This window comes from Lactobacillus sp. UMNPBX16 (assembly GCF_002553775.1).
GTDB lineage: Bacteria > Bacillota > Bacilli > Lactobacillales > Lactobacillaceae > Lactobacillus > Lactobacillus crispatus.
The window spans coordinates 1-57,671 of the sequence record NZ_PCYU01000003.1 but is presented as its reverse complement, the minus strand read 5'-3'; the positions used below and the strand labels follow the sequence as shown (position 1 = coordinate 57,671).

Sequence of the window (57,671 nt, the reverse complement as noted above, 5' to 3'; positions counted from 1 at the left end):
ACGGTTTACTTCGGGCTTTTTACCTGTCTTTTTAAAAAGCTTACCTGCTTCTTTAGCAAAGTCGTCGCGCATTTCCAGCAACTTGCTAGAATCTGCTGCTCCCAAGTAATAAATTCGCTCAAGCAAATCCTCTTGACTTAAACTGTTAACCTGACCCAGCATTTCTTGGTTAAAAATAAAACTATCAGCGTAAAAAGAGCCATCAATATTTTGAATCTGATCAAAAAATACACTCTCAGGTACAACTTGACCATCTTTTTTGACGGTTAAAATTCCCTTTTTAGTCTTGTCACCTTTAGCATAGAGTCGCTCAAGTTCGTATTCACCATCAGCTGCAGTAAAAACTAAATTACCGCCCATCGGACTAACATGAGCTAGCGGCGTATAATCTTCAAAAAACGGTGAAGAGTTACTTCTCAAATGAAAGCCAAATAAGATCTGTTTAATAAAAGCTACCGTTGTACTTTTACCAGCTTCATTGGCACCAAAGAAAACATTAATTTGATCACTAGGCAAATCGAAGGTTTTATTCGAGAACTGCCCAAAGTTAATAATCTTAATTTGTTTCAGTCTCATCCTTAATTCCTTTCAATTTACTCATTAGTTTTACTTCTGTTAGATTCTTAACCGCCGCAATAAAGTCTGGATCAGCCGCTAATTTAGCAGCTTCTGGATCCTTTTTTTGCCAGTCACTAACAATTTGCTTGAATTCAGCTGGTGCAAATAACTCTTCTTTGGCAGCTTGGAAGGCTTGTTGGTCATTGTCATTTAACTTTAAACTAGTATTCACAACAAAGCGCACATCAACTAACTGAGAAGCAAATGGCAGCGATTGAGAAATAGTTTGCCAAAAATCAGGATCCTGAACCAAATCGCGTTCTTCGGTACTCAAATATTGCGCACCAGCAATCGTCAAACTAAAGTACGTTTTTTGTCCAGATTCAAGCTTGGCAATAATTTTTGCTTGTAAGTCAGCTTTACTGATAGCTCCTTCAAGATTAATTTTTGTCCCTTGCCATAAAATTGGCCCTGTTTCTTTAAAATCAATAGTAGTCTTACCACTATTTTCATCAATCTCACCTAGATAGCATCCCTTAGCCCCCATCTCATTAATGTGGCGACCTTGAATGTTACCTGGATAAACGATCCATGGCGTACTACTTAAATTATTTCTCGCATGAATATGACCCAAAGCAAAATAGTCATAATTCAAGTTTTGCAACTCATCAACTGTAAACGGTGCATACACATTCTGACTAGCAGTAGCTGATTTCTCTTGAGCATGCATTAAACCAAAAGTATAATTTTTTCCTTTTGCTGGAAATTCTGGGATTTTATCCTCAGTGATATGGTTATTCAGATATGAAAAGCCGATTACGTCATAGTTAAAACCCGCATCCGTAGTAAAAGTAGCTTGCTCTACTGTTTCACTATTGCCTAACAATTTAAAGTAAGGACTGGGACTAACTAGCAGATCTTCTTGCTTCATGTGGTCATGATTACCAAAAATCATCACTACCTGAATTTGTGCATCAGTTAATCTCTTCACTTGCTCAGCAAAAAACAACTGAGCCCGTGGTGACGGCTGACTGCTATCAAAGGTATCCCCTGCTATTAAAACTAAATCAACTTTTTCAGCTAATGCTAGGTCGACAATTCTTTTTAGCGACTGATCAGCTGCCTGATAGATATGGTTAAATTCCTCAGATGGCAAAAAAGATAGCCCACGAAATGGACTATCTAAGTGCGCATCCGCAAAGTGAATAAATTTCATCGCGAATATTAATTTCTAAGATCTTCATAAAGATCATTAATTGGCTTAGTGTAAGCTTTTTGTACTTCACCAAGCAAATCGTACAAACCCTGTTCATTCGTAAGAAGCGAAACAATTTTATCATTCTTTTGAACTTGATCATTTAAGTCCTTGTAAGCTTGTTGATCTTCAGCTGAAAGTGGTTGACCAGCTTGTTGTGCTTGCATGATCTTATTTTGCAATTCATCCATCTTTTTGAATAAAGCTGAAGCATCCTTATCATCTTCAACAGCTTTAATTGCTTCTTGCAACTTCTTGTATTGATCAGTTTGAGTCAAATCTTCTGCTAACTTGTTAGCAGCATCGTAAATGTTAACCATCTAGTCCTCCTAAATTTTATTGGCCAAATAAGCCTTTAAGGCTATTATACCATTCATTGATTTTCTGTCCTGCAGAACCGAGTCCATCTTGAATTTTTTCACCTAATCCATTAGTCCAGTCATCATTAGAACCATTATTCTTCACAATCTGGTTAGGTGCCTTCTCCGTGAATTCAGTTTGCGCGGTGTACGGCAAAATTCCTTCCATCTCAGCCTTATATAAACGCGTAATTCCTGTTTCAGAAATGCCCTGCATGTAGTGTTGCTTGTTAGTGTGGTCAAAACCAACCCAGGTAGCAAGTACAATGTCAGGCGTATAACCGACGATCCACTGGTCCTTGGTACCAAATCCATATGAGTTAGGTACTTCAGTTGACCCAGTCTTCCCAGCTACACGGAAGCCATTTGGCTGAGCAGAGCGTCCTGTACCATTAGTGAAAACGCCGAGCATCATAGTCGTCATTTCTTTAGCAGTATTTTCAGAAATAACGCGGTGGCTGCTTGGATTATTATTTTCGGCTAAAACGTTACCCGAAGCATCAGTAATTTTGGTAATAAAGAAAGAATTATTAGGCAAATTACCCTTGTTGGCAAAAGCTGAATATGCACGTGCCATCTGAATTGGCGAAACACCTGAAGATAATCCACCTAAGGCAAGCGCTAAATTACGGTCACTCTTTGGTACCTTAATTCCAAAGTTTTCAACAGATTGCACGCCTTTACTTACACCAATCTTATCCAATAGCCAAACAGCTGGCACATTTTTACTTTGTTCTAAAGCTTCATACATTGGAATTGTATTAGAATAGCCATTGTCCACATTATGCGGTTCATAGCCATTTTTACCAAATTTCTGCAACTTGTTCGATAGTTGCGAGTCATAGTGATAGCCATTTTGTAAAGCTGGGGCATATACTGCCAACGGCTTGATTGATGACCCTGGCTGCCGCTTCATCTGCGTTGCACGATTGTAACCCCGGAAGACGTGCTTACCGCGACCACCGATGATTGCCCGAACAGCACCAGTACTTGGGTCCATTGCCACGCTAGCGCCTTGGCTTTCAGTTCCATCACTACCATTTTGTGGGAAAAGCCAGCTTTGCTCAAAAGTATCCTGCAATTTACCCTGATAATTTTGATTTAAAGTAGTATAAATTTTAAGCCCCTTATTCATGACTTGTTCTTCAGTTAAGCCATATTTAGAGATTGCCTCGTCAACTACAGCATCAAAGAAGTAAGGATAGCGATAGCCGTTTTTATTTTGAAAAGTATTCCGCAAAGTTAATCCTTGCTTTTGATACATTTTAGCTTGAGCCGCTGTCAACTTATTATTATCCACCATCAAGTTTAAGATTAAATTTCGTCTTGCTAAAGCATTCGACATGTGATCAACCGGATTATAAAAACTAGGATTTCGTAAAATTCCAGCTAAAGTTGCGGCTTCACTCGGATTAAGTTCACTTGCGTTTTTGCCAAAATAGCGACGACTTGCATCTTGCACGCCCCAAACTCCGTTACCAAAGTAAGCATTATTCAAGTACATCGTTAAAATATCTTTTTTGGAGTAAACATGGTTAATTTCAATTGCAAAAAAGAGTTCTTCCAATTTTCTTGAAAAAGTCTGCTGCTGGGTCAAAAGCGAGTTCTTGGCTAACTGCTGAGTTAAGGTCGAACCACCACCCGTTACTTGACCGTGATGAATCACTAAACTTAAAGCAGCTCGCGCCATGCCTTTAATACTAAAACCTGGGTTCTTCCAAAAAGTCCGATCTTCAGTCGAAATTACGGCATTTTGAATATTAGGCGAAATCTGGTCATATTCCACAAATGATCCTTTTTGCGAGTATAAAGAACCTGCTTTTTTACCCTTGTAGTCATAGATTGTAGTTGTGGTTGAAAGCGAGGCCTTCAAATTAGCTATGTTTGATGTCTTAACTTTAATTGTATAATAGGTACAAGTTAAGAGCATCAATGTGAGCAGGATTAAAATAATCCAGCGTCCGATAAAGAAGCGACTATCAAATCGATGCCAAGCATCTTTAAAGCCACCTCTTCTTGGTTGGTCGTTATTCATTAAATATTGCTCCTTTTTAGAAACAAGAAAATTGTACCATACTATCAAAACACGTGTTTATAACTAGATTAGACTTAAGAAATTATTATGAGTTTCCATTTTACACTTTTTTACCCAGAAAATCTTGCTCCGGCATCTGTCAATGAAGTACTACGTCAACTTTTAATCCCTCGCAAGTGGCGTCATTTTTTGCGAATTGAACAAAATATTTTAGTTAACGGCAACTATCGCTATTTTAATCAAAACATTTTACCTGGTGATAAAATTGAAATTAACTTGGATCATGTTGAAAGTGATCAACAGGCTTATGCACCAAGCGGTAAGATGCCCGATGTTATCTATGAAGATGATAATCTTTTAATTATTAATAAGAAAAAAGGGCAAAAAACGCACCCTAATCTAAATGAAACTAATACTGCTCTGAACGATTGTACTACTTATCTTGGTCAGAGTCCCTATATTGTTCATCGATTAGATATGTTAACTGGTGGTTTACTTTTAATTGCTAAAAATCCTGCAGTTGTACCTATTTTAAATCGTGAATTAACCAGCAAAATTTTTCACCGCGATTATTTAGCTAAAGTTATCAATGCTGATCACTTAGCTGAAAGAGGTACGATTAATGCCCCAATTGGTCACGATCCACTTGATCAACGCAAACGCAAAATCGATCCTACTGGATTAAGAGCAGTTACTCATTATCAAGTTTTACAAAAAAATGATGACAATACTGCGATTGTCAAATTGACGCTTGAAACTGGTCGTACACACCAGATTCGCGTTCACCTTGCCTCTTTAGGAAGTCCTATTGTAGGCGATCCTTTATATAACCCTGATTTTGCCAGTGAGAGATTAGCCTTAGATGCTTACGAAATTTCATTAGTTCAACCTTACTCTTTTACTAAATTAAATGTAAAATTGCCCAAAAACAAAATTGAACTCTAAAAAAGCCTTTGACTGCAATACTGCAATCAAAGACTTTTCATCAAATTATAAATTTTACCAATTATATTCATTTGGATCCTTTTTACCTAAGCCAGTTGCATGATCAAGGAGGATCCTCTGCTCATAATGAGCTACATTTAGCTTAGTCGCCTTCACCATGTCAGGGTTAACTGATACAAAATCAATGCCACTTCTGACTAAAAATTCAGTAAATTCTGGATATTCTGATGGTGCTTGACCACAAATCGAAACCGTCTTACCATCTTGATGAGCAACCTTTATCAAGTGTCTAATCGCCCTTTTGACGGCAAGATTTCTTTCATCAAAAAGATCAGCAATCACATCATTATTCCGATCGCACCCCAGTAAAAGCATCGTTAGGTCATTTGAACCAATTGAATAACCATCAATAAATTGATTGAACTGGTCCGCCAAAATAATATTAGCTGGAATTTCAGCCATCATGTAAACCTTGAAGTCTGCGCTTCTAACTAAACCTTGTGTCCGCATGATTTCCGTCACTTTGCGCGCTTCATCCACTGTTCGGCAAAATGGAATCATCACATGTAAATTCTTTAATCCGAACTCATCGCGCACCTTTTTTACCGCTTCAAGTTCCAATTTAAAAGCATTAATATATTTTGGATCATAATATCTAGAAGCACCGCGCCAGCCTAATAGGTCTGCTGGTTCATGCGGCTCATATTTGTCGCCGCCCTTTAAGTTGCGATATTCGCCAGACTTAAAGTCTGAAAAACGTAAAACTACTGGCCGTGGTGCCATTGCCCGCGCGACTTTACCGATTCCATTAGCTAGCTCGTTAACTACCCTCTCTGGATGACCAGTTTCAATCAAATAAAGGGGATGCTGGTGAATATAAGTCGTCCATAAAAATTCTTCGCGCATTAAACCAATCCCATCAGCTGGCAAAGATGCATATTTTTCAGCAAGATCAGGATCTCCTAAGTTCATCATAACTCTGGTTGCAGTTGGTGGGAAATATTCAACTGCAGCAGGCTCAGCTGGCTTTTCATCGACTTTTTTAACCGCGTCTTTAACAACTCCAGCATAAACTACACCATTTTTAGCATCGACGGTGACAGTCTCGCCGTTTTTCAAAGTTTTCGTAGCAGCTTGTCCACGGCTAGTTGTTCCAACTAAACAAGGTATCTGCATTTCACGTGATACAATTGCAGCATGACAGGTCATTCCACCATTATTGGTAATAATTGCGGCCGCCTTTTTCATTGCTGGCACCCAATCAGGCGACGTCATTAGAGTGACCAAAACCTCGCCCTGCTTAAATTCATTGATATCTTTTGGATCATCAATAATATGTACCTTGCCTGAGACAAAACCAGGTGAAGCTGGCAAGCCTTTTAACAATACTCGGTGTTCTGTAGTTGCTTCTTGTGGTGCATCGGTTTTCTCCTGCTTTTTCTTTTGTGACCAAACAGTTTCTGGGCGTGCTTGAACTAACCACAACTTATCATTTTGATCAAGTGACCACTCCATATCCATGTAGCAGCCATAATGTTTTTCAATTTCTTTAGCATAACCAGCTAATTCAATGATTTGCGCATCAGTCAAAGCAGGCTCATTCACTTGATCTGGTGCTACCTTTTGTTCAATTGTTCCTCCCGATGGCAATCTGATCAACTCAATTGGCTTTTTAGTCACCATTTTGTGTACAATCTTCATCGTATTTTTATCAACTACATAGTTATCAGGTGTAACAGTTCCAGACACCACGTATTCGCCTAGTCCCCAAGAGGCCTCAATCATAACCTTAGTGTCATCACCAGTTGCTACATTGACCGTAAACATCACACCAGCTGCTTTAGAAAAGGCCATCATTTGAATCGCAGCTGATAAAGCAACTTTTTCTTGTGGAAAGTTTTGTTTAATTCGGTAATAAGTTGCCCGGTCGGTGAAAAGAGAAGCGTAACATTCTTGCACCTTTTTCAAAACATTCTCACGACCATGAATATTTAAATAAGTATCTTGTTCGCCAGCAAAACTAGCATCAGGCAGGTCTTCGGCAGTTGCACTAGAACGTACAGCAACGAATGGCTCATTTTGGTGCATCTTTTGGGCTAAGCTATCGTAAGCACAGCTAATTTCTAAGGCTAAATCATTTGGCATCGGCGCTTCTATAATTAATTTTCTAATTTTGGTGCAAATTCGATGCAATTGCTCAGAATCTTCTGGATCAGTTAAAGTGGCCAATAATTTATCAATTTTTTGATTTAAATCAGAATAATTCATAAAGTGGCGGTAAGCTATGGCAGTAGTCGCAAAACCATACGGAACCGGGACATTCGTTTCAGAAGTCAGCTCACCTAATGAGGATGACTTACCACCGACTAAATCAACATCATCGCGATGCAATTGATCAAACCACAAAATATAATTATCTCTATTCATGCTTGTTCTCTTTTCGTTAACGCACAACTAACATTTCATTTTTAGCTGCTTTATTTAAAACCACATCTTTAGCGGGTGCTACATAACTTAAATATTTCAAGTTATTATCAACAGCAGACATTTTTACTATCCCGCAATTATCATATTCTTTAAAAGTTGGATTTACTCGCTGCGTAAATAACCTAAAAGCCGTCCCATGTCCAACAATCAAAATTGTATCGTTGGCATGGGTTGAATCAATGATTTTAGTGATCGCTCGTTCCATTCTTTCTTCAACATGTTGATCCGGCTCCATTGCGGCATTAATACGGCTAAAGCCACGTCGCCATGGCAACATGAATTCATCTTGTCCTTCATATTCACCATGAGATTTTTCATGCAGGTCACGCAGTCGCGTATAAGACAATTGATTATCAGTTATAATTTCTAAAGTATCGCTTGCCCTTTCCTGCTTTGAGCAAAATGCGGCATCAAAACTAATTTCTTTTTGCAAAAAATATTTCCGCACCGCTGTCGCCTGCGCTTTCCCTAATTCCGTCAGAGGAGAATCACAAGTACCTTGTATTTTATGATGCACATTGAACAAAGTTTGCCCATGTCGCACCAAATATATTGTTCTCATTAACTGCTACTCTCTTTCCTTTTATGCATATTAATTGTGAACAACTGTATAATACCACAATATTTTGAAAGCGCTTAAAGTTATATATTAAGTATATATAAAGCTATATACCAAATTTGTGAAATTAATATAATGATTATGCATTTATTTGTCAAAAGTAGATTTGGCATTATCTAGGGCTTGTTAAATAATGTTCATATTTGGAACGGTCTAATTTATTGAGTTGCTGGATAATTAGAAAATTGTGATGATTGCAACCAAATAGTAAATCTTTTTAATTAATTTAAAACTATTTAAAAGTTAGTGTTTTTTAATGCTATTTTCTTGCTTTTTTACAAAAAACTATATCTATTTTTCGAGTTAAGAGTATAATTTGTGGTTGTACTATTTTTCACTTATTTTTTCTACTAGAGGAGAAGAAAGTATCTATTATGGAACATACTTGGTTAATGAAGTATTTTGCCGAATTTTTCGGTACGATTATTTTAGTTGTTTTAGGTAACGGATCAGTTGCCAATTCTGTACTACGTGATACCGGTGGTAATAGCCGTGACGGTCAAGCCAATGGTGGGTGGCTCTTGATCGCCTTCGGTTTTGGGTTTGGAGTAATGCTCCCAGCCATGCTCTTTGGTTCAATTTCAGGGAACCACTTAAACCCTGCTGTTACCTTAGCTCAGGCTTGTTCAGGCGTCTTCCCATGGGATCAAGTAATGCCTTACATCTTGGTACAAATGCTTGGTGCCATCGTGGGACAACTAATCTTAGTAGCCATCTACTGGCCTTACATTGGCAGAACCACTAGTGATGATGCTGTTTTTGCCAGTTTTGCGACTGGTGATTCAGCTAACAGTAAGTTCAACGGTTTTATTACCGAATTCTTTGGCACTGCTATTTTGCTTTTCATCGCAGTTGGTTTATATCGTGGCATGTTCTTCAAGCAATCTGAAGACATTGCTAACATCGGGGTTGGTTTCTTAATTACTGCTTTAGTTATGGCAGTTGGTGGGCCAACTGGACCAGCTTTGAATCCAGCTAGAGATCTAGGTCCAAGAATTGTTTATGCTTTATGTCCTTTGCCACACAAAGGTTCAGCCCACTGGGATTACAGTTGGGTACCAGTGGTTGCACCAATTGCAGGTGGAATCTGTGGTGCATTATTATACAAAATTGCATTTGGATTATAAGAAAATATAAAAATGCTTATCAAAATCAGATAAGCATTTTTTGTTACTCTAATTAAGCCTCAAGCAAAATATTGAATTCTATTTTTCCTTTTAAATCTCAATGCAAAAAACAGCCTAGCCCAAGCTAGACCCCCCTGCTATATAACTCCACGTTGTAGCGCCATAAAAATAGTAACAATCAACAAATCTGCACTACCACCAAGACTATAATTCTTTTCTTTAAAAATCAAATTCAGTTTTTGCATAAAATTTTTACCATCTACAGTGCCATAACCGCCTAAATCCAAATATTTTTTAGCCTGCTCATGTGCCCAGGTAATTACTTCAATATTACCGGCTCTTTTGATCAAATTTGAGTCCTCAATCTCACTGACAATTTTCATCAAAGTATCTAACAAACGCACATTCAAATCGCCCGTTGTTTGAGACAAAAACGGCAATGCTACATCCCTCACTAAAGGATACCCTGCTTCAGCCTCTGCTCTTACGCCACCTTTGCCATATTGCAAAAATTGCTTTTCACCAGCAGTTTCCTGTTTTTGCCCTAAATCACGCTCAACTAATCCTTGAGTCATTGCTTGAATTACAGTGAACTCATCCTCGCCATTTTTTTCACAATAAGCACTAGCACATACAAACAATCCCAGCGAAAAAATTGCTCCCTTATGCGTATTCACATTTTTGGTTGCTTGAAACATTGCCTTTTCAGCTTCAATACCAGCTTGACGAAGTTGATTAAACATTTGGCGCAAATCTTTTCTCAGGAAATCAATACCAATTTGAGCTGACTGTTTAAAATATTTTTCCAAACTCAAACTGCTATCGATAAAAAGATAAACATTCATATCAAGGTGAGATCCTACGTCTACAGGATCAACCAGACCAGGTTTAGGATTAGTGACAACTTCATAAAGCAAAGCTTTTAACGCGTTTTGAGTGATTTTTTCTACTGTCATTTTTACTCCATCCAATAAATTGTTAAGTTAATTTTAGCATGTACTTTCTACTAATTTTCAAAAATGGCACAATAAGAAGTAGTGGGAGAAAAATTCATGAAAAAATATCAGTTCAAAACTTACCAAATTGCTGATATCGGCGATTATTTGAAAGTATTTGCTTGTACGGCAGTGATGGCACAGCCGATTATGGCGATGATCATGGGCATAGGACAGCCTACACATACGCAAGATATTTTTGGGATATTTTACAACTTAGTCAAATATACAGCACCAGCCTTTATTTTTGGCATTCTATATACCACGATTCGGACTAATGATGAACAGGGCAGTTTTTCATATCAAAAACATATGCAGAGTAATTGGTCCAACTTATTTGTACCGACTATTTGGTGGATGCTAATTTACTTGTTAGGGATGCCATGGCTACAACAAGTAAATTATTTTCATAATTTTGCTTCGTTATGCTGGCAATTTATCAATGGCAATGCAGCACCGCACCTGTGGTACAACACGATGATGCTGCAATTTATCATTTTGATGCCGCTATTTTGGTGGCTCAGCCGTTATGTGGATCATGATTTAAAACGTGGGATTTGGATTGCAGTACTCACTTTTATACTCTACTTTGCTTGGCTTTATTTTTATGACTACTACGTTTTTCATGGTATTCACGAGCACGATTGGTACTTACTCGACCGAATATTTATTTCGTTCTTCATTTATGGAGTTTACGGCGTATTAGCTTGGCAACTACGTAGCTATTATAATCAGCTAGTAACAAAATACTGGTGGTTAATTGTTTTTCTATTTGCTGTATGCTTTATCTGGACTAACATCGAACTGCAAAAATTTGGCCATCCCATCAACTTTAATAATGCGCCATACTATAAACCATCAATGACACTTTATTGCTTAGCCGTTATTGCACTTGTATCCGCATTTTGTTTACATCAAGTTAAGAAAAAATCACAAACCAGTTTAAAAGTATTCCACTTCTTGGCTACTTATGCTTATCGCGCATATCTATCCAATGTCTTTTGGAACCAACTTGTTTGGAGAGGATTAAACATGCAATATCATGCCACATTTCATCCCTTCCTAACCTTCTTTGGCACTTGGTTATTAACTTGGATTTTGTCATTTACCTCCGCTTACTTTTTACATGTTTGGTGGCTGAAAACTAAAAATCTAGTCCAGCATTAATCATCAATTTCGTATAATTCCTCTGCTTCTAACAGAAAATCTTTCATAAACGGCAGTGAAAATGCCACTTTACCATATCCTGCATCAACAATTACTTGACTATCAATTAAGCGTTGACGATATTGCGAAACATAATTTGGACTCTTTTTCATTTGGTGACGAATATCACTTATGTTCACAATATTTTTAGGGTTATGCGCCATAATAGATAAAAACTTTCTATCTATCGGTGATAGTTCAGAAATAATTTTAGTGTATGCATTACGAAATAGATCATTTTTAAACGATGAAATAGATTTCTCTATGCTTTGGTCTGTTACCTTATCAGCAGAATTTTGCCAGACATAATAACCTAAGTCCTGAAATGCATAAGCATAACCTTTAGTCAACTTAGTCATTTTCATTAAAGTACTATTATCGATCTCTTTATTTCCTCTTTCAAACGCTTTTTGATAACGATATTTAATATCAAAAAGATCAAGTGGCCCTAATGGTACACGACCACTTCTTAACAGAAAAGTTAAGACATCATTGTTTTGCAACTCAGAAACATTTTTAGGCAAACCTGTCATCATAATATTAATAGGATATTTCTTTAATACCATTATTTGGTAAATAGAAGCTAAATTAACAATTTCAGGAGTTTCTTTAACCTCATCTATTGCAATTAATAAAGATTGACCATGACTCTTCAAAACTTTTAACATTTCTTCAAGTAACACTTGATAAGTAGACTGAGGATTTGACACGTGGATTTCCAGTTCAAAACCAAAGGCCGAAAACTTTACCCCATCAATATTGTTCAACGCCTTTTTTACTGGATTTGCCGCTTCCTGATATATACTTTGAATGAGCGTAGCAAGCAAATCGCTCGTCATGGCTAAGTAAATAACGATCCAATTATTTTTCTTTTCTAAAGTTGAAGTAATATCAGCAAGTAATGAAGTTTTGCCAACCCCGCGCATCCCATAGATCATTGACGTTTGATAAGGTCCAGTGCCACTTTCAAGTGATCTTACTATATCTTCTACTATTTTTTGTCGCCCTAAATATATTTTGGGAACTTTGCCAAAGTTAGGGTCAAATGGATTCATTATTTCAGACATGATTGATGTTCACCTGTTTTCATTATTTTAGTTGTTGTTTTTTAATTTTAGATCTCTTTAGATCTTATGTCTAATTTTAGATCTCTTTAGATCTTAAAATTACAAAAAAGCACTCCAAAAATCATATTCTCTTAATACACTTTACATTAAGCAAGTATCTTAAGTTTTATGCCAATATGTCTTCAAATAAAAAATTCAGCTTTCGCTGAACTTTCTTTTATCTCTTCTTCGGTACAAACACAAGAGCCAAGAATAAATTAATAATTATCAAAATTAGTAATATCATAAAGGTCCATTTAGAACCGACTGCTGTACCATTACCTACATGATTATTCTGCGCTAGCGCAATCAAAGTCCCAGCTAAAGCAGTCCCCAGTGCACCTGAAAACTGTTGCAGCGTATTAAAAATCGCATTACCTTGTGCGTGGCTAGCTTTACCTAAAGTAATCAAACCGTTAGTCATTAAACTGCCAAAGCACATCCCGTATCCGCTATAATAAAGAACATATAACAATACAATGGCAAGATTGCTTAATGGTGCCAAAACATTCATCAAAATTAAACTAGTCAAACTAGCAATTATTCCTATAATAATCGGCAACCGCGCGCCTTTTTTATCAAGCAGCTTGCCCGCTAAGGCCGCCATTAACGCATTAATTACCGCACCGGGAAAAGTAACCCCACCGGCTAATGAAACGGAACCATAATTGACAGCTTAGACACAGATTGGAAAGATAAAACCCAAAGCTAGCATCGCAATTTTGGCAAAGCAATAAGCTATTAACTGCATGCTAAAACGTAAATTTTTAAACAGTTGCGGACTAATCAATGCTGCTGTATCGGACCAAGATATTTTGAGCCAAATTAATAAACTAATAATTCCTAAGATTAAGAAGCCCCAAACTCGGATTGAGAAAAATGAATATTTAGCAATCCGCGTAAAGCCCAGCATTAAACAGACCAGCCCAATAGCCAAAGATAGCCATTGCACATACTTGAACTTCACTTTTTCAAGCGGATTAATCTGCCGAATTGAATAGCTTCCCGTAAATAGACTCAAGATAAGTCAACTACCCCAGAATAAATTCTGGGGCTTGGTGGCTGGCTCGTTAGCTTGCGCTAACCAGAACACCAACTTGCTTAGATACGGACTTGACTTACCAACAATAATCTTTTGACTATTGCCGATAGAGGTCGTCTAATTACCAAAGCCTTTTGAGTCCGCGAGTTGCTAGCGGACTGCAGCCTAGCTTAGGCTGCTTTTTTTATTTTAGAATTCTGCCAGTTGCCTAAGCCTTTTTCTAAGATGTTTACTGCCGCATTCCAATCACGGATATGATGCGTTTGACAGATTGGACAAGTCCATTCTCGATCCTTAAGCGTTAATTTCTTATAACCGTTTTGTCCCATAATACTGCCACATTGATGGCATCTTTGGGTGGTGTACTTAGGATCAATTGTTTTGAACTCTTTGCCATATAGGTCTGCCTTATATGCCAGCATGTTCAGAAAACTGCGCCAGCCAACATCAGAAATAGCTTGAGACAAGGCATGATTCTTTAACAGGTTCTTGCTTCTTAATTCCTCGGCAACTACTAAATCGTGGTTTTTGATTAGTGCAGTTGAGAGTACTTGCAAGAAGTCATTTCGCTGTCTGCGAATCTTATCGTGCAGTTTAGCGACTGCTAGACGCTGTTTTTGATAATTCTTGGCTAAGCGCAAATTGCGTCCCTCTTTCTTAGCTCTGCGCTGCCTGCGAGACAAGACACGTTGGGCATGGGCAAGCTTCTTTTTGGTTTTGCGATAAAATCGTGGATTAGCCACCATTGCTCCGTTAGATGCTGTTAAGAAATTATCAAGATTGAGGTCGATGCCAATTTGACTCTGCGTCTTAGGCAATTCCTTAACAAAGGCAATATCGCTGCCTAGTTGCATTGATAAGTAAAACTGGTCGTCAGCGGTCTTTTTAATCGTGACTGTGCCAATTCTAGTTGGGATATGATTAAGCAAACGCTCTTTAATCAATTTTCTAAAGCTGGCAATGCGGACAACGCCTAGCTTAGGCAATTTAACGTGCTTAGCATCAATAAATCTAGCTGTCCCGTTATCAAGAAAGGCTTCTGTCTGTTTAGGATACTGACAGTTGGTCTGATATGACCAATCACTACGTTTTTTGTGAAAAGTCGGAATTCCATGACCAAGCTTGCGATAGTTGTTCCAAGCTTTCTGATAGTTTTGAATCGCATTGGCAATAGCGAGACTGTCAATTTCTTTAACGCGTAAAAAGCTATAGGCATCGCGAATGTTCTTTGGCTTAGCCAATAACTCATTATCGGCGACTACTTCTTCTGCTAGCTTAGTCTCATAATTATTAAGAACAGAAAAGGCATTACTTGATATTGTCTAACAGCTAAGTAGCCCTTAGCCCGATAATTGTTCCGATTACGTCCTACATAAGAGTTGTAGACAAAACGCTGAGCATCATAATTTAGCTTGATGATTTTCTTTTGTTTAGAACTAGGATAAAAGCGTACTTTCAAGCCAAAATGGTAGGCTAAACTGCTCATTCTCTTCATGTGTTTCACCTCCTTCTGTAGATTAGATATTTATATTTTACAGGAAAATCGAACATATGTCTTCATTTTTTAATAAAAAAAGCTGACCATTAGGTCAGCTTGGCCCTATCCATCCCCGCATTAAAATACGGGGAATTTCCGGGCGTTTTTCATTAAAAATAGCGAAATAATGAAGATCCAGCGCCAATTAAGTGCATCGGTAATCATTCCGCCAAAAACTGGCCCTAAGGCAACGGCACAGGCAGTAATCATAGTGCCGATTCCCATCATAAAGCCTAGTTTTTCTTTAGGTACTTCAGCCAAGATAATATTGTACATTAACGGTAAGCCAATCCCCGTGCCGACTCCTTGCATTGCCCGTCCTAATAACAATAAATCAAAGCGCGGTGATAAAATATCGATGATTAGCCCCAAAGTAAACAAAAGAACTCCTAGAATAAAAATTTTCTTAGTCGAAATTCTTAATCTAATCTGTGAACTAATCGGTACGATAGTCGCAATTACCAATAAGACTAGTGTGTTTACCCACTGAACTTGATCAGTGGTAATCGAAAATTCTTTAATTAACGTTGGAAAAGTAACTGTCGTGGCTGTTTCATCCAATATTCCTAAAAATGAGAGCATCCCTGCCGACAAAATCGCTAATACCAAGCGTGGCGTAACTTTTTAGCCATTTTCCATCTTCTTTTCTAAATATAATCCACTTCAATGTTTTTGGTATAAGTTTATTATACTGTTTGCCGACTACCGTTCACAAAAAAATAAAGCTCAGTAATTCGCTGAGCTTTATCATGGATTAATGGCTAATATTTATGACTTCTTTTCCATCAAAATCACACAATTTTCTTAAAATGTTCGACTTAGGATTATATTCATAAAGAGTACCTGCATCTAAAATCCACTGATTAATTTGCACATAAGCATAATAAGAGCTATGTGCCTTAAACAATGTCAATTTATAAATATCAGCGTGCACATTTTTAGTAATGCTGTTTATCATTTTCCAATAATTAGCATCATCAACTTTGTGTTTCTTTTGATTATATAATGGCACTTCTTTCAATAGTCTTAAATGAATTTGATTTTTCTTAGTATACGTGTCAAAAATATTTGGACTAACCTTGATTCTTTCTGCCGTACTAAAATCACCCGTACTATGAGACTCACGTGTTTTTCCAATTGCAAGCACGTCATAGTTAGCAATCTTTTTAGCTTTAGAATTAATATTTACAGTTTGAACTCGAACCACAGTATTACTTTGCCCATAATTCTTGCTAAAAAATATTATCCCTATTCCAGCAATGATAAGAAGCACAAATATACTGCTAATAACTAATCTTTTCTTATGCATAAAAATTATTTTTTAGAAAAATAAAGCTCAGTCATTCGCTGAGCTTTACTACGTAATATCTTAATTTTACAAGCCAAATAATAACAAGTTCTTTCCTTCTACATTCATGGAACCATCCTTCTTAAGTTGATTCAATGAACGTAAAACAAAATCTCTTTGACTGCCACGTAACTTCTTAGCAGCTTTCATTGCAGCGTTAAAGTCACGTTTATTGTTTGCCTTTTTCAGGCTGGTATTTAATCTATTAGCAATTCGCTTGAGTGGCTTAGTCACACCTTGCATAGACTTGCTGTTTAGGTAGTAGTATTGCAAGAAAGCTTGAGTAGTCCAACTAGAATACTTCTTATCTTTTGATGCAACTAAGTATGCCGGAGCACCAGCGACGCGCCCTTTAACATCAAGTACCTTTTCTACTCTAAACTTGATCTTTTGTACATTTTTAGGACTGATGGTCTTAGCACCTTTAGCAAGAGTTACATTTTTGAACAACTTATTATAATTAGCTTTGCCGACATAGATTGGGGTTGCATCTTTGTCGTTAAGGATACGCATAACGTAACCTTCTTTGGTTAAACTAGCTTTATTTTTAACTGCAGATGCAGGAATAGTTGCAGCATTTACTGATACAGGTGCAACAGCTAATACACTAGCAGTACCAGCTACTAATAATGCACTCGTTACTAATTTTTGAAATTTCATTTTAAACACTACCTCTTTATAAAAAATGATAATTGCAAGTTGCTTAATTTATCTTTTGTGACTTGCAAATGCATTTTAACACACATTAGTGTACTGTATTCCAAGAAACTGGAATCGAAGTTAATCCCGTTGTCACACTTCCTGTACTTCCATGAATAAATTCACTAACTGGCTTTGGCGCTCTAAAATGGTGTGTCTGAATATACTGAGTAATTTGATAGCTTAGTCTGGCATAAATAGTTTGAACAGCTTCACCTTTTTCCGCCTTGTCGATTGCTTCATCAAACATTTTAATTAATTCTACATCATGCTCAACCTCAGGTGTAAAACGTACCTCTTCAAGTGCATTTTTAAAATCCATAATATCTGGTGAAAGTTCCGAATCTTGATCTTTCTTTTTGCCAAACATATTAAATCCCCCTATCAGTAATAGTATAAATCACTATCTATGATATTCAAAGCCATGCCAATGCGCATTTTCTGGCGCTTGTACCCAGCCACCACCTAATGCAGATTCTAATCCTTGGCGATTAACATCAAGTACAGTTTGCAATGGGCTTTTTGTTACATAGTAATGGAAGTTCCCTTTACTGTCTTTATAGCAATATCCATTTGATCCGTAGCCTACAATATAACCATGAGACTTACGATGTTTTCTCTTTTTACCCTTCACAAAAGTGATAAAAGGAGATACTTCTTGATCCAAATTATTATTTTCTACATCTTCATTAGATAATAATACAACATTGTTTTCTCTAACAGTTTTATTAAATAAAGTTAAAGCTTCTTGAATCTTATGAATAGTTTCTGGACTTAAAGTACATGATTTATTCGAAGTATCAAGCATATACTGATTATTTTCAATTTTAATATACTTATTTGCTTGTTGAATTTGTTCTTGGGTTAAACTATTGCCAGCCTTTACTGCTTGGCTAGCTTGTCCAACACTACTTTGCTGTTCAGCAGCGTACACAGTAAATGTAGCACTATTTACATCTGATACTAATAACATCCCTGCAACAACTGCAGATGACAGTAATAAGTTCTTCTTGTTGAAAATTTTCATTTTCTTTTCCCTCATAAAATCAACTTATATTTGACATTCATAAGTTACTCAACTACCTCTTCGTAACTTACATAAATTATGTTAGCACGGTACTATTCCATTCGAACTTTCTGTCATAAGCCGCTTATTGCGATACAAATTCAATTCATTAATTAAAATATGACACTAAAACAATGCAAATAAGAGTTAGAATAATCAAATTTACACGTATTGACTAATTTTTAAGATTGAATTTTATCATATAAATGTTGCATTCTTTTATACGCCGATTGTGAAAAATCAACAGTATCACCGTTTACAAACGTTACTTTGTACTTCGGCAAATCAATTAATTTTATATTTTTAGGATTGGCTAAACAAGATTGACTAATCTTTACTAAAGCCGCAGACTCCTTAGCATATTGATTGATACTGCCAAAGAATTGATTTTCGCCTCTTACATTCACCATAATTAGCTTATGTGGTGTTTTGGTGGTCGAAATATAAATAATATCATCAATATCTATGTTTCTCACTTGTCTTCCCACTTTATAATGAAAAGTTAGCTTTTCTGTATAATCAAAATTCTCAATATTTGAAATAGAAATTTCTAACGTAGCAACAAGCCGCTGTTTAAATCTATCATAATCTTCCTTATTTCTCGGTTTTACAATATAGTCAACAGGACCAAGTCTTCTCTCAAAAGAAATCAAAGACAAGTCGGCATGCGTCGTAATAAAGATAATCTGTGCCCTTTTATCCTGCGATTTAATCAACTCTGCCAAATCAAAACCATTATTTTGACCAACTTCTTGTCCTAGCTCGATATCTAACAAGTAAATGCCACCAGTATAGACATTCTTTTTCAAATACGTCTTTGCTTCTGAAAAAGTAGTGACAGAAGCTACATCAAAGGCAACAGCATGCTCATCAGAAATAATTTCTTCTGCTTTTCCAATCATTTTGACTATATCATTTATTTGCGTTTGATCATCATCACAAACAAATACTGGATATCTCATTCTATTCTTCCTCCATGTTCTCATTATCTGGCATAATCTCTAAATCAAAAGTAAACCAACCATCCTCAATTCCATAATTAATAAGCATGCATTCCTCATACTTAGATTCTATTCTCTTAATATTAGCCAGCCCAATTCCCGCATGATTTTTCTTAGTAGAATAGCCTTCCTTGCTTAAAATATTGGTAGACAATTTAGTATCATTCACTATTTTATTTCGAATTTTAAATTCAAAATTACCATCTTCTTGATAATACATTGCATCGACTTTAGCATTACTTTTATCACTAAATTTTCGACTCTCTTCGATAGCATTATTGAATGTAATCCCAATAATTCTGACTATATCTAAAATATTAACTGACTGTGGAATTCTATAGATTTCCACGTTACACCCAAAACTATAAGGGAATTGTTCATTATAAAGTTTAGCTAATTTAGTAATAGCAATACTTTTCAGCTCATCTACATGAATGTGATTAACATCTTGATATTTTCGAAGTGATTTATCATCAACCTGGGAATCAGTATATTTCGCAAGCTGTTGCACAACGGCTTTAATATTGCCTTCTTCTGCACTAATTCTCAAGCCATTTAAAATATCTTGATAATCATGTTTAAAATTACGAAGTTCATCTTCATTTTTATCAAGATAGTCAGAATATTCTTTTAATTGAGCAATTTCAGCTTCCATACGTTTTTGTTGCTGTTCCGTTTGTATCTCTTTTTGTATTTTTACAACACCCATATACAATAAAACTGCAAAAATTGCTTGAAAGACTAATAAGCCTAAAGAAAACTGTAAAACTCTTTTTGGCTCATTTTCAGAAAACACTAAATAATTTATTACATATCCTGTAATATATATATAAATTAATACTCCAACTAAAATAGAACTATTTTTGGAGACCGTAAAATAGTTTGTGTAAGGATGAATATTTCCTTAATTTTATTTCCCTGAATATTAGAAAAAGGAATCCTTTTCCCGTATGATTGATTTGAACGAAAAACATACTAGAAAAGAGATTCCTTCATGAATGATTTTACCAAAGATATGACTAATGCTCTATTCAATCAGGATAAAATTAATGATTTATTTAGACAAAAGCTCCAACAGGCTGTCAATGACCTGCTTGAATCCGAATTGACTGCCTTTTTAGGCTACAATCCTTATGAGCGCGATGGCTGGAATACCGGAAATTCTAGAAATGGTGCTTATTACCGCAAGGTTGATACGCAATTCGGACAAATAGAAATCAAAGTTCCTAGAGACAGAAACGGTGAGTTTCATCAACACACTATGCCAGATTATAAAAGGCATACTGATGTCTTAGAGCAAACTGTTATCAAGCTCTATTCCAAGGGCGTCACAACCCGAGAAATCGCTGATTTGATTGAGAAAATGTATGGCGGCTATTATTCTCCAGCTATGGTTTCCAATATTTCTAAAGAAATGATTCCCAAAGTTGAGGCATATCATCAGCGACATCTGTCAGATAAGTTCTTCTGCGTTTATCTCGATGCCACCTATATTCCTCTTAAGCGGGTCACTTATGAGCGCGAAGCAGTTTATATCGCCATCGGTATCAAACCTAATGGTCATAAAGAAGTGATCGACTACTGTATTGCGCCTACTGAAAATATTGAGATTTGGAGCGAAATGCTCAAAGGCTTCAAGAGTCGCGGCCTTGAACAGGTAGAGCTCTTCTTGTCTGACGGAGTAGTTGGCATGAAAGAGGCTATCTGCCAGTCCTATCCTAAAGCGCATTTTCAACGCTGCTTGGTACACGTCATGCGTAATATCAGTGCCAAAATGCGGGTTGACGATCGACAAAAAGCACTGGATGAATTCAAGCAGATTCATACTCAGTCAAACAAAGAAATGGCTGTACAGGTGCTGCATGAATTCTATCAAAACTGGGAAAAAGCCTACAAAAACGTAGTTAGAGATCTTAGACAGGTTGAGCCTGATCTGTTAACCTTTTACAACTATCCGCCAGCTATTAGAGCTTCAATTTACTCAACTAACATGATTGAATCCTTTAACAACAGGCTTAAGCGGAAAACCAAGCCTAAAACAGAATTTCCAACTGAGCAGTCGCTTGACACCTTTATTGGAGTTCAGGCAATGGATTACAATGACCGTTACTTTAACAGGATTCATAAAGGATTTGGGCAAGTTCGAGACACCCTAGAATCCTATTTTGATTAAAAGATAAATAAAAAAGTCAATCAACGAGAGAGATTATTTACACAAACTTCTTGACAGTCTCGAAAAAACAGTGAGTAATAATATCCAAAAAAAATTAATTACCATGATGGTTTCTATGATGGTTTCTATGATGGTTTCTATGATGCTTCCTTATACTTTTTTTATATACTTGCCAAAGAGGTTCAGAGTCAAATCCAATAAAATTCACAAAAGGACTATTAGCACTTTCACTGCTTTCAACAACATACTTTCCTAATTGTACATTTGACTCACCAACCACAGTAGTCGCATATTGTTTAACCGCATTTCCATCAGCTGCAGCATTTGCTTGCTTAGGCATAGCCACAAACATTACCACAACTCCTGCCAACATTAACAAACCAATCAAAAAGTTTTTCAATTTCATTATTTTATACCCCTTTTTTATCAATAAACGTAATTGGAGATATAATATCATATTTTTACCATTATGAAGCAATTCATCATATTTGCCTGCATTTGACATCATATTTGCAATAAAAAGACAGAGTAGTATTACCTGCTACTCTGTTTAATTAATCAATTATTTTTCAGTATTTGTCAATTTTATGCACATAAAAAATTCCTAATGTACTGTATTCCAAGAAACTGGAACCGAAGTTAATCCCGTTGCTACGCTTCCAGTACTTCCATGTAAGAATTCAGTGACTGGTTTAGGTGCTTTGAAATGATGCGTTTGAATGTACTGTGTAATTTGATAACTGAGACGACCATAAATAGTTTGAACAGCCTCACCTTTTTCAGCTTTATCAATTGCTTCGTCAAACATGTTAATTAATTCTGCGTCATGCTCAACTTCAGGTGTAAATCGTACTTCTTCAAGTGCATTTTTAAAAGCCATAATATCTGGTGAAAATTCTGAATTCTTATCCTTCTTTTTGCCAAACATAATTATTTTCCCCCCTCATTATCAATGAGTGTAATCCTCTATCTATGATATTCAAAGCCATAATTTTCCTCTAAACTAAAACCAAAACTGTGTAAATAGCTATATATGTAATGAAAAATATCGATAAATACTTAATCATTTGTAAATAGGTAGTTTGTTTATCCGGATGCTCAAAAAATTGTTTTAATTTTGGCCATAATATTGGCAACAAAAAACAACTAAAGATCAATGGCCATTTTGCCAAACCAAAAAGAACAACGATAATTGGAAACAGTAATCCCGCAATAATCAACGTCTTAATTATTTTAAGAGCATATTTTTTACCAGTATAACTGGCTAAAGTATGGCGCCCATTGTTTAAATCTTCATGCAAATCACAAGTATTATTAGCTAACTGCAAAGCATAGAAAATGAGTGTTAAAGGCAAACATCTTATTAGAGTAGTTAATGCTAAGTTCCAGGTCAAAGGATAAGTGCCGTAAATTGTGACATAGATACTTACTAGCATAATGAAATACGAAATAAAGAAAGATACCACAAATTCACAGATCGGTGTTGCATTCAGTGGCTTAGGACCCGCAGTGTAAAATATTCCAATGAAATATCCTACAACTCCCATTATTAGTACTGGCCAGCCGGTGCGATAAACCAAAATAATACCCGGAATCGCCGAAATAAAGTAACTAATCCACACTAAGTTTCTAACATCAGTTAAAGGTAACTTCAGACGTCCAATTGGATTTATATCAGTCAAAAAATGTCGATCTTTGCCATGAAGATAATCATAGTAATTATCAGCAATATTAACTGCTAAATCAAACAGAAAAACATCTACTAAGCACAGCAAAATGTTAATCAAATTAAACATGTGATATTGTTGAAACGACATTGCCGCGCCAAAGACAAACCAAATTACATTTAATGGCGCCGTATAAATCTCTGATAGTTGATAATATACTGGCCAAGATAAAACCTTCTTCATAGTAACTTATTAATCCTCCCATTTTTTTACTTACATCTTAGTCTTTTTCTAAAACAAAACATAGTTACTAATTTTGAAGATATTATCGCAAACTACTACTTTAGTTATTAATAGCTTTCATTACAACTGATGAAACTTCACCACTTTATTCTTCAATGAAATTTTTTTCACTTCAAAGCCATAAGCTGGTAATTCTTTTTTATAACGCAAAAAGGAATGATCTAAGACAACCCCCAGCCTTATTATCTTTAATATATTGCCATAATTTATTATATTTATTCATCTATTTTTCTTCCGATCCAGTAAATTTTTAGCTTGCTTTAATATTGGTAATTCACGTGCCGCAATCAATTTGCCGATTCGTGTATTTGCACAGCGGTTATATTCTCGCAAGGCTTCATCATAACTAAGCTTCAACGTTGATAAATGAAATTCATTTATCTCATCAGGCGTTAAATGCTTTTCACCAAAAGAAATAGCTTTACACAAATAATAGTTATTAATATTGTGGCGGTGAATTAGATTATAATAATCGTCAACAACACCTATTCTATCAATTATTTCCACATTCGCACCGAGTTCTTCTTTTAGTTCTCGCTTTAATGCTTCTTCTAAATTCTCGTCTGCTTCAACACCGCCGCCTGAAGTTTCAATTAAAGTTGCTTCACCAAAATCATCATTTCTCTTAGCTCTCACAAAATAAAAATTCTGTTTTTCATCAATCACAATTGCACGAACGATATTACGGTCATGATCAATATAGGTCAATGGCCATTGGGTATCTTGTAAATGAAGTTTTAATTCTTGTTTATTCATAATTTTCCTAAAAAAATAAAGCCCAGTGAATTGCTGAGCTTTATTTAACAGATAATCAATGATTATTCTTCGTTCAATGATGAACGGTCGAATGAAGCATCCTTAAGTTCGTCATCGATAGTCTTAGTACCCATCCAAGAAATCATTTCCTTCATCTTGGCAGTAATTGCTTCTGCACCTGGCAATAACAACTTACGTGGGTCATAACCCTTAGCCTTCTTGTCAAGGTCCTTTTCGTCTTCGATGTACTTACGAGTAGCTTCTTGGAATGCTAATTGGAATTCAGTGTTGATGTTGATCTTAGCAATACCAAGCTTAATAGCCTTCTTAACTTGGTCTTCAGGAATACCTGAACCACCGTGAAGTACAAGTGGAGTGTCAGGAACTGCTTCAGCAATTTCCTTAAGACGGTCGAAGTTTAAGCCCTTCCAGTCTGCTGGGTATACACCGTGGATGTTACCAATACCACAAGCAAGCTTGTCAACACCAGCTGCAACGAACTTCTTAGCATCTTCAACAGAAGCTAATTCACCGCCGCCTTGGTTTTCACCGATCTTACCAATTTCAGCTTCAACTGAAATACCACGTTCATGTGCTAACTTGATGATTTCCTTAGTCTTTTCCAAGTTTTCTTCAGTTGGAAGTGCGTGACCATCAAACATAACTGATGAGTAACCAAGAGCGATACATTCCTTAGCTGATTCAAAGTCACCGTGGTCCAAGTTTAAGATAACTGGAACTGAGATGTTCATTGAATCCATTTGGTCAGCTACCATGTCCTTAACGAACTTGTAACCACCCATGTACTTAGCAGCACCAGTTGATACTTGGATCAACAATGGAGTTCTAGTTTCTTCAGCAGCACGTAATTCTGCACGAGTCCATTCCAAGTTGTTAGTGTTGTAAGCACCTACAGCGTAATGGTTCTTACGAGCATCTTTAAAGATTTGATTACCGTTGTCAAAATAAGCCATTAAAAAATACCTCCTAAATATCTTACATGCCTATTGTACCCTAATAATTGAAATATGAACAATTTTTCACAGAATGTAAGCGTTATTTTCTTATTTTCATTGTTTTTCTCTTACATTTCTTTAGGAGCATTGACACCTAACAATCTAAGTGATTCCGTTAAAACGATTGATGTTGCTTGAACTAAGGCGAGACGAGCATCAATTTTATCGTCCTTGGTTAAAATCTTCACATTAGCATAGTACTTATTGAATTTTTTAGCTAAATCTAATGCAAACTTAGCAATTACTGAAGGCTCAAACTTTTCGGCACTTCTAGCTACAATTCTTGGGAAATCTGCTAAATCTTTGGCTACGGCAAAAGCCCAGTCATCATCAAGAGCTAGATCAGTTTCGCTAGGATTTTCACCCATCGCAGCAGCCTTACGTAAGACGCTTTGTGCCCGAGCATTAGTGTATTGAACATAAGGACCAGTATCGCCTTCAAAACGCACAACTTCTTCTAGGTCAAAGTCAAAATTGTCTAAACGATCATTCTTCAAATCGTGGAAGACAACGGCACCAACACCAACATCATGAGCAACTTGATCTTGATCTGCTAAATCTGGATTCTTTTCTTGAATTTGTTTTTTAGCAAGTGAAACAGCATCCTTTAATACTTGATCGAGGAAGACAACGTTACCTTTTCTAGTAGATAACTTTTTACCGCCTTGAGTGATTAAACCAAATGGTACGTGGTGAATTTCATCAGCCCAGTCATAACCCATCTTTTTCAAAACAGTCTTCAATTCAACAAAGTGTTGGGCTTGCTCGTTACCTACAACATAAAGCATCTTAACGAAGTTATATTCTTTCATTCTCCATTCAGCAGCGGCGAGGTCACGAGTTAAGTAAATTGAAGTACCATCAGATTTAACGATAATAGCAGGATTTTCACCTTCACCCATGTCAACAACTTGCGCACCACGTGATTCATGAAGAAGACCTTTTTCTTTTAATTCATCAATTACTGGTTGCATCTTATCGTTAAAGAAAGCTTCACCATTGTATGAATCAAAAGTTACGCCTAGTTCTTTATAAATTCGCTTGAAGTCTTTTAATGAAACCTCACGGAACCATTTCCATAGTTTAACTGCTTCTGGATCCCCGTCTTCAAGTTTCTTGAACCATTCACGACCTTCATTATCAAGTTCGGGATTTTTCTCAGCTTCTTGGTGGAACTTTACATAGTAGTGGAAAAGATTCATAATCGGATCTTTTTTAACGTCTTCTTCATTACCCCAGTGCTTGTAGGCAGCAATCAACTTACCAAATTGAGTACCATAGTCACCTAAGTAATTGATTTTAATAGGAGTATAGCCAACCTTCTCCATTGTCTTAGCAATTGAATTACCAATTACAGTTGAACGAAGGTGGCCCATTGACATTGGCTTAGCAATGTTAGGGCTAGACATATCAATTGGCACATTTCCTTCACCAATCTTTTGATCACCGTAATGTTCTTTTTCAGTCAAAACATCCTTCAAAGTCGATGAAACTAATTTTTCATGATCAATCGCAAAGTTAACGTAAGGACCGACTGCTTGGATATTAGCGAAATTATCACTTGATAAGTTATCCGCAATATTTTTAGCAATTTCTGCAGGATTTTTGTGCAAAGTCTTAGCCAAAATAAATGCTGGGAAAGCATAGTCTCCCATCTTAGCATTTTTAGGGCGTTCAATTAATGCAGCAATTTTTTCTTTAGGTAAATCAACTTGACTAGCAACCAAGTCAACTACTTCATTCTTAAAGTCCATCTTATTCCTCTCTTCTAAATAAAAAAGTCTCCTTCTACAAATGTAGAAAGAGACGAGTTAAAAACCCGCGGTACCACTCAGATTGATACAAAGTATCCGCTTATTTAAATTCTTGATTTTATCAGTCAAACACGCCTTCATTATCTTCTAGTATCTATCTTGCACCAACATAGACTCGCTTAAAAAGAAAATAACTACTACTTTTGACTTCTTGGCAAACATGATTATAGCAGGAAAAAACGGCTTCTGCCACTAATTTGGTTAAAAAAGCCATTCTTGAGTTGGATTAAAATCTTGAACGCTTTGAACAAAGTTTTTTACTGCAATTTTTTAAAAAACGTTGCTTAAAAAGCAACGTTCTTGTTAATTATTTTTAATGACTACCTTCGTACCATCTGGGATGTGATCCATAATCCACTTAGAATCAGGTACACTCAAACGGATACAACCATGTGAACCTTGAGTTCTTCCCAATTTGGCTGCTTCTTTTAAGTTATAGCTATAATCAGCTTTAGTTGGCACAGAGTGGAACAAGTACACGTTATCAGGACTCCAACTAGTCCAATTATTAGCTCCTTCACCTAAGTTATAATTGAAAAAGCTGTCTCCACGACCATTTTGTATCCTAAAAGTTCCAGTTGGGGTCAATGACTTGCCCTTCTTGTAGATTCCACCAGTTGATAACATGGTATACAAAACCTTGCCTTTTCTTAACAAATAGGTCCGGTTTCCTTTTAATGATACCCGCAAAGTCAAATCCTTTTCATACGGCTTAATCTTAGGATATTTTTTAGGCTCACTCTTTTTCCTCCAAGTGCCTGCCTTGCGCAAGTCCTTAGGATCGCTATATGGTCGATATAAAGCACCATTATCTACTTTTTTAGCTTGTTTTTTCTTAATTTTATTTATTTTCTTAGTTTTGGCCTTAGTCTGCGTTGTAGCAGCTTCTTGTGAGACATCAGACTTAGGTGCGCATACCTTAGCTAAGCCGATAATTGCACCAAAAGCTAGAACGATACTAGTTACGCCGATAATAATGTTTTTTTTCATAAATATGTTAATCTTCTTTTTTATTAATATTTAACTCAATTATATTATGCTTTTTCGTCTTTTAAGCGTTAAAAAACATCCCTCAACTAGGGATGCATTTATTTACTATTAGAATTTTAACATGTTTATGCCAATTCTGAATACTTTTTCATCAATTTAGGCAATACTTTAGAAAGTTCCGTTGGTCGTACCACATAATTATCTTTGGCAAGCAAGTCACCTGCTAAAGAATGAAGATAGACAGCAGCTTGAACGGTTTCAACGCCTGGGCCAAATTGAGCAACCATCCCACCGATGATTCCTGCTAAAGTATCACCCATTCCACCAGTGGCCATGCCTGGATTGCCAATTGGATTAACAAAAATTTGACCAGTCCCATTATAAACATGAGTATGATTCGATTTGAGTACTAAAAGCGCATTAGTATCTGGAATCAATTGGTTTAAAGCATCAATATTGGCACTATCTGTTTGAAACGGAATACGAATTTGACTCAATCGTTGCCATTCCATTTGATGCGGCGTCAAGATTAAGTGGCCAGCATTAGTTGGCAATAAGTTCTTATCCTGACTAATTAAATCAAGAGCACTGGCATCTAAGACAACGGTTTGTTTTTCTGAAGTACATCTTCGCAAGATAACTAAAATTTGCTTAGCGAGATCACTCATGCCTAATCCTGGCCCGCAAACTACAACATCCATATTTTTGATTAAATCTGCTAACTTAGCATCGCGCCAGTTGATAAACATTGCTTCAGGCACTCGTGCATGTAGCGGTGCTAAATTCAAAGGGTGTGTTGCAACAGCAGTCAAACCTGTGCCAGCATTAATAGCGCCTTCGGTAGACATAATAATAGCGCCACCATAGTTCTCACTACCACCGATCAAGAGTACACGACCGTAATCGCCTTTATGTGTATCGCTTTCTCTTTCTTTAATTACCTTTTTCAAGATATCTTCAGAAATTTCAGTCATATTTATCTTCCTCCGAAAATCCAGCGCCAAATTCTGACAAAAAAGTTCACCTTGTTATTAGCTGACAATGCCTTAGCCTTGACGTTCATCCCATTAGGATTAGACAATGAAACAATCTTTTCATTACCAGATTTAAATTGATAATCACCAACTGTTTGATCTTTCTTAATTGGTGCTTCTACAGATTTTTTATTCAATGATGCCACTAAAGTTTTGCCATCAGCTGGATCCCAGATAGTAGTCTTGTTCTTTAGACCCAAGTTAGTTGTTGCGTTATCACCATCAGTTACCTTAATAGTTTTGGCACCATTCATTTGGCTACCAGCAGTCATTGTTACAGGACGATACTTGGTAAAAACATAATTCATTAACTTTTTAGTTTGTTCAAATCTAGCTGGATCCGTTCCGTCACGGTGACGTGCGCCCATTACTACAGTCAGTAAACGAGCACCATTGTGTTGTACAGTTCCGATAAAACAAGCCCCTGCAGCATCAGTAGTCCCCGTCTTTAAGCCATCAACTGGATAAGCTTGATCATATTGAGAAAGCCCCTTTAACATCCAGTTAAAGTTAGCCATCTTAGTTACGTGACCAGCATCTTTAAAGTTTAAGTGAGCTAAGCGTGTAGTTTCTAATACTTCTGGGAATGCCGAGATTAATTTTTGACCGACAATAGCCATATCCTTAGCTGACATCGTATTTTCAGCATTTTTATTTACACCAGGATATGCATCTTTACCCAAATTGCCATTAGGTAAACCACAAGCAGTATAAATCTTGGCATCTTCAATCCCCCACTTTTTTACTTGAGCTCGCATTTGATCGATAAATGCCTTTTGTGAGCCAGCAATTGTTTGACCAAGCAGCATAGCAGCACCATTAGCTGATTCAATTAAGGTTGCTTGATAAAGTTGTCTTATCGTATACGAATGTCCTAGTTTTAATGGTACATTCGAATATTCTGCATTGTTGGCGACTTTAACGATTGGAGCGGTTGGTTTGACCTTTTGATCCCATGAAAGCTTATGATTTTTAATTGCCTGTAAAGTTAAATAAACAGTCACTAATTTGGTCATCGAAGCAATTGGTAAAGTTTGAGCCGCATTTTTGGCATATAAAATTTGACCTGAATCACTATCAATTGCAATTGCTGACTTTACATTTAGTTTAACTTGATCAGCTTGATAGCTACTAGTTGTATCTGCGCTAACTGGTATAGTTGCAAAAACTGCACCGCACGAAAAGATTGATACAGCTGCAACAGTTGTAATTGCTACACGTTTTATTTTTTTACTAAAAAACATGAAATTCCATCCTTTTGTATAATTAAAGTATTTTATGCTTACATTTTACCAAATATTTGGTATTATTATTCATGTAGCTAATAAAAATGCCCGCTTGGCGGAATTGGCAGACGCGCAGCGTTCAGGTCGCTGTTTAGGTGACTAAGTGAAGGTTCGAATCCTTTAGCGGGCATCATAATTATGTGTAAGTGTTGAGAGATCAACACTTTTTTTATTTTTTAATAATAGAATTTATAGCTCTTAATTTTATTAATCTCTGCTGTATAATACACATTGAAGGACATCAAATTTAGAAATGAGTTGATTACTATGAAAAAGAGACTTACTAAATCACAAAACAAAATTTTAGCTGGCGTTTTGGGCGGAATCGCCAATTACTTCGATCTTGACCCAGCTTGGGTAAGAATCATCGGTGCCGCCTTAATTTTATTCACTGGTATCTTCCCTGGTATTGCTTTATATATCATCGCTGCAATGGTCATGCCAGAACCTGGCCAAATTGCACCTAAAGCCGAAAAACACACTACTGATTATCAAACTGGTCGTCCTAATACAATGAACGGTGATTTTACCAAGTCAGATGATTCTAGTTCAGATTCTGACGAAAAAAAGACGACAACCAAGAATAAATGAATGCTATAATGTAGGTCCTTGGCAGGGGCACAAAGTTGATTTCTTCGGGAATCAACTTTTTTCTCTCGCTTTCATGAAATCGCTTCCATTTCACTAGATTATGTGTTACAGTAAAAGCGTAAAGAATAAACGTGATTAGAAAAGATAAATCTCAATATTTATCTCTAAGATGAGGAGATGGAGAATCATGATTGCTTCTATCGGTATTACATTCTTAGCACTTGAACTAATCGGGGTCTTTGTTTTAACGGCGATTACGCCTGACTAATTCTTAAATTTTAAGTAGCACTCCTAAAATTATTAGTAATGGATTGGCACGCAGGATCCAACGCACTAAAAAAGCCACTATAGATCATAATTTTGATCTGTAGTGACTTTTATTTTTAGTCATGGATGTGAAATTTTACTAAAATACTTTCAATTTTGCTACCAAGAATCTTTTGTGCTAAATCTGTCTTCAAGGTGACGAAACCATAAAAGATCACGCCCACTCCCACAGAAAAGATTACCAGGGATAATGCCGGAATTCTTCGCTCTGGACTCAAGAACTTACCTAAGCCTATTTCGACTAATTTTACAATCAGGAACATCCCGATTGAAAATGCGGTAACTCCCATTAGCCTACGACTAGTTCGATTCAAATTGAAATTATATTGAACTTCCAAATGCTTCAGTGATAGGAATACAATGACCAACAAACCCAAGTTAGTCGCAACTAGCGGACCGTAGATCTTGAATAAAAAGATCATCGGATATTGTAAAATTCCCTTCAGAATCAAGCCTAAGATCAAATATTTAATCGCTAAGCCATTTTCTGATAAACCCTGCAAAATTGCCATTAATACCGTAAACAAACCTAAGCTAATCGCCGTAAATGCAGATATATATAAGACATTGCTGCCTAATGGATCTGGTCCGTAAAAAATCGTGTACATTGGTTTACTAATTGCCGCCATCCCAAAGGCAGCTGGAATCATGACAAACAAGAACAAGTCCATCGTATTGGCAATCTGACTTGAAATACTCTTGTAGTCTCCTCTAGTATGCGCAGCCGATAGTAACGGAATAGCTGTTACCGCCATAGCACTAGCTAATGAGACGATGATCATAATTAATTTATTGGCATTCAAGCCAAATAAAGCGTACCAATCTTCGATTGTATCTGAGCTTGCATGAACTAAGCTAGCAATCATAGGGTGGAATGTGTATTGATCAACCAATGAGAACAAGGTAATTCCCGAATCAATAATGATAAATGGAATTGCTTGAGCAATAATTTCACCAAATAAATCAGTGGTTGAAACTCGCAAACGATTATTTGAATGGGCCACCAAGTAGTCCAGTCGCTCTCTTCTGGAAAGCAAAAACCAAACTAGCAATCCAATTCCAAAAAGTGCCCCAACAGCGGCAGCCAAATTAGATTGAATAACTGCATGAACGTAGGAACCGTGCTGCATTTGCATAATCACAAATGCGGTTAACAGCATCCAAACTACCCGCGCAAACTGCTCCACAAATTGTGACATCGCACTCGGCATCATGTCGGCATATCCCTGGAAGTAACCCCGCATGATACTTAAGATCGGAATAATTAAAATCGCATAAGACAAGCTCCGCATAACCGCAACTTGCCTCGGATCACTCTGACTACCATTAGACGCTAGTAGCGGCGAAGCAAAATACATAATTGCCGCCGAGACGATGCCTAAAATAGTCATCAAAATTAAACCTTTACGGAATAATTTTCGTCCAATGCCGTATTCATTTAAGGCATTATATTTGGCAACCTGCTTAGCAATCGCTCCTGGAATTCCTGCCGTTGAAATTAGAATAAAAATCGTGTAGATATTATAACTTCGTGCAGTTAAGGCATTTGCAATATTTCCGTAGGGTCCCATCCAGGCATACCACGGAATAATATACAAAGCACCCAAAATTCTTGAGGCAATCGAGCCAAAGGTCATCCAAGCAGACCCTTTTAGAAAAGTATTTTGTGTATCTTTGCTATTTAAGTTGTTTTCTTCTTCCATGAAATTTTTCCCAATATAAGTATTAACTAATTAATTGTCACGCAATTTGAACAATAAAGTAAAGTTCTACTGTTCTTTTAGGAAAAATTTAACTTATTTAGCAACGATATTAACGATCTTGTTTGGAACAACAATAACTTTTTTGACGTCTTTGCCTTCTAAGAACTTCTTGACGTGTTCGATTTCCATTGCTTGTTTTTGGAGATCATCACGATCTGCATCCTTAGGAGCTTGGAACTTACCACGAAGCTTACCGTTAACTTGAACCATAATTTCTACAGTTGACTCAACTAACTTAGCTGGATCATAAGTTGGCCACTTAGCGTAAGTAATTGATTCATCATGACCAAAGACTTGCCAAATTTCTTCCATCATATGTGGAGCCACTGGAGCTAAAAGCTTAACAAAGCCTTCTGCGTATTCCCGTGGAATGGTCTTAGCCTTTTGAGCAGCATTCATGAAGACCATCATTTGACTAATTGCAGTGTTAAAGTGTAATGATTCAAAGTCTTCAGTTACCTTCTTGACTGTTTCTGCATAAACCTTGTCAAGTTCACCATCATTCTTATCAACGATTCTTTCTTGTGGAATGGCCTTCAAGTCAAGATCGTTTACAAAGAGGCGCCACACACGGTCCAAGAACTTCTTAGTTGAAGCAGGACCATTGTCATCCCAGTCAATTGATGCATCAAGTGGACCCATGAACATTTCGTACATTCTAAGTGAATCTGCACCATATTCATCGATCACCTCATCAGGGTTAACTACATTACCCTTAGACTTAGACATCTTTTCGTGATTCTTCAAGATTAAGCCTTGGTTGTAAAGCTTCTGGAATGGTTCCTTAGTTGGCACAACACCCAAATCGTAAAGAACCTTGTGCCAGAATCTTGCATAAAGAAGGTGACGCACAGCGTGTTCCGCACCACCGATGTAAAGATCAACTGGAAGCCACTTTTTAAGCAAATCGTAGTCAGCTAATTCCTTATCATTATGTGGATCAACGTAACGCAAGTAGTACCAGCTAGAACCAGCCCAGTTAGGCATCGTGTTGGTTTCACGCTTACCTTTTCTACCGTTTTCGTCAACAACATTTACCCAGTCAGTCAAGTTAGCAAGTGGACTTTCCGGGGTACCAGATGGCTTAATGTCAGTTGCATGTGGCAAGCGAAGTGGTAATTGATCTTCCGGAACTAATGAAGTGGTTCCATCTTCCCAGTGAATAACTGGAATTGGTTCACCCCAGTAACGTTGACGGCTGAAGTCCCAGTCACGCAATTTGTAGTTGACCTTCTTCTTACCGCAGTTATGGTCTTCAAGCCATTCAATCATGCGCTTTTTAGCTTCTTCATTGTCTAAGCCATCTAAAAATTCTGAGTTAATGTGCTTGCCATTGCCAGTGAAAGCTTCCTTTTCAATATTGCCGCCTTCAATAACTGGATTGATTGGCAAACCAAACTTAGTTGCAAAAGCGTAATCACGATCATCATGGGCTGGAACAGCCATTACAGCACCAGTGCCGTAACTTGCTAAAACATAGTCAGAAATCCAAATTGGAACTTCTTTACCATTTACTGGGTTAATTGCATAAGCCCCAGTGAAGACACCAGTTTTATCCTTATTAAGATCAGTTCTTTCAAGGTCAGATTTTGATTCAATCTTCTTAATATAAGCATCAACTGCTTCTTTTTGTTCAGGGGTCGTAATTTCTTGCACTAATTTACTTTCTGGAGCAAGAACAGTGTAAGAACAACCAAACAAAGTATCTGGACGAGTGGTAAAGACATCAAAAGTCTTGTCACTATCCTTTACCTTAAAAGTAACTTGTGCACCTTCAGAACGACCGATCCAGTTACGCTGCATTTCCTTAACTGGTTCTGGCCAATCCAGATCATCAAGGTCTTCTAATAAGCGATCGGCATATGCAGTCATCTTAAGCATCCATTGACGCATGTTCTTACGATATACTGGGTAGCCACCACGTTCAGTTTTACCATCGATAACTTCTTCATTAGCCACAACAGTACCTAAATCTGGTGACCAGTTAACAGGAACTTCGGCTTCATATGCCAAGCCCTTTTTATACATTTGTTCAAAAACCCATTGCGTCCACTTGTAGTAATTTGGATCTGAAGTGGTTACTTCACGGTCCCAATCATATGAGAAGCCCAACTTGTTCAATTGACGCTTAAAGTTAGCAATGTTGTTCTTAGTAACAACTTCTGGATCTTCACCAGTCTTCAATGCATATTGTTCAGTTGGTAAACCAAATGCATCCCAGCCCATTGGGTGAAGCACATTATAGCCTTGTGCACGCTTCATTCTTGAAACGATATCAGTTGCAGTATATCCTTCTGGGTGACCTACGTGAAGTCCCTTACCAGATGGGAATGGGAACATATCCAATGCATAATAATTCTTCTTATCAGGGTCAGTGCCTGTCTTAAAAGTATCATGCTTTGCCCAATAATCTTGCCATTTCTTTTCAACTACTTTGTGGTTATACAAAATAATTCTCCTTTACTATTAAAAAACGCCCTATGAAAAAATCATAGGACGAATCATCGCGGTACCACCTAAGTTTCACAATTTGTGACACTTAATTGCTCCTTAACGCGGATGGCAACGCTAGGTTTCCTCAACACGAGACGAGTTCACAATCCTATTTTAAGACTTCACAGCAGCCAGCCTCTCTCTGAAAAAATATTCTTGTTACTACTTCTCGACCTTTATTTTCTTATAGATAATGATTATAATTTACCACAAATGCTAAAAAATACAAGAGGGGAGTACTTTTTTGATTAATACGAAACGACCACCTAAGGACACCTTAATACCTGGTATCTGCTTCGTGGTTATTTATGCTGTCTGGGCCGCACTGGTTTCATCCGGCTCACAATTTATTCACAATTTTGATAATGCTGTGATCAACATTGTTTGCAACAATAATCCAGCTAATGTCGCTTTTGCTAAAGATTTTACTAATCTCGGCAATACAAGCGTGATCACAATTGAAACAATCATTGTTTTCATAGTTTTACTGGTCTTTAAGCAATATGCATACGCTTGGTTTACCGCTGGTGTCATGATCTGTGCTAATGGCTATAATTGGATTATCAAACACGCAGTAATGCGGCAGCGTCCAACGGTCAAGCACTTAGTTTATGCGGATGGTTATAGTTTTCCATCGGGGCACTCAGTTGGTAGCGCGGCGCTATTTGGTGTTTTGATTATCCTAACCATTCTTTTAGTGAGAAGCAAATTCTGGAAGACTTTATTGATTATTATTTGGGCTTTATTCCCACTGATGATTGGTTACACCAGAATTTTCGTCCACGTGCACTATCCATCTGATGTATTCGGCGGTTGGATTGAAGGAATTACCTTTGTACTGCTTGGTTATTCCTTCCTCTATCACTTCTACATTGAGCCGAAGATGATCGACATGAAACGAAAACAATAGAAATCAAAGCAATTTAAAAGGCATCGCATGATGCCTTTTTCTTTATCCTATTTTTGCTTGTAAATGCGTCGTTTGAAAAATTGAAATTAGGTTTTCTAACGCTGGCGACTTTTCCCCGCTTTTGCTAGCAATGAAAAAGACAACATCCATTAACTTTCGATCTAGTGGCAACAAGTTAATTGGCGTTTGTTCCATTCTTCTGATAATACTTGCCGAAGAAATGGTAATACCCACGCCGTGAATTGCCAAGTTAGTTGCAGTAATAATACTATTAGACTCCATCACAATATTTTTTTCGAGTCTTAATCTCTGAAATAAGCCATTAACTTGATGCCGGATAGCTGAACCAGGTGAACTCAACACTAAAGGCTCTTGCAGTACCTCTTTTAGATCAAGTTCATCCGAATTTAAGATAAACTTTCCTGCTTGGTAATATGGTGAGGCTGGCGAAATCACTACGTAATAGCGTTCCTCGCCACCCGCAACCACATCTAAACTCGAGTCAAGTGCTTCTGGCGTCTGACCAATATAACAATCCAGCTCGCCATTAAGCAGTCTTCTTTCATTTTCTCTGGGGAAATTTTCAAATAGCTGAATCTTGACGTTGGGGTTTTCTTGCAAAAATTGCGGCAAAATTTCTGGCAATAAATATGTACCTAAGCTCTCCAAAATGCCAATTTTAATTATCTGTTGGTCAGGATGAGTATATGCCTCCAGCTTGCGCCCTAATTGCTGCTTATTATATGAAACATTCTCCAAATATTGATAGTAAATTAGACCTGCAGGAGTTAACGTATAGGGTCTCTCATCTCGGTTGATGATCTTAGTGCCTAATTTTTTCTCAATTCGTCCAATTAGCTGCGTTAAATAAGGCTGGGAAATATATAATTCTTTAGCTGCTCTGGTAAAGTTACTCTCTTTTAGCAGAACATCTAAAAAATGTTGTAATTCTTCAGGATTATTCATGATCAAGCCCCCGTTATCTAAAAAAATGATATCTTCACAGCTATCATTATATCTTATCGACTAGGCGTTTTTCACAAAGTCTGCTACTTCTTCTGTGTTCATGACGTGTTGCCTCCATTCTTCGGTTCTACGATAATTGTTCATCGACTTTTTAATTCGACTGACGAGTTTTCCATTTGAAGTTGGCTTGCCTTCAATCATGCGATAAAAGTCATCAAGCTCAGGTCTGATCTCGCCTTTTGTTCCCTTTGTGTTTAAATATATTAACGCAGAATCGTCATTTAATTCAACTGATGGGTCTTCCTTAGCAGTATAAACAAAAGTATATCGCTTCAAGCCTTTTCCTTTGGGATCAAACGGCAGAATAAAAATTACATATGCAGCGTGCAGCTCGCCATATTCTTGTTTTCGTCGTAAAAAGCCATCTTCCATCATCTTGAACAGGTATTGCCTGGCTCGTTTATCCATGTCTGCTTTATGCGCGACCTGCATTTCCACATTGTAACGCCTGCCTCTGCTATCCGTAATCAGGACATCAAGAATCGAAACTTTATCTTCTTGGTGTGGCATAAAATGGCGAAACTTCACACTTTAGTCCTAATACATTCATTACTACAATCATGATAGAATTAAAACAGTACTAAAAAACCATACTCCGATAGAATATCGAAATATGGTTTTAAATAAAGCAGTTCAATAATATGTCCCAAATTTGGGGTTCATATCAAATCAAACTGAAGTGATTTTTTATTCTCTTTTATTTTCAATTTTAGTGATAGAAGTCAAATTGACCAATCGCCATTGTTTCTTTAATACCACCAGTTTCAAGAACCGACTTATCAATGGTAATCTTCTTAAGAGTTGCTGCAAAGTATCCTTTAAAAGCATGCCCCATTGCCAATCCTGCGGCTTCTGAATTACCCAAGTTAACTACTACACCTAAGTCATGGTAAGCATATTTATCCGGTCTAGTTTGACCCATAATTCTGCTCTTAATATCTTTTGCAGCGTAGTTAGCCATTGAAAGAGCCAATTGACCAGTGTTAGGATATGGCCATTTCTTACCAGGAACCATGACGCTTGAAACATCGCCTAAGACGTAGATATCATCACTTTCTGGCGCGGTTAAATGATCACCAACCATGACCCGACCACGACGGTTCTTAAATCCAGATGCCTCAATTACTGGACTGCCACTAAAGCCCATCATCCAGATTCTAGTACCTGCCTTAATTTCTTGCAGCTCAGCATTGTCTTTTTCATTAGCCATTTTATACAAAACCGAGGTAGAGGTTACTTCATTAACATAAGCTGGCTTAATAATTTCGACTTTATTTTTCTTAATTGTGTTTAAAGCGTAATCAAGCAATTTACCTTGGAACATTGGCAAAAGACGTGGCGAACCATCAATCATTCTGATGGTAATTTCATCTGGTTGGACGCCAGCCATTTGAGCTAGTTCTGGGCGAACCTTGGCAATGGCATTTCCTAATTCAATTGCTTGAAAACCTGCCCCACAAATTACTACTGACAGGTGTTTAGAATCATGGTCTTGGCGATAAGCCTTCATTTCGGCATAAAGGTGGTCGCGAATAGCTTCAGCTTGTTTTACATTGCTCATTGGCAAAGCATTTTCGGTTACACCTTTAATGCCCATATTGCTCAAGGTAAAGCCTAAGCCAACAACACAATAGTCATATTTAAGTGGAGCATGATCCTTTAACTCAACTGTTTTATCAGCAATATTAACTTTTTCAACTTCATCCGTAATCAAAGTAGTCATCTTCGGATTAATTACATCATTAATTTCATATGACATCCCAGTGTAGGGAATTTCACCAGTAGCCACTTCATATAAGCGAATTGTTTCGTAGTGGTATGGATTACGGTCAACTAAGATAATCTTAACTTGTTCACGCAACTTCTTTTGCAAAGCGACAACTGTTTTCAAGCCGGCAAAACCAGCACCTAAAACTACAACTGTTTTCATAATTTTCAACCTCTCTAAAATAGAATTCCTAAAAAGTAAGTTATTAAGTAAGTCAGTGAACCAACTAGCAACGTTTTTACTCCTGTGATAAATGTCTCTGTCTTAACTTGCTTGCCAATTAAGATCTTGTTCTGCTTATAAACGAACGGTACAATTATTACTGTTAACCAAACCGTCTTAGGAGCAATTCCCAAGAACGGTAGGAGGAAGATTACCAAAAATGCTAAAATATTTTTGACACTAAAAGCAATCAAGCCACCTTTTTTACCAATAAAGTGAATAATTGTGGTGCGGTGATTATCCTCGTCCTCTTGGGCATCGCATAAGTTATTAGCTAGCATTAAATTAGAAATCCATAATTCATCAGCTAAAGCTAATAAGAAGATACGACCGATTGTGATCCAGTTCCAATCAAAAGCTTGAAAACTATTGATATAAACACTGAGCAGGACAATCATGAAGCCCATTGTGAAACCAGAGAACAATTCACCTAGTGGCAAGCTAGAAATAGGATGCGGACCAAATGAATATAAATAACCAACCATAAAACAGAACAAGCCCATCCACAATACAGGCAAGCCTACTTTAGCGACTAGATACAAACCTAATAAAATTGCAATAAGACTAAAGGAAATAATTAATCCCAGAACTAAATTAGGTGAAATATTTTCTCGCCCGATAATGTTAGTCTTCTCTTGGTAATTCTTGCTATCTGCGTGATAATAATCACAGTAGTTATCAAACATATCTACTACCATGTTAAATAGTAGCATTGCAATGAAGAAGACTAGGGCAAATCCCCAGTTAACCTGGTGATAATAATACACGCTGTAGCACATCCCTAAGAAAAAGGGAATGACACTAGCGGTTTTTGCTTTAATCTCAATTAATTCTAAAAATACACTTAATGACATCGATCCACATCCTTTCAAAGGATCACTATTCTGTTAACTCTATTATAAGGAAATCTATCATGAATAACTCTCAACCTTGGCAAAAATATCCACTTATTCGTAAACCGCTTGAAGAAGTTAATCAATTAATTCAGGCAACCATCCGCACTCCATATTCAGACTTGCAAGATGCACTCCTTGAAATGGCTAGTAACGGTGGTAAATATTTACGGCCTAGTTTACTAATTTTGTCAGCTCAAATTGCTAGCAAAAAAGAAACTGTATCAAAACAAATTATTCAACTTGCCTCATCAATCGAAATTTTGCATATGGCCTCATTAATTCATGATGATATCATTGACGATTCTGACGAGCGCCGCGGTAAAATTAGCATCCAAGCCCGTTTTGGCAAAGACACCGCAGTTTACGCTGGCGACTTGCTTTTTACGCACTTTTTTGACCTAATTTTGAACGCCATTTCCGAACAAGATTACATGATCAAAAATGCTCACACAATGCACCATTTACTTGCTGGTGAATTAGGCCAAATGGCTGAACGTTTTAACCTAAGCCAAGATTTCAACGACTACTTAACTAATGTTAAAGGAAAGACAGCTGCACTTTTTCGTTTAGCTGCCGAAGAAGGGAGTCATTTTGGCAATGGAGATGAGCAAACTACTCAAGCTTTAGCCTCCTTTGGTGAAAACTTAGGCATTGCTTTTCAAATTGTTGACGACATTCTTGATTACACTGGCGGTAAGCACCTGAACAAGCCAACGCTAGAAGATTTGACTACCGGCGTCTACTCTCTACCTATTCTGCTAGCTCTTAGCAAAAAGGAATTACGAGAGCAATTAGTACCGCTACTTGAAAAAAAGCGACAAATGAGCAAAAACGATATCGAACAAATCCAAAAGATTTTGCTAAACAGCTCTGTCATCGATGAAACTCACGCTCTAGCTGAACAATATACTAATCGGGCATTGGCTAACCTAGCCCAACTGCCGCAAACTAAGGCAACAGCTCTGCTCAAAAAGATGACGCGTAAATTAGTCAATCGAACGCTTTAGTCTTTGCATCCTACATGAATCGCACCTGCACCGTAAGTTAACTTAGTAACCGCTACTCGAGTAAAACCATTTTGCTCAAGTAGCTTTTTTAATTGCTCAGCCGAGAGAAATTCTTTACTTGTTTTTGACAAATACTGGTAGTCCTTGATATTACCGTGTGTCAACTTAGCAAAATACGGAAAAATTTTAAAATAAGCTTGCCAGCCCAATTTAACTAATGCATTAGTGGGCTGAGACATTTCTAAAACAGCAAATTGTCCACCCGGCTTAAGTACGCGGTAGCTTTCCCGAATCGTCTTAACAGCGTCAGGGACATTACGCAGGCCAAAACAAATAGTTACACAATCAAAGCTATTGGCCGCAAAAGGTAAATTCATTGCATCCCCTGCAATCAACTTTATCTTGGACTGCAGCTGCTTTTGACGAATCTTTTTTTGGGCAATCTTCAACATCTCCTGGTTAAAATCTAGACCAGTCACTAATTTAGCTTTTTTAGCCAAATCAATAGTTGAATCAGCGCTACCACAACACAAATCTAAGCAAATAGAATTTTTATTTAAATCTAACTGCCGTAAAAATTTCTTACGCCAACTCTTTTGAATCCCTAAACTAACAATATTATTCATCAAATCATACTTAGGCGCGACCCTAGTAAATAGGTCATGCACATCTTGTTCTGGCACTTTATTCGTTAGCATAATGAACCTCTATAATCCTAAATCAGCCTTTTTCAATTCACGATAACGCGGCTCTGTCTGCCATAATTTTTCCGGTGTACCCTGCATATTAATTTGTCCATCCTCAATAAAAATTACTTGATCCATCTGATCAATTCCTTGCAAGTGGTGTGTAATCCAAATTAAAGTTTTACCGGATAATTCCTTAATAAACATATTAATTACAGCTTGCTCCGTAATTGGATCCAAGCCAACTGTTGGCTCATCAAGTAAGACAATTGGCGTATTCTTCAGTAAGATTCGCGCTAAGGCTAAACGATGGCGTTCACCACCTGAAAAGCGTAAGCCTGCCTCATCTACCTTAGTATCAAGGCCATCCGTTAATTTTTGCACCATCTCGGCCAAACCTACTCGGCGCAAAACGTCCCATAATTGTTCATCTGTGGCATCTTCATTACCTAGCCGCAAATTATTGGCAATCGTGGTATTGAACAAATATGGCGTTTGATTGATGATGCTAAAGTAATTGGACATTTGATCACCAAACTTGCTAGTATCAATTCCATTTAAAGTTACGTGTCCTTTAGCTGGTACTCGATCACCTCTAAGCAAGGCAGCTAAAGTACTCTTACCAGCACCACTGCGGCCCAAGATAGCAATTTTCTCGCCATCATGTATATCTAGATTAATCCCATGCAAAACCTCTTTATTAGTTTGAGGGTAGGCATAATGCACATCAGTTAATACTAAATTAAACGGTGCGGTTAATTTGATTGGTTTATGCTTAGTCCGATCAGGAGCTGGCAAATTATTCAAACGCTTAAGCGAATCTTTGTAGATATTCGTCTCTTGAGCAGCAGTCGGCAAACTGGCAAAAGCCTCAACAGTCGGGAATAATGCCAAAGCAAATGCCGCAATCCAATTAGTATAATAAGTTGAACGCCCGCCAAATCTGGCAGCACCCCAAATTACTAGGCTCACAATTACCAACACCCAGAAGATTTGTAAAACAAAGTCGCGCCAGCGATCAAATTTTTTCATCTTCGCGTTGATTTGCAAAAATTTATCTTGATCATTGACGTGCAAGGCCAAGTATTCTTTGCTGCGGCCAGACAAAATCCAGTCATCTACTCCCATCACATTATCAGTCAAATCAACGTAGAGCTTGTCTTGAACCGTTTTTTCATAGCTTTGCCGCGCACCATTGATTAAGACTGACCAAATAGGAATAGCGAAAATAATTAGGAAAAACAGGATCAACATCCAAATGCCCATCAGTGGGGAAATGATGCCTAAGCCAATTACGATAATTGCATACAAGCCCCAAGCTACAAACATTGGAAAGATCGTTCTTAGATAAAAGTTTTGAATATGGCTGACATCATCAGACAAAAGTCCCAGAATATTTCCTAGCTGATACTTACTATTAAAAATAGTCGCATCGCGCTCCAATGAGTCATAAAGCTGTTGTCTAAATTTGGAGGTCATTTTGAGCACCCAATTGTGACTAACCAGCCGCTCAAAATAACGGACAGCTGGCCGCGTAATCCCAAATGCTCTAGTTAAGACAATTGGCACATAGATTAACAAAATATTTTCAGGTTTAGCTGCTGAACGGCTGATTAAATAGCCAGCGCAGAACATCAAGCCCCCACCACAGACAAAAGTTAAAATACCTAGTCCAATCGCTAAAATCAACGTTTTACGGTACTTTTCCAAATACGGGCGAACCCAACGATCATTTTTTAATGCTTTTAAAATAGGAATTTTATTGATCATTGTCTTCACCTCTCATTCCTGCCATTAACTTGCAGAAGTAGCCTTGATTCTTTTGCAGTTGCTCATAACTGCCTTGCTCAACTAGTTGACCGTGATCCATCACTAGAATATAGTCCATTTCTTTTAACCAATGCAGTCTGTGAGTCGCAAAGAAGACCAGTTTATTTTGCATTAATGGCATCATCCGCTTCTTTAAGTCAATTTCTGTTTCGATATCTAAGTGAGCAGTCGGCTCATCGAAGATCATAATTTTTCGCTTAGGATCCAAAAATGCTCTCGCTAAGGCAATTCTTTGTGACTGACCTCCAGACAAGACACGCTTACCGCGGCCAATCACCGTATCAAGTCCGTTAGGCAAATCATTTAACAAGGCATCCAGACCCATGATATGAATCGCCTGCTTAATTTCATCATCACTTGCCTGCGGATTATAAAAAGCAATATTTTCACGCAAGCTCTTAGTAAAAACGTATGGCTCCTGCGGAATATAGGTCATTTGACGCTGCCAAGCAGGAATATTCATGGTCGTAGTTTCTTGCCCCTGTAGTTCAATTTGCGCTTGATCCGGAGTCAAAAAGCCGCTGAGCAGGTTAATTAAACTAGTTTTACCAGATCCGCTCATTCCGATAATGCCAATTTTCTTGAATCCTTGGACTTGTAATGAAACCGGTCCAATTTCGGTTTCCTTTTGATAAGTAAACTTCAAGTTCTTGATCTTCAATTGATCTTGAGCTGACCAAGTTTTTAAAGGTAAATCATTAGTTTTTTCCTCTGGCAGATTAATCAATTCGTTGATCCGCTTAAAGGCATTTTTACCATTCAAGGTTGCATGGAAATCCCCCGCAAAATCTCGAATTGGCAAAAAATAATCTGGCGCCAGAATCAGAATTCCTAAAGCAGGAAAAAGTGCAATTTTACCATTCATCAAGTCAAAACCAAGAAAAACAGCAATGATTGCAATAGACAAGGTAGTGAAAAAGTCTAAGGCAAAAGTTGAAAGCATTGCTACTTTTAGCACCGCCATCGTCTTTTTTCTAAAACCCTCACTCAAGTTAAAAATTGACTTGGAATATCTTTTACTCAGGCCTAAATACTTCAGCGTATCAATTCCCCTTAAAGAATCAATAAAGTTATTAGATAAAACCTGAAAGTTACCAAATTGTTTAATTGCTCGATCCTGTGCAGCATGACCTAGGATAATCATGAATAAGACAATTAAAGGATACATGACTAGCAGAATCACAGCTGATGTCCAGCTTAAAAACAGCATGCCGACAAAGATTAAAACTGGCACAATCATCATTGTTAAAACTTTGCTGTAGATTAACTTGATGTATTGCCTGACCTCATCAACACCATCTAGGGACATAGTAATCAAACTACCGGTTCCTTGTTTTTGTACTAAAGCCTGTCCATCACGAAAGACTTTATTTAAGAGCTGCTGTCTTAATTCTTCTGCAACCCGACCGGAATATTTTTCTAACATTGAATCTCTCAGTGTGCTGATCAATTGTCTGGCGATAAAGCAAGCTGCAAAAGTAATTAGTAGTAGCCAATCGAGAGGTTGACCTGCCCACAATTTGCTTAAGACTGACGCTAGTGCCAAGGCTTGTCCTACTATAAAAAAAGCTTGCAGAATCTCAAGCCCTGCAAGTTTTTTTAAGATTGAACCAGCGCCATCAATTTTAAATAGCTGTTTATCAATCATTATTTAACCTCTCCGATTCTTGGCATTGAAATCCGCTTGCGGAAAATCCAATATGCCCAGATGGTGTAAGCCAAGACACATGGTACCAAGATGCAAGTAGCAACAGTCATAACAATCAAAGTGTAGTTAGATGATGATGCACTATGAATAAGCAAATCATACTTGCTACTGATTGATGAAATCATTACTCTTGGGAATAAGCCACAGAAGATTAATGCAACCAATGAGATCAGAGTTAATCCACTGCAAGCTAAAGCCATTCCTTGCTTATTGATAAAGGTAGCTACATGTGCTGCCACAGAGAAGCCGACAATTAATACTAAACATATTAAAGTTGCAATTGGATGTACTCTCATGAAGTCGGTTTGGAAAATCAATAATAAAGCAAAGACCACTTCACCGACGTAGAGTACCCAGTATAAAGCTTGTGCATAGTTTTGTGCTCTATCTGAAATAACGCCCTTAGTTTTAATAGTAATATAGTTTAAGCCGTGTAAATAGCAAAGAAGTGTTAAAGCAATACCACCAACGATTGAGAACCAGTTAAAGTAGTCAAAGAAGCTAGCTGAAATATTGCCTTTAGCATCGATTGGCATCCCTTTAATCATTGAGATAAACATTACCCCAAAGAGAAAGGTGGCTATTACGCTACCGATCGCCATTGCATTATCCCAAATATTCTTTTGATATGGAGCACATTTTGCTCTAAATTCAAATGACACACCACGAATAATTAAGCCAACTAAGATCAATAATAAAATTAAATAGTAACCTGAGAATAAGGTTGCATACCAGTATGGGAATGATGCAAACATTGCACCACCAGCAGTAATCAACCAAACTTCATTACCATCCCAAACTGGTCCAATTGTGCTAACAATTTGATCTCTTTCAGATTCATTATGAGCTAATGTCTTCACAGCCATTCCTACCCCGAAGTCAAATCCATCGAGGAAGAAGAAGCCTGAGAACAATACTCCAATTAAAATGAACCAAAGTATTTGTAAAAATGACATTTTAGATGGCCCCCTTTGAGAACGGATCAACTACTTTGCTTGCTTCTTGAGCCTTATCATATTCATCTGGATCGTTGTGCAAGAAGCGAACAACCAATGCAATCATGATAATTGCCAAAACAGTAAACAAGCAGAAGTAAACAATATTTGAAGTCAAAAGTGAAGCCACTGAAACATTCGGTGAAACACTTTGATCAATAGTGAATAGACCATAAACTGTCCATGGTGCACGGCCTAGTTCAGTGATTAACCAACCAGCAGTATTGACCAGGAATGGTGAGAATGTAAGAAGTGCGAAGATCCATAATAGCCAACGATGGTTATAAAGGGTTTCTTTATTCTTACGAGTCATGATTAAACCAACAATTGCCATCAAGAATAATAATGCAGCAAAACCACACATTACTCTGAAGGACCAGAATAAAGTATTAACTGGTACATAGTAGTCCATCTTGCGACCATCAATATGTGTACCATACTTCTTTTCAAGTTCTTTGTTAATTTCTTCCATACCTTTTACAGAACCAGTAGTCTTGTGGTAAGAAAGAATACTTAACATGTCTGGAATATCAATTCCCTTAACTTCATGGGTCTTTGGATTAGCAATTGCAACTACCGTCCATGGAGCCTTTTCTCCAGTTGTCTTATAAACAGCTTCAGTTGCGGCGAACTTCATTGGTTGATCATGCAAAGTATATTGCATTTGCATATCACCCACAGCAATTTCACCAGCTGAGAAAATTAACATTAAGATTAAGCCTAAACGCATTGTCTTACGATAGATCTTCTTGTTAATGTCTGAAAGGTTACGTTTCTTCAATAGTTGGAAAGCAGCTAACCCAGTCAAAATTGTAGTACCAGTTAAAAGTGCACCAACAATTACGTGACCATATTCATACATTAATTGTGGATTCTTAAGAAGTGCTCCAAAGTCAGCCATTTCGGCACGACCGTTGCGTAAAGCAAAGCCGACGGGATGCTGCATGAAGGAGTTTGCTGTTAAAATCCATAATGCAGAAGTCATTGTCCCAAAGACGATCATCCATCCAAAGAATAAGTGTAATTTCTTCCCCACTTTATCCCAAGTAAACATCCACAAACCAATAAAGGTAGATTCAATAAAGAATGACAACAATGCTTCAAAAGCAAGTGGAGCACCAAAGATGTCCCCCATGAATCTAGAATAATCGGACCAATTCATACCAAATTGGAATTCTTGAATGATACCGGTTACAACACCAACGGCAAAACTCAATAAAAAGATATTAGCCCAAAACTTGGTCATCTTTTTATATTCAGGCTTGCCTGTATGAACATACATTGATTCCATAATTGCGACAACGAATATCGTACCAATTGAAAATGGCACGAAGAAAAAGTGAAAGATCGTCGTCATAGCAAATTGGAATCTTGCTAAACTAGTAATATCCATTTTTACGCCCCCATATTCTGACTTGCATTACTAGTCTCTGTCATTAATAATAACAAATATTATTTTGTCCAATTTAAGTTTACTGCTACTTAAATTTACTTGCAAGGAGGCAAGTAATGCGCTTTCAATAGTGTTATCTTATTTTTAAGTCACTTTCCATTTATAATTATAGCATTGTCAAATATAGATTTATTCCAACCGCAAAAAAAGTACTAAAAAAGGACCAAACTGGTCCTTTTTTTCTTTATTTTTATTATTTTCATCATGAAAATATTTTTGATTTTTTAAATTTATTTAGTTGTTATTTTATAGATTCTACACTTTTAATTGATTAGTCAAATTTTGCGTAGTTTTCATTTTCATATTTAGTTCTTTTAAATTTGGCGAAATAAGACTCAAATATAACAAGCTAGAAGCAAAGATTTCTGCAAATAGTGAATTAATAGCACCATAGCGCAATAACTTCTCATTTGATGGCAATGTAATTACTGTATCAGCCATATTCTTTAGTGGTGAATCTTGTATACGAGTCACTGCAACTATCTTGGCATTATTTTTTTGCGCCTGCTTTGCCATTAGCAATGGTTCTTGAGTTAATCCACTGTAGGAAAAAACGATTAGTATATCTTCTTTATTAATATTTGCTACTTGTTCTAAAGCAATATGTGAACTTTGAACGAAATTAACATTCTTTCCGCTACGAATTAATTTATAAAACAAATCTTGAGCAGCAAGACCAGATGCTCCTTCTCCTGCAACATATATCTGTTGTGCTGATCGCATTAAATCTACTGCAGCATCTAAAGATTTATGATCTATTGTTTTACCAATGTCTGCAATATTTTTTCCTAAGCTAAGTTGCAATTTATAAAGCACGCTTGTTGGTTCATCATTTGTATTGATAATCGTATCTACCATAGCATCTTGTTTATTAGGCATTTCTTGCGCACAAGCTATTTGAAAATCCTTAAAACCTTTAAAGCCCAAATTTCTGCAAAAGCGAACGACTGATGCACCACTTGTTTGGGTAATGGTACCTAATTCCTGTAAATTTTTATTTAGAAAAATTCTTGGTTCTTTAAAATAAACATCTGCAATTAACTTAGAAGTCTTATTCAAATTAGGATATACATCTGAAATCTTATTTGCCAAATTAAGCATAATATCACCTTTCTTCTATGTCAGCCTTCTAAAAATAATTTTCGTACTCGAATCAATAAAATCAAGCAACTTCACATACTCGGGTGAAATAAAACCAATCACATTACTACGTGCTTCAAAAGGTAAATTTGACTTAATCAGACTAACTTCACCACTATATCTTTGAGCTAATTTGTTTTGCATTGTAATAGTGCCCCTATGCCTATTTAAAGTATTACAAATTGGAATATCAGGTTTTCTAGGCAAACTTAAGCGAATCAGCTTTTCTGGCATGTCCTTTCTTACTTCAATCACTTGATCATACAGCTGTTGATACTGTGGCAATAAAGAGCATTCTAAGTTTAAAGTCTTATCTTTTTGGTAATCTACAATATATTGGAGATTTTTGATTGAAGCCTGGCTATCACCAATAAACACATCATCTACATTCGCCTCATGAATTAATTCAACAGCTGCAACGTAAGGTGAAACTCCACGATGCTTTTCTACAGTTGGCAAACCCTCATACAATGGAAAACGTTTAAGTGCATCCCCAGGAACAAAAGCTTGAGTTCTTAAGCCATAGTCCTTTAACATCCAATTCTTACGTTTAAAATCTGTCCATCCCATACCTGTATCTGTATGCGGATAAAAATTATATGTTAAAGCTAATTTACCAAAATCAACCCCTGCATTTCTGGCACGATCTAAATAGTCCAGTGACACAACACTTGCATTTAATAAAATAAAGAAATTTCTTTGTAGCTTTTTGATTAAATCAAAGTCATCAAAACCATAATCTAATCTTAAGGCCTTGAATCCCTTATCTTTTAAGGCTTCAAAATCGTCTCCTTTAATTCCTAGCTTTTCCAAAGTTGCTGGAGAAACATCGGGAATTACTTCAAGCCCCAATTCATTACACAGTTCAAAGAATCGAGGTAATTTTTGATCCAGATCTGAATAATCTTCCTCTGGAATTTGAAGTGACGTAAAAATATATTTTGCTCCAGCTTGAGCTGCTTTTTTCAAATAATTTTCATCATAATCTTGAAAATATACAGATATTCCTAGCATAACATTTCCTTTCTTATAAAATAAAAGCCATTCATAGTGAATGACTTTTATTTTTAGAATCAATTATTTTCTTTCAAAACACTGCTTACATTATTTTCATGTTCTTTAAGTAATAACTCTGCCTTTTCCTTAGCTAAACCTGTTTTAGCCATTACAATTGCTAAACCAACATCTTTATCAGCATCCCTTAAAATTTTTGCTGCTTTTTCTAAGGAAACATTTGTAGTAGTTTGAATGATTCTTTCAGCACGTTCAACTAACTTTTCATTCGTTGGCAAAACATCAATCATCACATTTTGATATACCTTACCCTGGCGAATCATAATCCCTGTTGAAATCATATTCAAAATCATCTTTTGTGCAGTGCCAGCCTTCATTCTAGTAGAACCTGTAATTACTTCTGCACCAGTAACAGCTTCAATTGCAATATTTGCATGTTGACCAATCAAACTGTGTTTAACACAAGCAATCGCAATAGTAGCCGCACCAACTTTTTGAGCATAATCCAGCCCACCAATCACATAAGGAGTCCTACCACTAGCTGCTAAGCCTATCACTACATCTTTTTCTGATAAATCAAGCTTTTTAAGGTCTTCAGCTGCTAATTTAGGATCATCTTCTGCTCCTTCGACAGCCACATACATTGCACCTTTACCGCCAGCAATTAAACCTATTGCACGTTCTGGTTTAATTCCATAGGTTGGGACAAGCTCCGCCGCATCTAAAACACCTAATCTTCCACTAGTTCCTGCACCAATATAGATCAATCTGCCGCCTTGTTGGTAACGTGCGGAGCCAATATCAATCGCTTGAGCAATTTCTTCATCTTGAGTTCCTACTGCTTCTGCAACTTTTTTATCCTCTTCATTGATTGTCTTTACCATATCTAATGTAGACATAGAATCAATATGCATAGTATTTTTATTTCGTTGCTCAGTAGTCAAATTTTCAAGTGACATTTTATATCATTTTCTTTCTAAAAATTATTTTGTCATTGCCTTAAAGACAACTTGACCTGCCTTAACTGGTGAATCTTCTACTTTTGATACCTGATCAATATGATCCATATTAGCAATAATAGTTAAAACCACTGGGTCTTTTCCTGCCTTTTTAATTGCAGCGATATCCATTGTACCTATTTTTTCACCAGCATTAACTAGATCACCTGGTTTAACGTCAATTTCAAATGGAGCACCCTTTAATTCAACTGTATCTAATCCTAAATGCATTAAAACATCTAAGTTCCCTTTACTAGTTTTCAATGTAATTGCATGTTTAGTATTCATTACTGTATCAATTTTACCGTCTACTGGCGCAACCACTGTACCATTTGAAGGATCAATAGCAAAACCATCACCTAGCATCTTTTGTGAAAAAACGTCATCCTTTACTTCTTCAATTTTTTCTAAGTCACCTGAAACAGGAGCTTCAAAAGAAATTTCAACCTTTTCACTAGGCATATTCAAATTATCAGCATGCTTTTCAGCAGCTCTTCTTTCGGAAACTTCAGGAGTAGGATTTTCAACTTTGCCTTTAATAGCATCTTTAGGAACACCCCAGAAATAAGTTGCAACAAATCCACCAGCATATGCGGATAAAAGCCCAATACAGTATGCCCACCACATATTGTTAGCAATTAATGGAATTAAAGCAACACCTGAAGGACCGATAGCAATTGAACCAACGTGACCAAATGCGGCAACAACGGCACCACCAATACCACCACCAACACAGGCAGTAATAAATGGTCTACCTAAAGGAAGAGTAACACCATAAATTAATGGTTCACCAACTCCCAAAATACCTACAGGTAACGCACCTTTAATCAATCTTACTAAATCCTTGTTTTTACGACATTTAGCCCAAAGGGCAATTGCAGCACCAACTTGACCAGCACCAGCCATTGCCAGAATAGGAAGTAATGGTGTATAACCCATTTTTTGAATCATTGATAAATGGATCGGTGTAAGGATTTGGTGTAATCCGAGCATAACCATTGGTAAGAAGAACAACCCAAGGATGAATCCAGCAACAGGACCACCAACATCGAGCACCCAATTAATACCACCTACTAATGAATTAGAAATCCAACCAGCAATCGGCATAATTGCAAATACTGTGAATAGTCCCATAATCAGGACAGTAAAGAACGGCGTAAATATAATATCCACGGAATCTGGAATATGTTTATGGAACCATTTTTCTACATAAGACAAAAGCCATACAGCAAGTAAAACACCAATAATACCACCTTGGCCTGCTGCTAGCGGCTTACCATCTAATACATTTGGAATAGTAACCGGTGCAGCAATCCCAGGAAGCAAAACGACACCGCCGATGATGCCACCTAGAGCAGGAGTAGCTCCAAATTCTTTAGCAGTATTAATACCTACATAAATGTTCAAATATGCAAACAATGCACTAGCAATCATACTGAGAATAGTAACGCCTAAGTTCCAGCTACCAGGCAACATCTTAGCCGTCAACATATTTCGAAGGATACCAGCAACACCTGAAATTAAACCAGCACCAATAAATGCAGGAATAAGTGGAATGAAGATAGCGGAAATATGGCCTAAAGCTTTACGCCACCATGTTTGTTTCAACTGTGCCTTATGTTGAGCATGTACTTCTGCAGCTTTTGCTTGAACTTCAGACTTTTCGCTCTGGTAAGTGCTGGTTGGGAATTCTTCGTTTTCTTTCACTCCCACTTGGCTAACCATATCTTGTGCAACTTTAGCATTAACCCCAGAACCTAGAACAATTTCCAACGTGTCCGCATTTACTACGCCTAAAACTCCGTCAATATCTTTCAAGCCTTGAATATCTACTTTAGAGTTATCCCGGATCTTAATTCTTAGGCGTGTCATGCAATGATACATTGACTTAACATTATTAGGTCCACCGATATTTGCATAAATCTCGCGTCCTAATTCTGAATATTTATCAGCCATCGTCTTACCCTCCTTATAGAAAATAGTTGATTTGTTTACCTCGCGACTTTTCATGTAAGCTCTTACATAGTAAGAATATTCTCTTTGAAATAAAAATTCAATATTAATTACAAAATATTGATTTTGTATTTTATATAAATTAAAAATTCATATTTTCTTTTAAAAATTATAAAATCATAAGTTCTACAAAAAAGCCACATGCTCTACTTTGCATGTGGCTCATTAACCTAATTTTTCTTCAATTTTCGATCTCGATACAGTTGATTCAACACAATTGAGACTACAATGACAATCATCGAAACAACGTAAACGGCTTTTAAACCGCCTAACAGGACCTGCCGCAGTTGCGGCACTACATTAGCAGCCAAACTTTTAGCGTTTTCTGCCGAAACAATTTTATTCATCATTTCCTGATTCAACCCAGGTCTCTTATTTAATCCATGAGCTACCATCGTGTTAAAAGCAATCCCGTAGATAGAAACCATCATTGTCTGTCCCAGATACTTCATCAGCGTATTAAACGAAGTGGCAACACCTATGTCATCCTTCGGAACCAAAACCTGCGATCTCACCTGTGAAGCTGTCGTAATCGCACCAAAGGCGGTCCCATTAAAGGCAGCAATAACACAGAAGACCCAGAATGATGTGTAAATCGGCACTAAAATCAAAACCAAATCGGCCACAACTAAAACCAATAACATATAATCATATGTCTTTTTAATCCCCCAGCGGCCGAGCATTCCACCAATCAAGAATGAACCCACAATCCACATTAATGAACTAGGCGTTACAGCAAAACCGGCTAGAGATGGATTAGTACCATTAATACCTTGCATCCAGGTAGGAATGTAAAATTCAAAGCCGATTACTACGCCAGAAATCAATAACGTAATCAGGTTAATTGCAAGGAACTCCTTATCTTTTAACATAGTGAGTGGCATTATTGGATCAACTGCGCGCTTTTCTGCTCTAAAGAACATAATTATACTAATTACCACTAAAACGGCTAGAGCGGCCATTATGGCGATATTAGTGTTTGAACCTAAATCTTGTAAGAAAAACATCAAAGCTAGCAATAAAATTACTAACCAAATGGTTCCCTGCAAATCTAACTTAGACTTAGAGCTATGTTTAGGCTCTTGCAAACAAAAAATTACTAGCAAAAAGGCAATTATTCCAATTGGCACATTGATGTAGAAAACCCAGTGCCATGATAGATGCTGAACTATAAAGCCACCTAATAGCGGTGCAATAACTGATGCTACTCCCCAAAAACCAGAGTTAAGACCTAACATTTTCGCTCTTTTTTGCAGAGCATATAAATCCGCAATAATGGTGATGGCAACTGGCTGAACCGCGCCAGAACCCAATCCCTGAATTACTCTGAATAAGATAAGCTCCACCATATTTTGTGCAAGTCCACACAGCGATGAGCCTATGACAAACAACGCAATTCCAAACAAAAAAACTGGCTTCCGCCCAATGCTATCCGCCAGTTTTCCATATAAAGGAGTTGAAACGGCCGTCATTAGCAAGAAAATTGATACAACCCAATTCATAATCTCGAGCCCATCTAGGTCAGAAACTATGGTTGGCATTGCAGTAGAAACAATTGTCCCTTCAATGGCAGTCATAAAAGTTGTCATAAAAATCGCAAGCGTGACTATAGGCACGTTTGTTTTTTTCATTCTTTTTTACTTCCTCTTTTTATTTATTGCTTATTTTTAATATAATCAAGCAAATCTTGTGTTTTATCAGTCTTTTCCCATGGCAAATCAACGTCTGTTCTACCAAAGTGACCGTATGCGGCCGTTTGTTCATAGATTGGACGACGAAGGTCAAGCATCTTAATGATACCGGCTGGACGAAGATCAAAAACATTGCGTACTGCTTCAGTTAACAAATCATCGTCAACCTTACCAGTACCCGCAGTATCAATCATAATTGAAACTGGGTGAGCTACACCAATTGCATAAGCCAATTGAACTTCACAGCGATAAGCAAAGCCGGCAGCCACAATATTTTTAGCGACATAACGAGCTGCATAACTAGCTGAACGGTCAACCTTTGTTGGATCCTTACCTGAAAATGCACCACCGCCGTGGCGAGCGTAACCACCATAGGTATCAACGATAATCTTACGACCAGTTAAACCAGAATCGCCCTTTGGACCTCCAATAACAAAACGCCCTGACGGATTAATCAAAAACTTAGTCTTTTCATCTAGGTACTTGGCCGGAATAACTTCCTTAATGACTAAATCAATCATTGCCCGATGGATTTCTTCATTAGAAACTTCTGCATCAGTTTGAGTAGAGATAACAACAGTATCCACTCTTAATGGCTTATTGTTTCCATCATATTCAACAGTAACTTGAGCCTTAGCATCCGGACGAAGCCAATCTAAAGTATGGTCTTTTCTCAAAGCAGCAACACGTCTCATTAAACGATGAGCAAGCGAAATTGGTAATGGCATGAGTTCAGGTGTCTCTTTAATCGCAAAGCCAAACATCAAACCTTGGTCACCAGCACCAATTTGATCCAATTCATCGTTATCAGACTTGTTTTCTCTAGTTTCAAGTGAGTGATCAACCCCACCGGCAATATCAGGTGATTGCTCATCGATGTCAACCATCACAGCACAGTTATTGCCATCAAAACCTAATTCTGGACGATCATAGCCGATCTTCAAAATAGTCTTCCGCACTACATCTTGAATATCAACATAAGCGTTGGTAGAAATTTCACCAAAGACAAAAACCATCCCAGTAGTTACGATTGTTTCACAAGCTACGTGTGAATTAGGATCCTTCTTTAACATCGCGTCTAAAATTGCATCAGAAATCTGATCAGCAACTTTATCCGGATGTCCTTCAGAAACTGATTCTGAAGTAAACAAACGTCTTTCCATATTAGTCCCCCTATATAGACATTGGCTATTCGGTTACAAGGCATCTTCACTAATCATAGTGAATCCTCTCAGGACTTGAACCGATAAAATAATAATTTGGCTTGTTCGTTCTTTTTGCATAAAAAAAGACTACCGCAGCGGCGGTAGTCCCGAACAATGGAGGATACAGGGCTCGAACCTGTGACCTCCTGCTTGTAAGGCAGATGCTCTCCCAGCTGAGCTAATCCTCCATTAGTGACCCGTACGGGATTTGAACCCATGTTACGGCCGTGAAAGGGCCGTGTCTTAACCACTTGACCAACGGGTCATATCTCTTAATCAAGAGTACTTTATTATAATAACTAATCATGTTTTAAAAGTCAAGAACTTTTTTTATTTATTTTTATTAGTTATTACCACCGTGATCTCTCAATCACAACGTTTATTATATTACCTGATAGTCCCTAATTATGCAATAGTTATTTTAAAAAAATTTCAAATAATTTTTGATAATTCGCTTTCATCCAGTAATAATAACTAATTCCATTAGGCATTGTTTCCCTTACATCGAGAACTGAAATATTATGTTGCTCTGCTAGTTTAACCATGCCACTAACTGTACTACTTGATGCTTGAATATTATTAACAAAGAAAGCAATTTTTCTAGCTTTAATTTTGACTTGCATCTCATGAATAACTTGCGCACTCGGATCCGTTTCATTTTCTACAGCTTCTTCAAATGCCTGATTGCCAATCTTAAAATGACACCGTTCTAGTGCATAATCAAACACGGGCTCACTAACATAAACCGCTTTATCTTCACGCCCATTAATTTTAGCAGCAATTTTCTTTATACTATCAATCTTTTGCAAATAGCTTGCAGCATTAGACTTAAAATATGCTGCATGTTTTGGATCAATTTTACTTGCTGTTTTAACTAGATAATCAACATACTTTTTAGGCATGTTTAAGTTATACCAAATATGAGGATTATCCCCCTGTTTTAATCCCATCAATTGATTACCAACTTTAACCACATGAATATCATTAGCATTGGCTAAATTAGTCATCCAGTCATCATATCCTAGACCGTTGGCAATAACAATATTAGCATTAGCTACTTCTTTGGCAGAGCCAGTCGTAGGCTCAAAATCATGTGGATCTGTATCACCGTTTTTTATAATAGCTTGTACATGACCATGTTTACCAACTATATTTTTAGCAATATCTGCATAAATATTAGTAGAAGTTACAATATTGACTCTATGCTTAGCAGTATTCTCTTCTCCCTTTGTCGAACAAGCGGAAAATGTTATAGCTAATAGAGATATTAAAAATAGAAATGGAATTAGTTTTCGTAGCTTCACGATATTTCCTCCCTTTCTCCATTATATATGAAAAATTAGGTAGAAAAAAAGGAACTATGTTAACATAGTTCCAATTCATATATATTTACGGAATGTGAGGGATTTGAACCCTCGATACAGGTATAAGCCCGTATACATGATTTCCAATCATGCTCCTTAAGCCGCTCGGACAACATTCCATACAAAGTACTCCGGCTGTCAGACTCG

50 protein-coding genes, 4 tRNA genes, 3 pseudogenes and 1 riboswitch (1 of these 58 running past the window's edge) are annotated in these 57,671 nt (G+C 37.1%); of the genes and pseudogenes, 9 read left to right on the top strand and 48 right to left on the bottom strand.

Translation table 11 applies throughout. The annotated features are described in order from the left end of the window. The 4 genes in view from CP367_RS00755 to CP367_RS00740 are tightly spaced (at most 16 nt apart) and all read right to left on the bottom strand, a layout consistent with a single transcriptional unit that may run on beyond the window. Positions 1 to 576, bottom strand: partial view of an AAA family ATPase gene (locus tag CP367_RS00755; RefSeq protein ID WP_089146100.1) — the 5' end (the start) only. The gene continues 1,920 nt to the left of window position 1, outside the view; the window shows 576 of its 2,496 coding nt (coding positions 1-576); it begins with the start codon at positions 574 to 576; the stop codon falls past the left edge of the window. Beyond that, positions 557 to 1,774, bottom strand: a complete 1,218-nt coding sequence (locus CP367_RS00750; protein WP_068813806.1) for a DNA repair exonuclease — start codon at positions 1,772 to 1,774, stop codon at positions 557 to 559. The genes CP367_RS00755 and CP367_RS00750 overlap by 20 nt, the downstream gene beginning before the upstream one ends. Positions 1,775 to 1,782: 8 nt before the next feature. Further along, complete coding sequence (locus tag CP367_RS00745; protein WP_005718098.1) at positions 1,783 to 2,133, bottom strand: YlbF family regulator; 351 nt, start codon at positions 2,131 to 2,133, stop codon at positions 1,783 to 1,785. A 16-nt stretch (positions 2,134 to 2,149) separates the two neighbouring features. After that, positions 2,150 to 4,207: a PBP1A family penicillin-binding protein gene (locus CP367_RS00740; protein WP_057726724.1), complete on the bottom strand. Its 2,058-nt coding sequence runs from the start codon at positions 4,205 to 4,207 to the stop codon at positions 2,150 to 2,152. 87 nt (positions 4,208 to 4,294) lie between these two features. Between CP367_RS00740 and CP367_RS00735 the strand changes: the two genes are divergently transcribed. Continuing rightward, positions 4,295 to 5,152: an RluA family pseudouridine synthase gene (locus CP367_RS00735; RefSeq protein ID WP_005718094.1), complete on the top strand. Its 858-nt coding sequence runs from the start codon at positions 4,295 to 4,297 to the stop codon at positions 5,150 to 5,152. 54 nt (positions 5,153 to 5,206) lie between these two features. Here the strand turns inward: CP367_RS00735 and ppsA are convergent, their stop codons facing one another. Beyond that, positions 5,207 to 7,579, bottom strand: a complete 2,373-nt coding sequence (gene ppsA, locus CP367_RS00730; RefSeq protein ID WP_080543677.1) for a phosphoenolpyruvate synthase — start codon at positions 7,577 to 7,579, stop codon at positions 5,207 to 5,209. Between the two features lie 16 nt (positions 7,580 to 7,595). Further along, a complete protein-coding gene (locus tag CP367_RS00725; protein ID WP_089146099.1) occupies positions 7,596 to 8,201 on the bottom strand; it encodes a histidine phosphatase family protein in 606 nt (201 codons plus the stop codon). A 431-nt stretch (positions 8,202 to 8,632) separates the two neighbouring features. Here CP367_RS00725 and CP367_RS00720 point away from each other — a divergent pair, with 431 nt between their 5' ends. After that, positions 8,633 to 9,385: an MIP/aquaporin family protein gene (locus CP367_RS00720; protein WP_054832836.1), complete on the top strand. Its 753-nt coding sequence runs from the start codon at positions 8,633 to 8,635 to the stop codon at positions 9,383 to 9,385. A 137-nt stretch (positions 9,386 to 9,522) separates the two neighbouring features. On the opposite strand, the gene CP367_RS00715 is transcribed toward CP367_RS00720, so the two are convergent. Next, the gene (locus tag CP367_RS00715; RefSeq protein WP_005723485.1) at positions 9,523 to 10,341 is read right to left on the bottom strand and encodes a triphosphoribosyl-dephospho-CoA synthase; all 819 of its coding nucleotides are present in this window, start codon (positions 10,339 to 10,341) and stop codon (positions 9,523 to 9,525) included. A gap of 96 nt (positions 10,342 to 10,437) precedes the next feature. Here CP367_RS00715 and CP367_RS00710 point away from each other — a divergent pair, with 96 nt between their 5' ends. Continuing rightward, a complete protein-coding gene (locus tag CP367_RS00710; protein ID WP_005726482.1) occupies positions 10,438 to 11,547 on the top strand; it encodes an acyltransferase family protein in 1,110 nt (369 codons plus the stop codon). On the opposite strand, the gene CP367_RS00705 is transcribed toward CP367_RS00710, so the two are convergent. The 11 genes and pseudogenes from CP367_RS00705 to CP367_RS00660 form a co-directional block, all read right to left on the bottom strand. After that, positions 11,544 to 12,653, bottom strand: coding sequence for an ATP-binding protein (locus CP367_RS00705; RefSeq protein WP_005726484.1), 1,110 nt, complete (start codon positions 12,651 to 12,653; stop codon positions 11,544 to 11,546). The two genes, CP367_RS00710 and CP367_RS00705, sit on opposite strands and share 4 nt — an antisense overlap. Before the next feature lie 217 nt (positions 12,654 to 12,870). Further along, positions 12,871 to 13,338: pseudogene (locus CP367_RS10915) on the bottom strand (MFS transporter); the annotation flags it as partial. A 30-nt stretch (positions 13,339 to 13,368) separates the two neighbouring features. After that, positions 13,369 to 13,713: an MFS transporter gene (locus CP367_RS10910; RefSeq protein WP_233186505.1), complete on the bottom strand. Its 345-nt coding sequence runs from the start codon at positions 13,711 to 13,713 to the stop codon at positions 13,369 to 13,371. A 191-nt stretch (positions 13,714 to 13,904) separates the two neighbouring features. Then, positions 13,905 to 15,229 (bottom strand): annotated as a pseudogene (locus CP367_RS00695) (RNA-guided endonuclease InsQ/TnpB family protein). 120 nt (positions 15,230 to 15,349) lie between these two features. Then, entirely contained in the window at positions 15,350 to 15,880 is a 531-nt protein-coding gene (locus tag CP367_RS00690) for an MFS transporter (RefSeq protein WP_005726493.1), read from the bottom strand. Positions 15,881 to 16,025: 145 nt separating this feature from the next. Beyond that, complete coding sequence (locus tag CP367_RS00685) at positions 16,026 to 16,580, bottom strand: hypothetical protein (RefSeq protein WP_089146098.1); 555 nt, start codon at positions 16,578 to 16,580, stop codon at positions 16,026 to 16,028. 66 nt (positions 16,581 to 16,646) lie between these two features. After that, complete coding sequence (locus CP367_RS00680) at positions 16,647 to 17,279, bottom strand: hypothetical protein (protein ID WP_089146097.1); 633 nt, start codon at positions 17,277 to 17,279, stop codon at positions 16,647 to 16,649. Positions 17,280 to 17,364: 85 nt separating this feature from the next. Continuing rightward, complete coding sequence (locus CP367_RS00675; protein ID WP_005723493.1) at positions 17,365 to 17,688, bottom strand: bacteriocin immunity protein; 324 nt, start codon at positions 17,686 to 17,688, stop codon at positions 17,365 to 17,367. A gap of 33 nt (positions 17,689 to 17,721) precedes the next feature. Beyond that, entirely contained in the window at positions 17,722 to 18,345 is a 624-nt protein-coding gene (locus tag CP367_RS00670) for a garvicin Q family class II bacteriocin (RefSeq protein WP_013086764.1), read from the bottom strand. A 221-nt stretch (positions 18,346 to 18,566) separates the two neighbouring features. Then, entirely contained in the window at positions 18,567 to 19,346 is a 780-nt protein-coding gene (locus tag CP367_RS00665) for a LytTR family transcriptional regulator DNA-binding domain-containing protein (RefSeq protein WP_013086765.1), read from the bottom strand. Between the two features lies 1 nt (position 19,347). Then, on the bottom strand, positions 19,348 to 20,181 hold the full coding sequence (locus tag CP367_RS00660) for a GHKL domain-containing protein (protein WP_223845413.1): 834 nt from the start codon (positions 20,179 to 20,181) through the stop codon (positions 19,348 to 19,350). Positions 20,182 to 20,379: 198 nt separating this feature from the next. Between CP367_RS00660 and CP367_RS00655 the strand changes: the two genes are divergently transcribed. After that, entirely contained in the window at positions 20,380 to 21,558 is a 1,179-nt protein-coding gene (locus CP367_RS00655; protein ID WP_013085675.1) for an IS256 family transposase, read from the top strand. A 94-nt stretch (positions 21,559 to 21,652) separates the two neighbouring features. Here the strand turns inward: CP367_RS00655 and CP367_RS00650 are convergent, their stop codons facing one another. From CP367_RS00650 to CP367_RS00610, 9 genes are all read right to left on the bottom strand, one after another. After that, the gene (locus CP367_RS00650; protein WP_089146174.1) at positions 21,653 to 21,964 is read right to left on the bottom strand and encodes a hypothetical protein; all 312 of its coding nucleotides are present in this window, start codon (positions 21,962 to 21,964) and stop codon (positions 21,653 to 21,655) included. A gap of 198 nt (positions 21,965 to 22,162) precedes the next feature. Then, positions 22,163 to 22,486: a bacteriocin immunity protein gene (locus CP367_RS00645; RefSeq protein WP_013086768.1), complete on the bottom strand. Its 324-nt coding sequence runs from the start codon at positions 22,484 to 22,486 to the stop codon at positions 22,163 to 22,165. Positions 22,487 to 22,556: 70 nt separating this feature from the next. Next, positions 22,557 to 23,468 carry a prenyltransferase gene (locus CP367_RS00640; RefSeq protein WP_089146172.1) on the bottom strand — a complete coding sequence of 304 codons (912 nt, stop codon included), beginning with the start codon at positions 23,466 to 23,468 and terminating at the stop codon, positions 22,557 to 22,559. A 279-nt stretch (positions 23,469 to 23,747) separates the two neighbouring features. Continuing rightward, positions 23,748 to 24,284 carry an NUDIX domain-containing protein gene (locus tag CP367_RS00635; protein WP_013086771.1) on the bottom strand — a complete coding sequence of 179 codons (537 nt, stop codon included), beginning with the start codon at positions 24,282 to 24,284 and terminating at the stop codon, positions 23,748 to 23,750. 62 nt (positions 24,285 to 24,346) lie between these two features. Continuing rightward, a complete protein-coding gene (locus CP367_RS00630) occupies positions 24,347 to 25,258 on the bottom strand; it encodes a ketose-bisphosphate aldolase (RefSeq protein ID WP_023488638.1) in 912 nt (303 codons plus the stop codon). 110 nt (positions 25,259 to 25,368) lie between these two features. Next, positions 25,369 to 27,054 (bottom strand): arginine--tRNA ligase, encoded by a 1,686-nt coding sequence (gene argS, locus CP367_RS00625; protein WP_089146171.1) that lies wholly within the window; start codon positions 27,052 to 27,054, stop codon positions 25,369 to 25,371. A gap of 363 nt (positions 27,055 to 27,417) precedes the next feature. Further along, positions 27,418 to 28,104: a L,D-transpeptidase gene (locus CP367_RS00620; protein ID WP_089146170.1), complete on the bottom strand. Its 687-nt coding sequence runs from the start codon at positions 28,102 to 28,104 to the stop codon at positions 27,418 to 27,420. Positions 28,105 to 28,229: 125 nt separating this feature from the next. Beyond that, entirely contained in the window at positions 28,230 to 29,078 is an 849-nt protein-coding gene (locus CP367_RS00615; RefSeq protein WP_005725666.1) for an NAD(P)H-hydrate dehydratase, read from the bottom strand. Between the two features lie 2 nt (positions 29,079 to 29,080). Beyond that, entirely contained in the window at positions 29,081 to 30,382 is a 1,302-nt protein-coding gene (locus CP367_RS00610; RefSeq protein WP_089146169.1) for a serine hydrolase, read from the bottom strand. 88 nt (positions 30,383 to 30,470) lie between these two features. Between CP367_RS00610 and CP367_RS00605 the strand changes: the two genes are divergently transcribed. After that, positions 30,471 to 30,554: transfer RNA gene (locus CP367_RS00605), tRNA-Leu, on the top strand. A 137-nt stretch (positions 30,555 to 30,691) separates the two neighbouring features. Then, positions 30,692 to 31,015 (top strand): PspC domain-containing protein, encoded by a 324-nt coding sequence (locus CP367_RS00600; protein ID WP_165518650.1) that lies wholly within the window; start codon positions 30,692 to 30,694, stop codon positions 31,013 to 31,015. 383 nt (positions 31,016 to 31,398) lie between these two features. Here the strand turns inward: CP367_RS00600 and CP367_RS00595 are convergent, their stop codons facing one another. Both CP367_RS00595 and leuS read right to left on the bottom strand, forming a co-directional pair. After that, positions 31,399 to 33,045, bottom strand: coding sequence for a polysaccharide biosynthesis protein (locus CP367_RS00595; RefSeq protein WP_013086774.1), 1,647 nt, complete (start codon positions 33,043 to 33,045; stop codon positions 31,399 to 31,401). A 93-nt stretch (positions 33,046 to 33,138) separates the two neighbouring features. Continuing rightward, positions 33,139 to 35,553, bottom strand: coding sequence for a leucine--tRNA ligase (leuS, locus tag CP367_RS00590; RefSeq protein WP_089146168.1), 2,415 nt, complete (start codon positions 35,551 to 35,553; stop codon positions 33,139 to 33,141). Between the two features lie 289 nt (positions 35,554 to 35,842). Between leuS and CP367_RS00585 the strand changes: the two genes are divergently transcribed. Then, complete coding sequence (locus CP367_RS00585) at positions 35,843 to 36,508, top strand: phosphatase PAP2 family protein (protein ID WP_065989720.1); 666 nt, start codon at positions 35,843 to 35,845, stop codon at positions 36,506 to 36,508. A 42-nt stretch (positions 36,509 to 36,550) separates the two neighbouring features. On the opposite strand, the gene CP367_RS00580 is transcribed toward CP367_RS00585, so the two are convergent. Then, the gene (locus tag CP367_RS00580) at positions 36,551 to 37,474 is read right to left on the bottom strand and encodes a LysR family transcriptional regulator (protein WP_089146167.1); all 924 of its coding nucleotides are present in this window, start codon (positions 37,472 to 37,474) and stop codon (positions 36,551 to 36,553) included. Positions 37,475 to 37,543: 69 nt separating this feature from the next. Then, positions 37,544 to 38,044, bottom strand: a pseudogene (locus CP367_RS00575) (Rpn family recombination-promoting nuclease/putative transposase); the annotation flags it as partial. Between the two features lie 34 nt (positions 38,045 to 38,078). Between CP367_RS00575 and CP367_RS00570 the strand changes: the two are divergent. After that, a complete protein-coding gene (locus CP367_RS00570) occupies positions 38,079 to 38,174 on the top strand; it encodes an IS3 family transposase (protein WP_216786119.1) in 96 nt (31 codons plus the stop codon). Positions 38,175 to 38,243: 69 nt separating this feature from the next. On the opposite strand, the gene CP367_RS00565 is transcribed toward CP367_RS00570, so the two are convergent. Both CP367_RS00565 and CP367_RS00560 read right to left on the bottom strand, forming a co-directional pair. After that, entirely contained in the window at positions 38,244 to 39,464 is a 1,221-nt protein-coding gene (locus CP367_RS00565; RefSeq protein ID WP_061204951.1) for an NAD(P)/FAD-dependent oxidoreductase, read from the bottom strand. A 14-nt stretch (positions 39,465 to 39,478) separates the two neighbouring features. Next, positions 39,479 to 40,378 carry a prenyltransferase gene (locus CP367_RS00560; RefSeq protein ID WP_013086780.1) on the bottom strand — a complete coding sequence of 300 codons (900 nt, stop codon included), beginning with the start codon at positions 40,376 to 40,378 and terminating at the stop codon, positions 39,479 to 39,481. Between the two features lie 59 nt (positions 40,379 to 40,437). Here CP367_RS00560 and CP367_RS00555 point away from each other — a divergent pair, with 59 nt between their 5' ends. Then, the gene (locus CP367_RS00555; protein WP_065989725.1) at positions 40,438 to 41,427 is read left to right on the top strand and encodes a polyprenyl synthetase family protein; all 990 of its coding nucleotides are present in this window, start codon (positions 40,438 to 40,440) and stop codon (positions 41,425 to 41,427) included. Here CP367_RS00555 and ubiE read toward each other — a convergent pair. The 15 genes from ubiE to CP367_RS00480 all read right to left on the bottom strand — a co-directional run bounded on the left by ubiE (position 41,424) and on the right by CP367_RS00480 (position 57,643). Next, on the bottom strand, positions 41,424 to 42,125 hold the full coding sequence (gene ubiE / locus CP367_RS00550) for a bifunctional demethylmenaquinone methyltransferase/2-methoxy-6-polyprenyl-1,4-benzoquinol methylase UbiE (RefSeq protein WP_089146165.1): 702 nt from the start codon (positions 42,123 to 42,125) through the stop codon (positions 41,424 to 41,426). The genes CP367_RS00555 and ubiE overlap by 4 nt on opposite strands. A 9-nt stretch (positions 42,126 to 42,134) precedes the next feature. After that, complete coding sequence (cydC, locus tag CP367_RS00545) at positions 42,135 to 43,883, bottom strand: thiol reductant ABC exporter subunit CydC (protein ID WP_089146164.1); 1,749 nt, start codon at positions 43,881 to 43,883, stop codon at positions 42,135 to 42,137. Beyond that, positions 43,873 to 45,591: a thiol reductant ABC exporter subunit CydD gene (gene cydD / locus CP367_RS00540; RefSeq protein WP_089146163.1), complete on the bottom strand. Its 1,719-nt coding sequence runs from the start codon at positions 45,589 to 45,591 to the stop codon at positions 43,873 to 43,875. Before cydD ends, cydC begins: the two co-directional genes overlap by 11 nt. Continuing rightward, complete coding sequence (gene cydB, locus CP367_RS00535) at positions 45,591 to 46,607, bottom strand: cytochrome d ubiquinol oxidase subunit II (RefSeq protein WP_068813399.1); 1,017 nt, start codon at positions 46,605 to 46,607, stop codon at positions 45,591 to 45,593. The genes cydD and cydB overlap by 1 nt, the downstream gene beginning before the upstream one ends. Position 46,608: 1 nt before the next feature. Beyond that, complete coding sequence (locus CP367_RS00530; RefSeq protein ID WP_035443699.1) at positions 46,609 to 48,039, bottom strand: cytochrome ubiquinol oxidase subunit I; 1,431 nt, start codon at positions 48,037 to 48,039, stop codon at positions 46,609 to 46,611. A gap of 315 nt (positions 48,040 to 48,354) precedes the next feature. Then, positions 48,355 to 49,200, bottom strand: coding sequence for a MurR/RpiR family transcriptional regulator (locus CP367_RS00525; protein WP_023488688.1), 846 nt, complete (start codon positions 49,198 to 49,200; stop codon positions 48,355 to 48,357). Positions 49,201 to 49,215: 15 nt separating this feature from the next. After that, a complete protein-coding gene (locus CP367_RS00520) occupies positions 49,216 to 50,253 on the bottom strand; it encodes a MupG family TIM beta-alpha barrel fold protein (protein ID WP_089146162.1) in 1,038 nt (345 codons plus the stop codon). Positions 50,254 to 50,312: 59 nt separating this feature from the next. Next, positions 50,313 to 51,212 carry an N-acetylmuramic acid 6-phosphate etherase gene (gene murQ / locus CP367_RS00515; protein ID WP_013086789.1) on the bottom strand — a complete coding sequence of 300 codons (900 nt, stop codon included), beginning with the start codon at positions 51,210 to 51,212 and terminating at the stop codon, positions 50,313 to 50,315. A gap of 24 nt (positions 51,213 to 51,236) precedes the next feature. Further along, a complete protein-coding gene (locus CP367_RS00510; RefSeq protein WP_013086790.1) occupies positions 51,237 to 53,207 on the bottom strand; it encodes a glucose PTS transporter subunit IIA in 1,971 nt (656 codons plus the stop codon). A gap of 227 nt (positions 53,208 to 53,434) precedes the next feature. After that, on the bottom strand, positions 53,435 to 54,895 hold the full coding sequence (locus tag CP367_RS00505; RefSeq protein ID WP_089146161.1) for an MDR family MFS transporter: 1,461 nt from the start codon (positions 54,893 to 54,895) through the stop codon (positions 53,435 to 53,437). A gap of 23 nt (positions 54,896 to 54,918) precedes the next feature. Next, positions 54,919 to 56,118: a methionine adenosyltransferase gene (gene metK, locus CP367_RS00500; protein ID WP_089146160.1), complete on the bottom strand. Its 1,200-nt coding sequence runs from the start codon at positions 56,116 to 56,118 to the stop codon at positions 54,919 to 54,921. Continuing rightward, positions 56,116 to 56,204: riboswitch (SMK box riboswitch) on the bottom strand. It overlaps the preceding gene by 3 nt. A gap of 71 nt (positions 56,205 to 56,275) precedes the next feature. Further along, positions 56,276 to 56,348, bottom strand: a tRNA-Val gene (locus CP367_RS00495). A 5-nt stretch (positions 56,349 to 56,353) separates the two neighbouring features. Then, positions 56,354 to 56,425: transfer RNA gene (locus CP367_RS00490), tRNA-Glu, on the bottom strand. A gap of 151 nt (positions 56,426 to 56,576) precedes the next feature. Then, a complete protein-coding gene (locus CP367_RS00485; RefSeq protein ID WP_089146159.1) occupies positions 56,577 to 57,464 on the bottom strand; it encodes a metal ABC transporter solute-binding protein, Zn/Mn family in 888 nt (295 codons plus the stop codon). 88 nt (positions 57,465 to 57,552) lie between these two features. Beyond that, positions 57,553 to 57,643 (bottom strand) — tRNA-Ser (locus CP367_RS00480). Positions 57,644 to 57,671: the final 28 nt, after the last annotated feature.

Coding starts and splice junctions, on each gene's coding strand:
- CP367_RS00735 (WP_005718094.1), top strand. CDS start 4,295: ATGAGTTTCCATTTTACACTTTTTTACCCAGAAAATCTTGCTCCGGCA.
- CP367_RS00615 (WP_005725666.1), bottom strand. CDS start 29,078: ATGACTGAAATTTCTGAAGATATCTTGAAAAAGGTAATTAAAGAAAGA.
- CP367_RS00675 (WP_005723493.1), bottom strand. CDS start 17,688: ATGTTTGGCAAAAAGAAAGATCAAGATTCGGAACTTTCACCAGATATT.
- CP367_RS00710 (WP_005726482.1), top strand. CDS start 10,438: ATGAAAAAATATCAGTTCAAAACTTACCAAATTGCTGATATCGGCGAT.
- CP367_RS00740 (WP_057726724.1), bottom strand. CDS start 4,207: ATGAATAACGACCAACCAAGAAGAGGTGGCTTTAAAGATGCTTGGCAT.
- CP367_RS00745 (WP_005718098.1), bottom strand. CDS start 2,133: ATGGTTAACATTTACGATGCTGCTAACAAGTTAGCAGAAGATTTGACT.
- CP367_RS00750 (WP_068813806.1), bottom strand. CDS start 1,774: ATGAAATTTATTCACTTTGCGGATGCGCACTTAGATAGTCCATTTCGT.
- CP367_RS00725 (WP_089146099.1), bottom strand. CDS start 8,201: ATGAGAACAATATATTTGGTGCGACATGGGCAAACTTTGTTCAATGTG.
- CP367_RS00510 (WP_013086790.1), bottom strand. CDS start 53,207: ATGGCTGATAAATATTCAGAATTAGGACGCGAGATTTATGCAAATATC.
- CP367_RS00595 (WP_013086774.1), bottom strand. CDS start 33,045: ATGGAAGAAGAAAACAACTTAAATAGCAAAGATACACAAAATACTTTT.
- ppsA (WP_080543677.1), bottom strand. CDS start 7,579: ATGAATAGAGATAATTATATTTTGTGGTTTGATCAATTGCATCGCGAT.
- CP367_RS00655 (WP_013085675.1), top strand. CDS start 20,380: ATGAATGATTTTACCAAAGATATGACTAATGCTCTATTCAATCAGGAT.
- CP367_RS00650 (WP_089146174.1), bottom strand. CDS start 21,964: ATGAAATTGAAAAACTTTTTGATTGGTTTGTTAATGTTGGCAGGAGTT.
- ubiE (WP_089146165.1), bottom strand. CDS start 42,125: ATGCTAACGAATAAAGTGCCAGAACAAGATGTGCATGACCTATTTACT.
- CP367_RS00720 (WP_054832836.1), top strand. CDS start 8,633: ATGGAACATACTTGGTTAATGAAGTATTTTGCCGAATTTTTCGGTACG.
- cydD (WP_089146163.1), bottom strand. CDS start 45,591: ATGATTGATAAACAGCTATTTAAAATTGATGGCGCTGGTTCAATCTTA.
- cydB (WP_068813399.1), bottom strand. CDS start 46,607: ATGTCATTTTTACAAATACTTTGGTTCATTTTAATTGGAGTATTGTTC.
- CP367_RS00640 (WP_089146172.1), bottom strand. CDS start 23,468: ATGAAGAAGGTTTTATCTTGGCCAGTATATTATCAACTATCAGAGATT.
- CP367_RS00565 (WP_061204951.1), bottom strand. CDS start 39,464: ATGAAAACAGTTGTAGTTTTAGGTGCTGGTTTTGCCGGCTTGAAAACA.
- CP367_RS00620 (WP_089146170.1), bottom strand. CDS start 28,104: ATGAAAAAAAACATTATTATCGGCGTAACTAGTATCGTTCTAGCTTTT.
- CP367_RS00520 (WP_089146162.1), bottom strand. CDS start 50,253: ATGCTAGGAATATCTGTATATTTTCAAGATTATGATGAAAATTATTTG.
- CP367_RS00645 (WP_013086768.1), bottom strand. CDS start 22,486: ATGTTTGGCAAAAAGAAGGATAAGAATTCAGAATTTTCACCAGATATT.
- CP367_RS00600 (WP_165518650.1), top strand. CDS start 30,692: ATGAAAAAGAGACTTACTAAATCACAAAACAAAATTTTAGCTGGCGTT.
- CP367_RS00715 (WP_005723485.1), bottom strand. CDS start 10,341: ATGACAGTAGAAAAAATCACTCAAAACGCGTTAAAAGCTTTGCTTTAT.
- CP367_RS00670 (WP_013086764.1), bottom strand. CDS start 18,345: ATGAAAATTTTCAACAAGAAGAACTTATTACTGTCATCTGCAGTTGTT.
- argS (WP_089146171.1), bottom strand. CDS start 27,054: ATGGACTTTAAGAATGAAGTAGTTGACTTGGTTGCTAGTCAAGTTGAT.
- CP367_RS00610 (WP_089146169.1), bottom strand. CDS start 30,382: ATGTTTTTTAGTAAAAAAATAAAACGTGTAGCAATTACAACTGTTGCA.
- CP367_RS00580 (WP_089146167.1), bottom strand. CDS start 37,474: ATGAATAATCCTGAAGAATTACAACATTTTTTAGATGTTCTGCTAAAA.
- CP367_RS00635 (WP_013086771.1), bottom strand. CDS start 24,284: ATGAATAAACAAGAATTAAAACTTCATTTACAAGATACCCAATGGCCA.
- cydC (WP_089146164.1), bottom strand. CDS start 43,883: ATGATCAATAAAATTCCTATTTTAAAAGCATTAAAAAATGATCGTTGG.
- CP367_RS00560 (WP_013086780.1), bottom strand. CDS start 40,378: ATGTCATTAAGTGTATTTTTAGAATTAATTGAGATTAAAGCAAAAACC.
- CP367_RS00505 (WP_089146161.1), bottom strand. CDS start 54,895: ATGAAAAAAACAAACGTGCCTATAGTCACGCTTGCGATTTTTATGACA.
- CP367_RS00680 (WP_089146097.1), bottom strand. CDS start 17,279: ATGAAATTTCAAAAATTAGTAACGAGTGCATTATTAGTAGCTGGTACT.
- CP367_RS00555 (WP_065989725.1), top strand. CDS start 40,438: ATGAATAACTCTCAACCTTGGCAAAAATATCCACTTATTCGTAAACCG.
- CP367_RS00525 (WP_023488688.1), bottom strand. CDS start 49,200: ATGCTTAATTTGGCAAATAAGATTTCAGATGTATATCCTAATTTGAAT.
- CP367_RS00705 (WP_005726484.1), bottom strand. CDS start 12,653: ATGTCTGAAATAATGAATCCATTTGACCCTAACTTTGGCAAAGTTCCC.
- CP367_RS00630 (WP_023488638.1), bottom strand. CDS start 25,258: ATGGCTTATTTTGACAACGGTAATCAAATCTTTAAAGATGCTCGTAAG.
- murQ (WP_013086789.1), bottom strand. CDS start 51,212: ATGTCACTTGAAAATTTGACTACTGAGCAACGAAATAAAAATACTATG.
- CP367_RS00530 (WP_035443699.1), bottom strand. CDS start 48,039: ATGGATATTACTAGTTTAGCAAGATTCCAATTTGCTATGACGACGATC.
- CP367_RS00685 (WP_089146098.1), bottom strand. CDS start 16,580: ATGCATAAGAAAAGATTAGTTATTAGCAGTATATTTGTGCTTCTTATC.
- metK (WP_089146160.1), bottom strand. CDS start 56,118: ATGGAAAGACGTTTGTTTACTTCAGAATCAGTTTCTGAAGGACATCCG.
- CP367_RS00665 (WP_013086765.1), bottom strand. CDS start 19,346: ATGAGATATCCAGTATTTGTTTGTGATGATGATCAAACGCAAATAAAT.